We start from the raw sequence: 55,295 nt of genomic DNA on the forward strand, positions 1-55,295 counted from the left end.
TGATCGGCGCCCGCCTCCTCGACTGGCCCGACCAGCCGTTCTGAGCGTGCCGCACGGCCGGGGCGGACCGTCCGGTGGTCGGAATTCCCCCTGCGGAGGGCGGGCCGTTCCTGCGAGGATCCGGGGATGCCGATCGCTCAGCTCTCCTCCGGGATGTCGCTCGCCTACGACACGTTCGGGGACCCCGCCGACCCGCCCGTGCTGCTCGTGATGGGCTTCGGTTCCCAGATGATCGCCTGGCACGAGGACTTCTGCCGGGCGCTGGCCGACCGGGGCCGGCATGTCATCCGCTACGACAACCGCGACTGCGGGCTGTCCACCGGGTTCGAGGAACACCCCGTCGACCTGGGGCGGTTCATCGCCGCGGTGAGCTCGGGCGACCTCGCCGCGGCCCGCGCCATGGTGCCGTACACGCTGACGGACATGGCGGCCGACGGCCTCGACCTGCTGACCGCGCTCGGCGTCGGACGTGCGCACGTCGTCGGGTCGTCGATGGGCGGCATGATCGCCCAGCGGATGGCCCTCACCCGGCCTTCCCGGGTGCTGAGCCTCACGTCGATGATGTCCTCGACCGGCGAATCGGCCTACGGCGCGGCCACCCCGGAGGCCCAGGCCGTGCTGTTCGCGCCGCGGCCCACGGACCGCGAGGGATACGTGGCCGCGGCGGACCGCGAACTGGTGTGGGCCTCCAAGCGCTACGGCGACGGCGCGGCCCTGCGCGATCTGGCGGCCAGGAGCTACGACCGCGCGTACCGCCCCGCCGGTGTCGGACGGCAGCTCGGCGCGATGGTACTCGACGGCTCACGGGCCGCGGAGCTGCGGGAGCTGCGGGTGCCGACCCTGGTGATCCACGGCCTGGACGACACACTGATCACTCCGAGCGGCGGCGAGCGCACCGCCGAGCTCGTCCCGGGGGCGAGACTGCTGCTCGTCCCCGACATGGGGCACGACCGGCCGCGCGAACTGTGGCCGGAGCTCGTCGGCGCGGTGGCGGCGCACACCGAGTCGCGCACGGCGCCGCCCACGGAACCGCGCACGGCGCCGCCCCCCGAATCGCAGGTCCCACCGGCCGCGGGAGCGTCGTCCACGCCGTCCTCGGGGACGCCCGTCGCGGAGCGCTAGCCCAGCTGCGGGATCTCGATGGCCGGGCAGCGGTTCATCACCATCTCCAGGCCCGCCGCACGCGTCCTGTCGTAGGCCGGTTCGTCGACCACGCCGAGCTGGAACCAGACCGCCTGCGCGCCGGCGGCGACCGCCTCGTCGGCGACCCGGCCCGCCAGCGCGCTGTTCACGAACACGTCCACCACGTCGATCTGGAACGGCACGGCGGACAGGGACGGATAGCCCTGTTCGCCGTGGACCGTCTCCGCCTTGGGGTGGACCGGCACGACCCGCTTGCCGAAGCGCTGCAGCACGGCGGCCACGCCGTACGCGGCACGGTCGCGGTTGTTGGACAGGCCCACGACGGCCCAGGTGTCGCCGAGCTCCGTCAGGATCCTGCGCACCGATTCCTGGTCGCCGTACATGACCTGCCTCCTTCGAAAAGTCGCGGCCGGATGCCGTCAGAGCCGCGCGCGGATCAGACGTTCACACCGAAGTCCGACGCGATGCCGCGCAGCCCACTGGCATAACCCTGGCCGACGGCGCGGAATTTCCACTCCGTGCCGTGGCGGTAGAGCTCGCCGAAGACCATGGCGGTCTCCGTCGAGGCGTCCTCGGACAGGTCGTAGCGCGCGATCTCCACGCCGTCCGCCTGGTTCACGACGCGGATGAACGCGTTGCGGACCTGACCGAAGCTCTGACCGCGGTTCTCGGCGTCGTGGATCGAGACCGGAAAGACGATCTTCGAGATCTCGGCGGGCACCTGCGCGAGGTTCACCTTGACCGCCTCGTCGTCGCCCTCGCCCTCGCCGGTGAGGTTGTCGCCGGTGTGCTCCACGGAGCCGTCGGGGCTCGTGAGGTTGTTGTAGAAGACGAAGTGCTGGTCGGAGACGACCTTGCCCGACTCGTCGCAGAGCAGCGCGCTCGCGTCGAGGTCGTAGTCCGTGCCGGTGGTGGTGCGCACATCCCAGCCGAGGCCGACCAGCACGGCGGTGAGGCCCGGGGCCTCCTTGCTGAGAGAGACGTTGCCGCCCTTGGCCAGGGAAACTCCCACGATGTCCTCCTGAGGTTCAGAGTCTGAGGTTCAGCGTTCTGGTTGCTGGATTCTGGCTGCCCGAAATCTACAGGACTGTAGAAGTGGGGCCGTGCGGTGGTGTCCCGTTACGATAGGGCGCTCCCCGTCCGCCGTGGAGCACACAGAGGCTGGAGGGATTCCGGGCATGACGCACGAGGACGAGCGCGACGAGCCGCAGCCGCGGCTGCGCCGCCGCGCACAGGGCGAACTGGAGTCCCAGGTGCTCGCCGCGCTGCACGCCGCCCGTGGGCCGGTCAGTGCGGCCTGGGTGCAGCAGCGGATCGGTGGCGACCTCGCGTACACCACCGTGATGACGATCCTCACCCGCCTCCTCGCCAAGGACGTGGTCAGCCGCGAGCGCGCGGGCCGGTCGTTCGCGTGGATGCCCGCGTCGGACGAGGCCGGGCTCGCCGCCTTCCGCATGCGCAAGGTGCTCGACGGCGAGAGCGACCGCGAGGCCGTCCTCGCCAGCTTCGTCACGACGCTCACGCCCGACGACGAACAGCTCCTGCGCGACCTGCTCGGCCAGGCGGGCGCCGAGGCCGACGACTGACGCCTGATGGGGGTTCTTCGCTGATGGGCGTCTTCGTCTTCCTGCCTCTCGTGCTGCCGCTGACCGCGTGGCCGATCGCGCGCCTCGCCGAGCAGCACCTCCACCCGCGCACCGCGACCCGCCTGCTCACCGTCGTCGCCGGCGTCATGGCCCTGTGCAGCACGCTCTGCCTGGCCCTCCTCATGGTCGTCGGCACCGCCCAACTGCCGGGCAACCCCCTGCCGGACGGCTGGTCCGACCCCGAGGTGCGGGCGGCCGTGCCCTACGACGAGGTGGCGGGCAAGGTCGCGATCCCCGCGCTGCTCGCCGTGTGCGCGGCCTGTGCGCGCACGCTGTGGCGGCACGCACGGGTGCGCCGGCGAGGGCACCGTGCCCTCGTCGGGCTGCCCGGCGGCTCCGTCGCCGTCCTCGACGACACGGCCTCCTACGCCTACGCCCTGCCCTCGCGCGACGGCGGCCGGGTCGTCGTCACCACCGGCATGCTGTCCCGGCTCGCCGCACCGGAGCGCCGCGCGCTGTTCGCCCACGAGCGGGCCCATCTGTCCGCACGGCACCACCGGCACCTGATCGTCACGCAGTTGGCGGCCCGCGCCAACCCCTTCCTGCGGCCGCTGCGCACGTCCGTCGCCTATGCCGCGGAGCGGTGGGCGGACGAGGCGGCGGCCGGTGCCGTGCGCGACCGGCGGGTGGTCGCCCGTGCGATCGGCAAGGCGGCCCTGGTCTCGCGGGGCGTGCCCGCCGCGACCTTCGCCGGACTGGCGGCCCCGGGCCCCGTGCCGCGCCGCGTCGCCGCGCTGCTCGCGCCGGCGCCCGCGGTCCGGACGCGGCCCTCCGTGTTCACCGGCGTGGGGCTCGCCCTGTGGTCCGCGGCGTTCGGCACCGCCGTGTCCGCGATGTCCTCGGCGAACTCCGCGGTCACGATGGTGCTCATCCTGCGGGCGGCCACGCCGCTCTGAGAGCCGCGCGGCCGGTCCGGCGGGGCGGCGACTACAGGTCGAACTCGTGCGGCGGCAGGTCGAGCGCGAAGCACGCCTCGCGGACCACGGCCTGCTCGTCCTTGTCGAAGTCGCCGTCGGCGCCGCCGATGACGATGCCGATCTGGATCACCGCGCGGGCCTCCGCGGGCTTCTTCTTCGCCTTGGCGACCTCCTGCAGCACGCTCACCTTGCCGAACGCGAAGTCCGCGGTCAGCTTGTCCACGTACTCGTCGAAGCGGCGGCGCAGGTCGTCCGCCGGGAAGTTCTGCAACACCTCGTTCGTGCCGATGAGCTGGGCCACGCGCTGGCGCTCGGACGGGTCGACGGTGCCGTCGGCGGCCGCCACCAGTGCGCACATCGCCATGCTGGCGTCGCGGAACGCGCCGCTCTTCAGGTCGTTCTTCTTCGCCATCAGCTGCGTCTGCATCGTCGACGCGGATTCCTTGACGCGGTCCCACAGAGCCATGGGGAACTCCATAAACGTATCGATGTATCAGGGGTGTCGGCCGGGGTCCCGGTACGCTGCGCGCAGGTCCGGGCCCCCGCCAGTTTCTACAGCAGAGTAGAAACTAGCAGTCGGACCGAGAAGTTCCCGCCCAGCGGACGCCCAGCGGAAGGTGTGCGTGATGACTCCGACGGCTCAAGAACTCCTGCGGACCACGGCGACCCGCCTCGCCCCGGCCCCGGACGCGAACCCGCTCGTGCCGCGCATCGCCGAGGGGCGGGCGCGGGTGCGGACGCTCGCGCTCCTGGGCCTGGAGCAGCGGCACGTCATTCCCGCCGACCGCCGCTCCTTCCAGCATCTGGCCCGCAGGGCGGCCGAGTCCAAGGACCTGGAGTCCGCCGCCTTCTTCGACGCCCTGGCCGACGGCGAGAGCCTCGCCAGGGAGCGGCTCGCCCCGCTGCTGGACGCCTGCGGGGTCGGCAGGGACGAGGCGGCGACGTACGAACCGCAGCCGGGCTGCCAGGCCTACCCGGCGTACGTGGCCTGGCTCGCCCTGAACGGCGAGCCGACCGACGTCGTGCTCGCGCTGACCGCCAACTTCGCCGCCTGGGGCCGCAGTTGCGCGACGGTCGCCCGCGCCCTGCGCGAGCACTACGGCTTCGACGACGCGGCCTGCGGATTCTTCGACCTCTTCGCCGAGCCGGCCCCCGACCTCGACCGCCAGGCGCTCACCGCGGTCCAGACGGGCCTGGACCGCGGCCGGGTCACGGCGGCGCACCTGCGGTACGGGCGACTGGTGGCGCGCTACGAGGAGATGTTCTGGGAGACGCTGGCGAGCGGCGACGGCGCACACGGCGGCGAGGGCGGCGGGACGTCGAAGCCCTGAGCCCTCCGCGCCCTCTGCGTCCTCGACGGTCGAAAACCGCGCGCGGCAAGTTCTCCGTTCTGCCGCGGAGTTGACCCATTTGGGATCGTCCTCGCAGGGCCGTCCGGTGGCCGGGCCGGCCACCGGACAGGTGCGGTGGGTGCGGATCAGGTGCCCGGCTTGCGGCCGTAGACGAAGACGTCGTCGCCCTTGCGCAGCATGTTCCAGTACTTCACGGCGTCCTTCTTCGTCATGTTGACGCAGCCGTGGGAGCCCGGCGGGGACCAGACGCTGATGCCGACGGAGTGGAAGGCCTGGCCGCCGTCGAAGAACTGGCTGTACGGCATCGGCACGTGGTAGATGCTCGACACGTGGTCGATGTGCCGCCAGTAGACCTTCTTGAGGCCCGTACGGGTCTCGTGGCCGTTGCGGCCCGTACGGACCGGCACCGGGCCGTACTTGAGGTCCTTGCCGTCCTGGATCCAGCTGAGCTGGAGCGTCAGGTCGACGCAGGCGATGCGCCCCTTGTCGGTCGGGCACTTGCCCGCCTTGTTGGGGTTGTCGCCCACGGCCTTCTGCTTGTTCATGAGGTTCATGACGCCCCAGGTGATGCTTCCCGCATACCCGGCGTTCGGCGTGATGCCGTGCTTGGTCTGGAAGGCCTTGATGGCCTTGCAGTCGGCGGCCGACTGCTTGCCGTCCACCGTGCGGCCGAGGAACTTCTCGACCTGCTTCTGATACGGCCCGGTCTGCGTCGAGCACGACGCGGCCTGGGCGGTACCGGCCCCGAGCGCCACCGTGAGCGGTGCCACCAGCGCCGCGATCCCCAGCGCCACGGCCCCTCGTCTGCGTATGTCCCCCACTGTCGCCTGCTCCTCATTCGTCGTGCGACCGCCGTCCGCCGTCTCCGCGGAACGGATTCCACCTGCTAGACCGCACGACCGCGGGGTTCGTTGTAGGGGGAGGTGACACAGCTTTGTAACAGGCCCGCTAGGCCTGCGGGCGCGGGTCCCGCGGCAGCCGCCGTCGCTCCTCCAGTTGTCCCCGCAGCCCCCGGAGCAGCGCGTCGAGCCCCTCCTCGAACGCCTCGTCCGCACGGGCCGCCTTGCCGCCGACGTGCGTCGCGCGCAGGGCATCGGCGAGCACCGGCACGTCAGGGGCGTGGTCCGAGGGGTCGATCATCAGGGGCGGCGCGACGAGGTCGAGCGCGGAGCCGAGCAGGAACGACTCCACGGTCGTCAGCACCGTCACCAGGTGCTCCCGCGGCCAGCCGCCGCGGGCCAGCGCCGTCACCACCGCCTCGTACATCGCCAGCGTCGCCGGGGAGCTGATCGTCGTCGTGGCGAGCAGCTCGATGGCGTGGGGATGACGCGCGAACGCGTTCCGATACGAACGGGCCCACGCCGCAAGGGCATCGGGCCACGGAAGCACCGCGAAGGCCGAGACGTCCATCTCCTCGACGACCAGTCGCCGCACGGCCTCGATCACGGCGGAGCGCCCGTCCAGGTGGTTGTAGAGGGATGCGGTCCGCACGCCGAGGCGGGCGGCGAGGCGCGGCAGGCTGAACACGGCGGCACCGTCGGCGTCGATCATCGCGAGAGCCTCGCGCGCGATCAACTCCACGCCCAGCACGGGCCTTCGGGGACGCCCCCTGTCCGCCATCGCGCCGCCCCCTTTCGACCACGTGGCCTCTTCCCAGACGCTTCCCCCGCACAGTACGGTCCTGGCAGCCCGGACTAAAGGGTTTAGTTTTCCGTCGTCGCAACGGCGCGACGACGGAGGGGTGCGCCGTGGCGCCCGACGATCACTTCGCTGTTCCGGCTGTTCCGCCCTCGCCTGTGCCTGCGACCCCAGGAGTACACGCGTGACCGCATCCATCCCCAGCCCCTCGGCTCCCGCTGAGGCCCCGCAAGGCCTCAGCGGCGGGGCCATCGGCACCGGCGACCTGGTCTTCTTCGTGGTGGCGGCCGCCGCGCCGCTGACCGTCATGGCGGGCGTGGCCCCGCTGGCCATCGGCATGGCGGGCAAGGCGGCACCGCTCGGCTACCTGCTCTCCGGGGTGCTGCTCGTCGTCTTCGCCGCCGGATTCACGGCGATGAGCCGCTTCGTGCGCAACGCGGGAGCGTTCTACGCGTACATCGGACGGGGCCTCGGACGTCCGACCGGAGCGGGCTCCGCTTACGTCGCCCTCTACGCGTACAACGCGATCGAGGTCGGCCTGCTCGCCGCCTTCGGCTGGTTCACCGAATCCGGCTTCGAGGACCTCACCGGGGTCCGGGTCGCGTGGTGGATCTGGGCGATCGCCGGGCTCGTCGCCATCGGCGTGCTCGGCTACCTCCGGGTGACGCTCAGCGCCAAGGTGCTCGGCGTGGCACTCGTCCTGGAGATCCTCGTCCTGCTCGTTCTCGAAGCGGGCATCCTCGCGGACGGGGGCGGGCCGCGGGGCCTCGACTTCGGCACCCTCTCGCCCGCCGGACTCGGCGAGTCCGGTGTCGGCGGCATGTTCGTCCTCGCGGTCGGCGCCTTCATCGGCTTCGAGGCGACCGCGATCTACGCGGAGGAGGTCCGGGACCCCGAACGCAGCGTGCCGCGCGCCACCTACCTGGCCGTCGCCTTCCTCGCGCTCTTCTACACCTTCACCGTCTGGATGATCATCAACGCGTACGGCTCCGACCGGGCCCAGGCGGTCGCGAACGGCGACGGCGGGGCCGACATGGTCTTCGCCGCCACCGAACGGTTCGCCGGGGCGTGGGCCGCCGACTCCATGCACGTGCTGATCATCACCAGCGCCTTCGCCGCCACCCTCGCCTTCCACAACGGCTCCGCCCGCTACTTCTACGCCCTGGGCAGGGAGAGCCTGCTGCCCGCCCGCCTGGGGACGGTCGCGGCGAGGACGCGGGCACCGGCCGCCGCGGTCGTCGCGCAGTCCGCGGTCGCGCTCGCGGTGGTCGTCGTCACCGTGCTCAGCGGGGCCGACCCCTACACCGTGACCTTCCTGTGGAGCAGCGGGTCCGGGATCCTCGGCGTGATGCTCATGCAGGCACTCGCCGCGCTCGCCGTGTACGGGTTCTTCCGCGGCGACCGGCGCGGGCTGCCCGCCTGGCGGGTGGCCGCGGCCCCGCTGCTGGCCTGCGCGGGGCTCGCCGTCATGATCGTCCTCGTCTGCGCCAACCTCGACCTGCTCACCGGAGCGTCGAACACGGTGAACGCGGCCCTGATCGCGCCGCTGCCCGTCCTCTTCGCGGCCGGTGTGGTGCTCGCGCTACGGATCAGACGGCGCACTCCGGCGGCATACGAGCGACTCACCACGGTGGACGCCGAGCGGATCCCCGTACAGGACATCGGTACCGGCACCACGAGCGCAGGCACGCGCGCAAGGAGGCAGTGACAGCATGACGGCGACCACCCTGGTCTTCCTCGGCACCGTACGGACCGGCACGGCCGTCGGCGACAGCTCGGCGCTGGCCGTGCGCGACGGCCGGATCATCGCCCTCGGCGACGAGGCACGCGCCCTCGCCGGGACCGCGGACGAGGTCGTCGACATCGGCGACGGGCTGCTGATGGCCGCCTTCGGGGACGGGCACGCACACCCGCTCTTCGGCGGCCTGGAGAGCTTCGGGCCGCAGATCAAGGAGCTGGAGTCCGTCGACGCGATCGTCCTCGAAGTCGGGCGGTGGGCGAAGGAACATCCCGAGGCGGAGTGGATCGTCGGTGCTTCGTACGACCCCGCGCTCGCGCCCGACGGGGAATTCGACGCCCGCTGGCTGGACGCCGCGGTCGGCGACCGGCCCGTCGTGCTGCGGGCCCACGACTACCACACGGTGTGGTGCAACACCGAGGCGCTGCGCAGGGCCGGGGTCACCGGGACGACCCCGGAGCCGCGCCTCGGCTGGATCGTGCGCCGTGCGGACGGCACGCCCCTAGGGACGCTCCGCGAGTGGCACGCCTGCGACCTCGTGCTCGACCAGGTGCCCGCGCGCCCGGTGGACGACCTGGTGGAGGCGGTGCGCCGGGCGGGACGCGCGTACGCGCGCGCGGGCATCACCTGGGTGCAGGACGCCTGGGTCGAACCGGAGATGGCCGACGCCTACCTCGCCGCCGCCCGGCGCGGGGCCCTGACCGTCCGCGTCGACCTGGCCCAGCGTGCCGACCCGGACCGCTGGCGCGCGCAGCGCGAGCCGTTCGCGGCGACCCGCGCGCGCGTGGCCGCCGAGGGCGGGGACCTGCTCTCCGCGCGGACGGTGAAGTTCTTCAGCGACGGCGTCGTCGAGGGCGGCACGGCCGCCATGCTCGCCCCCTACCTGGACGCGCCGCACAGCTGCGGCATGCCGGTGTGGGAGCCGGACGCGCTCGCCGAGGCGGTGCGGGCCTTCGACGCCGACGGCTTCCAGATCCACATCCACGCCATCGGGGACGCGGGCGTGCGCGCCGCGCTCGACGCCGTCGAGGCCGCGGGCGAGGCCAACCCGCCCTGGGACCGGCGCCCGGTCATCACCCACGTCCAGGTCGTCGACCCCGCCGACCTGCCCCGCTTCGCCGCGCTCGGCGTCATCGCCAACTTCGAGCCGCTGTGGGCGCAGCCCGACCCGCTCCAGACCGAGCTGTCCGTCCCGCGCATCGGCGAGGAGCGGGCCCGGCTCCAGTACCCGATGGGGGAGCTGGCGCACGACGGCGTACGGCTGTCCTTCGGGAGCGACTGGCCCGTGAGCTCGCACGTCCCGCTGGAGGGCATCCAAGTCGCCGTCACCCGGCGCACGTTCGCGGGCGAGCCCGCCGGGGGCTGGCTCCCGCACCAGCGGCTCACCGTCGAGCAGGCGCTGACGGCCGCCACGGCCGGGGTGGCCCACCAGGCGGGGGCCGACGACCGTCTCGCGCCGGTGCCCGGGGCGCCCGCCGATCTCGTCCTGCTCTCCGCGGACCCGCGCGCGGGCGACCCGATGGACATCCGCCACGCGCGCGTGCTCGGCACGTGGCTGGGCGGCAGGCCCACCTACCGGGCCGGGGAGGAGTAACCACGGCCGTCAGGCCCCCGGCTGTCAGCGCAGCACGATGGCGGTGGCCGCGATCCCGTTCCGCACGATCCAGCGACCGGAGAACTCCTTGAGCTCGGCGCCCGCCACCACCGGGCCCTCGACCAGCAGCCGCGCGGTGAACGTGCCGGCCGGGTCCAGCTCCACCCGGGCGTCCTCGAAGCCGAGCCAGCGCCCCGTCAGCGGGAACCACGTCTTGTAGACGGACTCCTTCGCGCTGAACAGCAGCCGGTCCCAGGGCGTGGCCCGGTGCCGGGCCCCCAGCGCGGCGAGCGCGGCACGTTCCGTCTCGTCGGCCACCAGGTTCAGCACGTCCGGGTCCCGCAGCGGCTCGCCCGGCTCCGCGTCGATGCCGACCGAGGTCACCTCGCCCGCGCGCGCGACAACCGCCGCCCGGTAGCCGGCGCAGTGCGTCATGCTGCCGACGACCCCGTCCGGCCAGCCCGGCGCGCCCCGCTGCCCGGGCAGGATCGGCGCGGGCGGGACGCCGATGCGGGCCAGGGCGGTGCGGGCGCAGTGCCGCACCGTGGTGAACTCGTCGCGCCGCTTGGCCACCGCGTTCGCCACCACCGCCGCCTCCTCGGGAAAGAGGACGGCGTCGGCCGGGTCGTGGTGGGTCTCGACGACGGTGACGGGCACGTCGGCGAGCAGGGCCGCCAAGGGACCCGCCGACTCCGGGGATTGGCGCACGGGTATCGAAGGTGACGTCACGAGGGATCACGGTACCGGGCGGGCCGCACGGGCGTGCGGGCTGTGGCCCACGCCACCCGGCCGCCCTCCCGGGTGCGACCGGCCGCCGACGAGCGCCTACGCTGGCGTGATGCAGGACGAGTACCGCACAGTGGCCCGTGAGGGCGTGCACGAGACCGAGATCAACCGCTCGCGCTTCCTGTGCGCCCTGGCACCCGCGGCCACCGAGCGGGAGGCCCAGGACTTCGTCGCGCGCGTCCGCAAGGAACACCCGACCGCGAGCCACAACTGCTTCGCCTACGTCATCGGCGCGGACGCCTCCGTGCAGAAGGCCAGCGACGACGGCGAGCCCGGCGGCACCGCGGGCGTCCCGATGCTGCAGATGCTGATGCGGCGCGACATGCGGTACGTGGTCGCGGTCGTGACCCGCTACTACGGGGGCGTCAAGCTCGGCGCGGGCGGACTGATCCGCGCCTACGGAGGAGCGGTCGGCGAGGCACTCGACACGCTCGGCACGGTCACCCGCCGCCGCTTCCGCCTCGCCACCGTCACCGTCGACCACCAGCGGGCGGGCAAGATCCAGAACGACCTGCGGGCATCGGGCCGCGCGGTGCGCGACGTCCGCTACGGGGACGCCGTCACGATCGAGATCGGGCTGCCCGACGCCGACGTGGACGCCTTCCGCGGGTGGCTGGCCGACGCCACCGCCGGCAGCGCCACGTTCGAGCTCGGGGGAGAGGCGTACGGCGACGCCTGACACGAGCGGACCCGCACGCGTTACGGGAGTGCCCGCCCGTGATGTCCGACCCGCCCGTTAGTCTCGTGAATCATGAGGCTGCTGCACACGTCCGACTGGCACCTGGGGCGATCGTTCCACCGCGTGAACATGCTCGACGCCCAGGCCGCGTTCATCGCCCACCTGGTGGCGACCGTGCGCGAGCACGCCGTGGACGCCGTGGTGGTGTCCGGTGACGTGTACGACAGGGCGGTGCCGCCGCTCGCGGCCGTCGAGCTCTTCGACGACGCGCTGCACCGCCTCGCCGATCTCGGCGTGCCGACGGTCATGATCTCCGGGAACCACGACTCGGCACGCCGCCTCGGCGTCGGCGCCGGTCTCATCGACCGCGCCGGCATCCACCTGCGCACCGACCCGGCGGCCTGCGCGGACCCCGTCGTCCTCGCCGACGCCCACGGCGACGTGGCGTTCTACGGCCTGCCCTACCTCGAACCCGCCCTGGTCAAGGACGAGTTCCGGGTCGAAAGGGCCGGGCACGAGGCGGTCCTCGGCGCCGCCATGGACCGCGTCAGGGCCGACCTCGCCGGCCGCGCCCCCGGCACCCGCTCCGTCGTCCTCGCCCACGCCTTCGTCACCGGCGGCCAGGCCAGCGACAGCGAGCGCGACATCACCGTCGGCGGGGTCGCCGCCGTGCCCGCCGCGGTCTTCGACGGCGTCGACTACGCGGCGCTCGGCCACCTGCACGGCAGCCAGACCCTCGCCCCGCGCGTGCGCTACTCCGGTTCCCCGCTGCCGTACTCCTTCTCCGAGGCCGACCACCGCAAGAGCATGTGGCTCGTCGACCTCGGCCCCGACGGGGACGTCACGGCGGAGCGCGTCGACTGTCCGGTGCCGCGCCCGCTCGCCCGCATCAGGGGCACCCTCGACGAGCTGCTCGCCGACCCGGCGCTCACCCCGCACGAGGACGCGTGGGTGGAGGCCACCCTGACCGACGCGGTGCGCCCCGACGACCCGATGGCCCGGCTGTGCGAGCGCTTCCCGCACACCCTCAGTCTCGTCTTCGACCCCGACCGGGCCCCCGACGACCCGGACGTCTCGTACGCCCAGCGGCTGCGGGGCCGCACCGACCAGCAGATCGCCGAGGACTTCGTGACCCATGTGCGCGGCGCCGGACCCGACGCGGCGGAGCAGGACGTGCTGCGCGCGGCGTTCGACGCGGTCCGCACCGACGACACGCTGCGCGAGGTGGCCCGATGAGGCTCCACCGGCTCCGCGTCACGGCCTTCGGGCCCTTCGGCGGCACCCAGGACATCGACTTCGACGACCTGAGCGCCGCCGGCCTCTTCCTGCTGCACGGCCCGACAGGAGCGGGCAAGACCTCCGTCCTGGACGCCGTGTGCTACGCGCTCTACGGCTCGGTGCCCGGCGCCCGGCAGGGCTCCGGGCAGGGCATGACGCTGCGCAGCGACCACGCCCAGCAGGGCACCCGCACGGAAGTCCGGCTCGAACTGACCGTCGCAGGACGCCGCTTGGAGGTCACCCGGCAGCCCCCGTGGGAGCGCCCCAAGAAGCGCGGCACGGGCACCACCACGGAGAAGGCGCAGAGCTGGCTGCGCGAGTACGACGCCGCGGCACCGCCGAAGGGCGACGCGGCCGACGCGGGAGCCGGGGCATGGCAGGACCTGAGCCGCTCCCACCAGGAGATCGGCGAGGAGATCACGCAGCTGCTCGGCATGAGCAAGGAGCAGTTCTGCCAGGTCGTCCTCCTGCCCCAGGGCGACTTCGCCCGCTTCCTGCGCGCGGACGCCGAGGCGCGCGGCAAGCTCCTCGGACGGCTCTTCGACACGCGCAGGTTCGCCGCCGTCGAGCAGCGGCTCGCCGACCAGCGGCGCAGCGGCGAGGCCGAGGTCAAGGACGGTGACGCCGCGCTTCTCGCCGACGCCCACCGCATGCAGCAGGCCGCGGGCGACGGCCGCGGGGGCGCCGAGTGGCCGCTGCCCGACGTGGCCCCCGGCGACCCCGGCCTCGCGGACGCCGTCCTCACCTGGGCCGCCGTGGCCCGGGCGGGGGCGCGGGAGCGCCTCACCGTCGCGGACTGCGCCCTCACGGCCGCCGAATCCGCCCGGGCCGGCGCGGAGCGCCGCCTGGGGGACGTCCGCGAACTGGACCGGCTGCAGGGCCGGTTCGCCGAGGCGCAGGCGCGCGCCGCGCAGCTCCACGCGCGCGAAGGCGAACAGCGCGACCTCGTGGAACGGCTGGAGCGGGCCCGCAAGGCCGACTCCGTCGCCCCCGCCCTCGGCCTGCGCGACACCGCCGACGCCGAGCACCGCCGCGCCGCGGAGGCGGAGGCACACGCGCGTGGCCGTCTGCCCGAGACGTTCGCCGGATCAGGCGCCGCCGGCCTGGCCGCCGCCGCGCGCACGGCGGCCGAGGAGCTGGGCGGCCTCGCGTCGGCCCGGCGCGCCGAGGTACGCGTCACCGAGATCACCGCCGAGCGCACCGCGCTGGACCGTCAGGAGCGCGCCGACGACGAGCTGCTCCAGGACGCCGGAGGCTGGCTCGAGGGCTGGGAGGAGCGGCGCGGCACGCTCCAGGAGCGCATCGAGTCCGCCCAGGAGGCCGCGACCCGGGCCGAGCGCGTCGCGGGCCGCCTCGAACCGGCCCAGGCCCGCCTGGACGCGGCCCGCCGCCGCGACCGGCTCGCCCGGGACGCGGCGGCCGCGCAGGAACGCGCCCTGGCCGCCCGCGAGTCCGCCACCACCGCCCACGAGCACTGGCTCGCCCTCAAGGAGCAGCGCCTCACCGGCATCGCCGCCGAACTGGCCGCACACCTCACCGACGGCGAGCCGTGCGCGGTGTGCGGCGCGACCGACCACCCCGCGCCCGCCCGCAAGGTCGCCGGGCACGTGGACCGCCGGGCCGAGGAGGCGGCCCTCGCCGCGCACCGCCGCGCGGACGAGTCCCGCGCCGACGCCGAGCGCGCCCTGGGGGACGTACGGGAATCCCTGGCGGCGGCGACGGAATCCGCGCGCGGCGGCGCCGGGCAGGACTCCGAAGAAGGACCTGCCGCCGCGGACCACCGGGCGTCCGGAGGCCGGACCGTGGCGTCCGCCGACACCGACCCCACCGTCGACGAACTCGCTGCGGCCGTCGACGCGTTGCGCCGGGCCTACACCGAGGCGCGTGACCGTGCCTCCGGGCTGCACGCCGCCCGCGAGGCGCTGGCCCAGGCCGAGCGCGAGTACGACCGCAGGCTCGCCGGACAGCAGGAGGCCGAACGGCGCGCAGCGTCCCGCGCGACCCTGCGCGACGCCTTGCAGCGGGAACAGGACGCTCTGGACGCCGAGTTGACCCGCGCGCGCGGGACCGCGGGCAGCGTCGCCGTCCGCGCCGACCAGTTGGAGCGGCAGGCCGCGCTGCTCACCGAGGCCGCGGACGCCGCACGTGCCGCCGACGACACCGCCGAGCGCCTCAAGGACGCGGACGCCCGGCTCGCCGACGCGGCCTTCCGCGCCGGGTTCGACACACCGGCCGCGGCTGCCGACGCCCTCCTCGACGACGTCCGTTACCGCGAGCTGCAGCACCGCATCGACGCCTGGCGCAACGACGAGGCCGCGGTGCGTTCCGTGCTCGCCGAGCCGGACACGGCGGCTGCCGCACAGCGGCCGCCCGCCGACCTGGCCGCCGCGCGCGCCGAGGCCGAGGGCGCGGGCCGGCGCCTGCGTGACGCCGCCTCCGCGCGGGACGGCGCCGCCCAGCGGTGCGCGGAGCTCGACCGGCTCTCCGCGCGGGCCGCCACCGGCCTGCGCAGGCTGGCGCCGCTGCGGGCCGCGCACGACCGGGTGGCGCGGCTGGCCGGCCTCGCCGCGGGCACGTCCTCGGACAACGAACGCAGGATGCGCCTGGAGTCGTACGTGCTGGCCGCCCGCCTGGAGCAGGTGGCGGCGGCCGCGACCGTCCGGCTGCGCCGCATGTCGTCCGGGCGCTACACCCTGGTGCACTCCGACGACCGCACGGGGCGCGGCCGTTCGGGCCTCGGGCTGCACGTGGTCGACGCGTGGACGGGCCGCGAGCGCGACACGGCGACGCTCTCCGGGGGCGAGACCTTCTTCGCCTCGCTCGCCCTCGCGCTGGGACTGGCCGACGTGGTCACCGACGAGGCGGGCGGCGTGCGCCTGGACACGCTCTTCATCGACGAGGGCTTCGGCAGCCTCGACGACCAGACGCTCGACGAGGTCCTTGACGTCCTCGACGCGCTGCGCGAGCGGGACCGCAGTGTCGGCATCGTCAGCCACGTCGCGGACCTGCGCCGCCGCGTGCACGCGCAGTTGGAGGTCGTGAAGGGCCGGGACGGATCGACCGTGCGGCAGCGCGCCACGACCTGAAGGGCCCCCGGGCGCGGGACGGTCAGCGGCCCAGCGGGCGGCGGGGCAGGGGAGAGGAGTAGACGACGCTCGTCGTCACCGACCCCAGGGCCCCGATCCGTCCCGACACCTCTTCGAGGTGCTGCATCGAGCGGGCCGCGACCTTGATGACGAAGCAGTCGTCGCCGGTCACGTGGTGCGCCTCGAGTATCTCGGGGGTGACGCCGACGAGGTCGTGGAACGGCTTGTAGTTGCCGTTCGGGTAGCGCAGCCGGACGAAGGCGAGGATCGGCATGCCCAGGCGCTCGGGGTCGACGACGGCCGCGTACCCCTGGATGACACCGGCCTCCTCCAGGCGTCGCACGCGCTCCGTGACGGCGCTCGCGGACATCGACACCGCACGCGCCAGCTCCGCGTAGCTGGCGCGGCCCTCGCGCTGGAGGACATCGAGGATGCGCCAGTCCGTGGCGTCCGTGGAATAACCGGTCATGTCCGAGAGGTAACAGGCAAATCCCCGGCCGATCAAGAGGGGGGCCGGGGAAGTGTCCTGGGTCATCCGTTTTCGTCCGGGGCGGAGCCGCCCCGCACGCGCGTGTGCTCGCCGATGGCCGCCGCCATCGGCGAGCACACGCGGGCGTGATCAGACGCCGGCGATGCTCTGGATCCAGGAGCGGTACGCCGTCACGTTCGTGTACGCGGTCGTGGTCTGGCGGTCGCTGGTGGAGGCGACGCCGACCTGGGAGCCGCCCGCCATCATCGGGCCGCCCGAGTCGCCGCCCGCGGTGATGCCGTCGCCGCGCCGGGCGCAGATGGCCTGGCCCTGGTAGGCGTCACGGCAGCCGCCGGTCACGACCACGTTGGCGACCTTCAGGAGGCGGGACTGGCAGTTGATCTCGGAGCCGCACTGGGACGTGGCGCCCCAGCCGTACACCTGCACGGTCTGGCCCACCGACACCGAACCCGGGCTGCCGAGGCGTGCGTACGTGCCCGACACGGAGCGGTCGAGGCGGACCAGGGACAGGTCGGCGGAGGGGTGGCTCTGGACGCTGGTGCCGTTGGCCGTGGTGCCGCCGGAGGTCTGGTCGAGGCTGCCGATGCGGAAGGAGAGGCCGCCGCCGCTGACGCAGTGCTTGGCGGTGAGGATCCAGGTCGGGGCGATGATCGTGGCGCTACAGGTCTGCTGGCCGTTGGAGAACAGCCGGGCCGCCCAGGGGGCGTTGCCTGCGTAGCCGCCGCCGATGATCGGCCGGGGCGCGTCGACGGACGCCACCGTGGGCGCGGGCGCGCCCGCCGTGCTCTGGGCCGCTGCCGTGGGGGCGAGCCCCAGAACGGCGAGAGCGGTGGCCGCGAGCGCGGGGACGAGTCTGGATATTCGCACGTTCGTCTCCATTGTGTGGGGATGGACCGTCCTGGATGAGGACGATGCTGCATAGCTATGCAGCGGACGCGCACGGACAGGAGGCGGGTATCCCCTGTCGAGTGCATGCCATCTACGGCAGGGGTGAATCTGGCAGAGGTCTCGTCGGCGGCGCAAGAGGTTGAGCGCCGGAATTCCTTGCCATTGCGGCCCGGCGGCCCATGTTCGGTGCTAATCGCAGACCAGCCACGGGAGTTGACCTTGCAACGGCCGCTCGGTCGGCTGTCAGCCGGGGGCGCTTCCCTTGTGCGGACGGTTTCGTTCCGGCCGGGCGGTGGCCGCGCGTCCGCCGCGGCGCACTTCAGGGGGAGGTCGCCTCATGCCTCTCCCGGGCGGGTGCGGGCCGTCCGTGTGGGATTGCGAATGACTGCATGATGAAACGGAGTCTGGGCGTGGCTGGGCCTGCCGGAAAGTGCGTCGCCGTCGCAACCGCCTTTCGCGACAAACTTGTTGGCGCCGACGCTCACGCCACCGTCGTGGGCGGCCTCAGTGGGCGGGCTCGCAAGGGTGTGCCGGAGCCGTCCAGAGGCCTGGCCGTGGATTGCGCGACAGGTGCCCGGACATCACCGGGAAATCGACGGCGACAGCGCCGCGTTGCCGCCGATCAACCCTTCAGGGCTGCCCCCGAGACCCGTAGATTTTTTGCCATGAAGAACACGAACACGCAGGTCAACGCCCCGTCGTCCGCCGTCGCCGCCGCGGGTGGCACGTCCACCGCCGTCACCGAGAACCCCGTGCTGCGGGTACCGCCCGCGTCCCCGGCCGCTGCCGCCGCGTACTTCGGCGCCAGCCTCGCCTTCCACGCGGACGTCTCCGACGTGGCGTCCGCGCTCGCCGCCGACGGCGACCCGGGTTTCGTGGTCGTCGACACCCGGTCCACCGCCTCGTGGGACCAGGGCCACATCCCGGGCGCCCTGCACCTGCCCACCGCCCTGATCCCCGAGCAGGCCGAGGCATTGCTCGACAAGACGGTGCCCGTGGTCGTCTACTGCTGGGGCCCCGGCTGCAACGGCGCGACCCGCGCGGCCCTCGCCCTCGCCCGACTCGGCTTCCAGGTCAAGGAGATGCTGGGCGGCTTCGAGTACTGGGCCCGCGAGGGCTTCGGCTTCGAGACGTGGGAGGGCAGCGAGCGGCGCGACCCCGACGCGCTGACGGCGCCGGTCGACGCGGAGGACTGCGGCTGCTGAGGAGCCGGTCCGCGTGCCGCCCGGGCGTGCGGCCACTCCGGCGCCGCACGCGCGCGGGCGACCCCGATCTCCGGAGCGGACTCCGGGCCGGGGCCGCGCAGCGGATCGCAGGGCGGGGCGGCGTCGCGGCGCCTACAACGCCGACAGTTCGTCCACCAGGTCGTCCAGGCCCAGCGAGCCCTGCGAGAGGGCCGCCATGTGCCAGGCCTTGGAGTCGAACGCGTCGCCGTGCCGGCGCCGCGCGTTCTCCCGGCCGAGCAGCCAGGCGCGCTCGCCCAGCTTGTAGCCGATGGCCTGCCCGGGGATCGTCAGATAGCGCGTCATCTCGCTGGCCACGTAGTCCGTGGGCCTGCTGCAGTGCGCGTCGTAGAACTCCTGGGCCAGGTCGGGCGTCCAGCGCTCGCCCGGGTGGAAGGGCGAGTCCGCCGGGATCTCCAGCTCCAGGTGCATGCCGATGTCGACGATGACCCGCAGGGCGCGCATCATCTGGGCGTCGAGATAGCCGAGCCTGCGCTCCGGATCGGTGAGGAAGCCCAGCTCGTCCATCAGCCGCTCCGCGTACAGCGCCCAGCCCTCGGCGTTGGCGCTGACGATGCCGACGGTCGCCTGGTAGCGGGAGAGGTCCTGCGCGACGTGCGCCCACTGCGCGAGCTGGAGGTGATGGCCCGGCACGCCCTCGTGGTACCAGGTGGAGACCAGGTCGTAGACCGGGAAGCGGGTCTCGCCCATCGTCGGCAGCCAGGTGCGCCCCGGGCGGGAGAAGTCCTCGGAGGGGCCGGTGTAGTAGGGCGCGGCGGCGCCGCCGGGCGGGGCGATGTGGGACTCCACCTTCCGCACCCGCTCGGCGAGCTCGAAGTGGGTGCCGTCCAAGGCGTCGATCGCCTCGTCCATCAGCTTCTGGAGCCAGCCCCGGACCTCGTCGACGCCCTCGATGTGCGCCCCGTGCTCGTCCAGGTGGGCGAGGGCCACCCACGGCGTCGCCGCGCCCGGCAGGATCTTCTCGGCCTCCGTGCGCATCTCGGCGAGCAGCCGGTGGAACTCCGACCAGCCGTACGCGTACGCCTCGTCGAGATCCAGGTCGGCGCCGTTGCACTCGCGGGAGAGGCGGGCATAGCGCTCGCGGCCCACGATGTCGGGGGCGCCCTCGACGGCGGGTGCGTAGACGTCCCGCATCCAGTCGCGCAGGGCGACCACGGAGGCGGTGGCGCCGCGCGCCGCGGTGTCGAGCTCGGCGCGCAGCGCGTCCGGGCCCGCCGCCGCGAAGTCCTCGAACCAGCCGGGCCCGCTCGCCCCGCCGCCCGCCTCGCCCGCCCATTCGGTGAGCTGTCCGATGAAGGTCTCGGTGGGACGCGGCGGGCCGAACAGCTTCCGCTCAAGACCCCGTTCGAGCGACGCGCGGTAGCCCTCCAGCGCGGCGGGCACCGCGCGCAGCCGCTCGGCGATCGCCGCCCAGTCCTCCTCCGTGTCCATCGGCGTCACGGTGAAGATCTCCCGCACCTGGTGCGGCATCGTGTGCAGATTGCCGACGGCGCGCAGCCCCTCGTCGCTCTCGTGCACGGCGAGCTGCGCGGTGAGCCGCTCACGGAGCAGCCGGCCGCAGCGGCGCTCGATCTCGCTGTCCGCACCGGGCGCGCGCTCCGCCTCGGCCAGGCTCGCCAGGGTCGTGCGCGCCAGCTCCGCCACCGCTTCCTGCCCCTCGGGCGAGGTGTCGGGGAGCCTGCTGTTGCTCTCCTCGACACCGAGGAACGTGCCCGTGATGGGGTCGAGGGCGATGAGCGCGTCCACATAGGCGTCGGCGACGTCGCGGGGGAGCTGGCCGGTGTTCGGATGCGGGTTCTTGGTGGCTGACATGCGGACATCCTCGTACGGGCGAGGGGTGCGCGTCACCATGATTCACTAGCCGAATCCTGCGGGCGGTCGCCCGCGGCGTCGGGCGGCAGGAGCGGGCCGCACGCCCACTGCTGGAAGATCAACCGGGTCTCCACGCGCGCCACTTCCCGCCGTGCGGTGAACTCGTCGAGGACCAGGCGCTGCAGATCCGCGGGCCCGGCCACCGCCACGTGCACCAGGAAGTCCTCCGGCCCCGTGAGGTGGAACAGGGACAGGGATTCGGGCAGCGCCCTGACCCGCTCCACGAACGGCACGACGAGGTCCCTGCGGTGCGGCCGGACCTGCACCGAGAGCAGCGCTTCGAGGCCGCGGCCGAGCTTCGCCGGGTCGAGCCGCAGCTGATGTCCGAGAATCACCCCGGAACGCCGCAGCCGCGTCACCCGGTCGAGGCACGTGGACGGTGCGACACCGACCTGCGTCGCGAGATCGCGGTAGGTGGTCCGGGCGTCGTTCTGCAGCAGACGCAATATGTGGAGATCCACCGGGTCCAGTGCGACGGTTTCGGCCATCGGCCGAACGTAGCACGGCGGTTGCCCCCACGGCCCCGGCCGATGTTCAGCCTGTGACCCATGGAAGCGAACACCGGGACCGCACCGCACACGCCCCTCGCCGGCCGCGCGACACCGCCGCGCGCCCTGGCCACCGAAGCCGTGCACGCCGGTCGGGACGACCTGGCCGAACTCGGCCTGCACGCCCCGCCGATCGACCTTTCCACCACCTACCCCTCCCGCGACAGCCGGGCCGAGGCCGCCCGCATCGACGCCTTCGCCGCGGACGGCGTCGTCGACGACGGGCCGCCGGTCTACGGCCGGCTCGGCAACCCCACCGTCGCCCGCTTCGAGACGGCCCTCGCCCGGCTCGAAGGCACCGAGAGCGCGGTCGCGTTCGCCAGCGGCATGGCGGCCCTGACCGCGGTCCTGCTCGTCCGCGGGTCGGCCCGTCTGCGCCATGTCGTGGCGGTGCGGCCGCTGTACGGCTGCAGCGACCATCTGCTCACCGCCGGTCTGGTCGGCACGGAGGTCACCTGGGTGGACCCGGAGGGCATCGCCGACGCCATCCGGCCCGACACCGGCCTGGTGATGGTCGAGTCGCCCGCCAACCCCACCCTCGCCGAGCTCGACCTGGCCGGGATCGCCCGGGTGTGCGGCACGGTGCCGCTGCTCGCCGACAACACCTTCGCGACACCCGTGCTCCAGCGACCCGTCGAGAGCGGCGCCCGCCTGGTGCTGCACAGCGCCACGAAGTACCTGGGCGGACACGGCGACGTGCTCGGCGGAGTGATCGCCTGCGACGAGGAGTTCGCGCGCGGGCTGCGCCAGGTGCGGTTCGCCACCGGCGGGGTGCTCCACCCGCTCGCCGGATACCTGCTGCTGCGCGGCCTGTCCACCCTGCCCGTCCGGGTGCGCGCGGCCTCCGCGACCGCGGCGGAGCTGGCGCGCCGTCTCGCCGCCGACCCGCGCGTGGACCGGGTCCACTACCCGCGCCTGGGCGGCGCCATGGTCGCCTTCGAGGTCCGCGGCGACCCGCACGAGGTGATCGCCGGGGTCCGGCTCGTCACCCCGGCGGTCAGCCTCGGCAGCGTCGATTCGCTCATCCAGCACCCGGCGTCGATCAGCCACCGCGTCGTCGACGCCGCCGACCGTCGCGCGTCCGGCGTCAGCGACCGGCTGCTGCGCATGTCGTGCGGCCTGGAGGACGTCGAGGACCTGTGGCACGACCTGGACCGCGCGCTGGGCCCGGTGCCGGTGCCGGGCGCGGTCAGTGCCCCGCCTGCTGGTGCCGCGCGGCGCCGGGCCGCGGCACCTGGTCGTACGGCAGCCGCGAACCGACCGGCGTCGCGTCCAGGCGGGCGGTGATCACCAGCGTGCCCTCCTCGATCTGGTAGTCGAGCGGCAGGCCGAGCCCGCGCATCGCCGCGACCATGCCGGTGTTGGACGCCTGCGTCACCGCGTACACGCTCTCGCAGCCCGCCTCCACCGCCATGGTCACCAGGCGGCCGAGGAGCAGGCTGCCGATGCCGCGGCGCTGCCAGTCGTCCTCGACGAGCAGCGCGACCTCGGTCTCGTCGCCGTCCCACAGGAGGTGACCGAGGCCGACGACGCGCCCGGACGCGGTGTACACGGCGAGCGTGCGGCCGAACCGGGGGCTGAGCAGGTGGTTGAGGTAGCGGTCGGCGTCGCGCACCGGGCCGTGGTAGCGCTTGGTGAGCGTCGGCTCGGAGCAGCGCTCGTGCATGGCCCTCGCCGCGTCGACGTCGGCCGTGTCGGCCCGCCGCACGGTGATGGAGTTGCCCGCCGGGAGCGTCAGGACGTCCTGGCTGCGCGGGATGCGCGGGCCCAGCCGCGTGTCCAGCTCCACCAGGGCGCGCGCCCTGGCGAACTCGGTGGGCGTGAACGGCAGGTAGGGCCGCTCCACGGTGATGACCTCGCCGTCGGGACCCTTCAGGCGCAGCACGGTGTCTTCGAGTACGCCGTCGACCGGGGCGTCGTTCGGCGGCGTTCCCTGGTCCTCGCGGGCCCCGGCGCGTGCGGGGGCGGGCAGCGAACGGATCGTGCAGCGGCCGAGGAGGTGGCGCAGCGCCAGCGGGAGTTCGGCGGCGTCGAGGGCGGTGCGGGTGGCCAGGCCCAGGATGCGGGTGGGGGCGTCCACCAGGTCGTGGGCGTCGGCCCGCTCGATCCAGGTGCCGGAGCCGCCCGCACCGGCCACGCACCGGGTGATCTCGGCGGCGCCCAGCGCCTCGGGCACGCGCAGCAGGAACTCGTCGACGGTGCCCTCGGCCAGCGGGTGCGCCTGGAGGCTGAGGATGTCCACACGGCGCTCGGCGAGCGTCACGCACAGCGCCGCGAGCGAGCCCGGCTCGTCCCGCACCGTCGTGCGCATCCGCCACAGCGCCGTCGCGCCGGGCGCCGCGCCCGTCGTGGAGCCTTCGGTGGTGGGCCCGGCCTGCTCCGCGTCCGCGGGCGGCCGGGCGCCGGTATCGGGCGCTGTCGGCGGGGCGTGGTTGTGGCGCCGTGCCCACCAGGTGTGGAAGCCGACGGTGGCCAGCAGCACCACCGCCGACACCACGAGGAGCTCGGGCCCCTCGGGGCCGTGCCCCACCATGTTCGCCACGGCGTCGGCCACCGCGACGGCGGTGAACAGGGCCGCCAGCTCGACCACGTCGCGCCGCCAGTGGTGCACGGGGCGACCGTGCTTGGTCCGTGTCACGTCAGACATCTCTGCTCTCATACGGCCACTGTGCTGGACCGGTGTTGCCTGATCACGAACGTCTTGTGACTGATGGGTTAAGAGGCATCTGCCCCTTTGCGGGCAGTTTGCCCGAGCTACTGGCCGATCCGGCCCGGCTGCAGGACCTGGGTGAACAGGACGCCGCCGCCCTCCTGCCGCAGCCGCACCGTCAGCTCGCCGCTGCCGCCGTCGATGTCGACCTCGCCGAAGTACTGCGGGGTCTCGGCCGGTGAGGTGTTCGCGCGGCCCGGCGCCTTGATGAACGTCTGCTCGGGCCCGAACGTCCCGTCGAGCTTCGCCGCCGGGAAGCCGCCGGCCGCCAGTGGCCCGGAGACGAACTCCCAGAACGGCGCGAAGTCCTTGAACGCCGCGCGCGAGGGGTCGTAGTGCTGCGCCGAGGTGTAGTGCACGTCGGCGGTCAGCCACAGCGTGCCGGTGATCCGGTCGTGCTTGATGTGCCGCAGGAGCTCGGCGATCTGCAGCTCGCGGCCCAGCGGGGCCCCGGGGTCGCCCTGCGCCACCGCCTCGAAGTTGGTGGCGCCGTCGGCCACGACGAGACCCAGCGGCATGTCGGACGCGATGACCTTCCACACCGCCCGGGAGCGGGACAGCTCGCGCTTGAGCCAGGCCAGCTGCCGGGCGCCGAGGATGCCGGTGGCGTCGTCGGGCTGGCGGCCCGGCGAGTTGGCGTTGCGGTACGAGCGCATGTCGAGGACGAACACGTCCAGGAGCGGCCCGTGCCGCAGGACCCGGTACACCCGGCCGTCCTCGTCGCCCGGCGGCAGCGTGGACACCGGGAAGTACTCGCTGAACGCCCGCAGCGAGCGGCCCGCGAGGACGTCGACGTTCTTCTCCGTGTAGCGCGCGTCGGTCAGGATCTGCCCCGGGTACCAGTTGTTGCGCACCTCGTGGTCGTCCCACTGGACGATGGACGGCACCTGGGCGTTGAACCGTCTGAGGTTGTCGTCGAGCAGGTTGTAGCGGAACGCGCCGCGGAACTCCGCGAGGGACTCGGCGACCTTCGACTTCTCCTCGGTGGTGACATTGCGCCACACCGAGCCGTCGGGCAGCGTCACGCTGGGCAGGATGGGCCCGTCGGCGTAGATGTTGTCGCCGCTGCACAGGAAGAAGTCGGGGTTCCTGCGCCGCATCTCCTCGAAGATCCGGTAGCCCCCGCGGTCGGGGTTGATGCCCCAGCCCTGCCCCGCGATGTCGCCCGACCACAGGAACCGCACGTCCTCCTTGCGGCCCTTCGGCGTCGTCCGGAAGGTGCCGGAGACCGGCTTGCCGGTGCGGCGCGGATCGTCCGGGTCGGCGAGCAGCACCCGGTAGTGGATCTGCTCGCCCGCGGGCAGGCCGTGCAGCCGCGTCGTGCCGGTGAAGTCCGTGCCGGGGCCGAGCAGCGGGCCGCGCCACCGCCGGGCGTTCCGGAACGACTCGGTCGCGGACGTCTCGACGATCATCCGGGCCGGTCGGTCGGAGCGGACCCAGACCAGCCCCGCGTGGGCGCTCACGTCGCCTGCCTGCACGCCCCACGAGGCCTGGGGGCGTCCCGGGAGCGCGAGCGCGGGAGCCGTGCCGGCCAGTGCGGGCACGGCGAGCGCCGCGGGCACGGCGAGCGACCCGCGCAGGACGCTGCGGCGACGGGGGGACGGGCTCGGCTGACGTTGCGACATGAATGCGCCTCCAGGTGACGGGTGCGACCAGTGTGCGCGGGCCCGGCGGGTACCGCGCCACAGCGTCCACACGAAGCACAAGTGAACAACTCCCCACGGTCCGGGGGGAACCGCCGCGCGGGCATCTGCCCGTAACCGGTGCGGCACGGGACGGTCCTGGGTCCGAGGTCGTACGTCCGCCGCCCGGACACCCGGGGCCTTCGACCGATGACCGCGAGATCTCCGGCTGCCTAGGCTCGGGGCCCGGGCACGCGCAGGGCGTGCCCCTTCGAAGGGGGAGTCCCGTGCCGGTCAGCGGCCAGAGCCACATCCGCATCGCCCGTCCGTCCCGCGACCTGGCGGCCGCCGAGCGGTTCTGGGTCGACGGACTCGGGCTGAGCGTGGTGTACCGGGCGCGGAGCGGGGGAGTCCCCGGCGAGCACGACCTGCTCATGATGGGCTGGCCCGACGCGTCCTGGCACCTCGAACTCGTCCACGAACCGGACGCCCCCGTACGGCCGACCCCCACGGAGGAGGACCTGCTCGTCGTCTACGTGGACGGCGAGGTGCCCGAGGAACTGGTGGCGCGGCTCCAGGCCCGGGGCGGCAGGCGGGTGCTCTCGCCCAACCCGTACTGGAACGAGTGGGGCGTGACCGTCGAGGACCCGGACGGCTACCGGCTCGTGCTGTCCACGCGCGCGTGGTCCAACTCCTGAACGGCGTCGGCCAGGATGCGCACCCCTTCGGCGATCCGGGCCGGTGACAGGTGCGCGTAGCCGAGGACCAGGTGCACCTCGTCCTCGGCCGAGCCCGTCGCAGGGGCTCCGCAGCGCCCGGTGTCGTCCGGTGCTCCGGGCGCGGGCACCCGGTGGTCGGTCAGGGGTCGGACCGCGACACCGGCCGCCGCGGCCCGCGCAAGGAAGGTCGCCTGCGGACCCCAGCGGGCGGGCAGGCCCGCGATGACGTGCAGGCCCGCCGCGATCCCGGAGACCCGGACGCCCGGGAAGCGCTCGTGCAGGGCGGCCACCAGGGTGTCCCGTCGCTCGCGGTAGGCGCGCTGGCAGCGCCGCAACTGCCGGTCGTAGTCGCCCCGTTCCACGAAGTGGGCGAGGAGCTCCTGGTCCAGGGCGGGATTGCCCAGGTCCATCACCCGCTTGCGCTCGACGACCTCCTCGGTGAGCCCGTCCGGCACCAGCAGCCAGCCGAGCCGGAGCCCCGGAGCCAGCGACTTGCTCACCGAACCGGTGTACGCCACCCGCTCGGGGTCGAGTCCCTGCAGGGCACCGACCGGGGCGCGGTCGTAGCGGAAGTCGCCGTCGTAGTCGTCCTCGACGACCAGGCCGTCCACGGCCCGCGCCCAGTCGAGGAGTTCGGCGCGCCGCCGTGCCGAGTAGGCGATGCCCGTGGGGAACTGGTGGGCGGGCGTGGTGACGACGGCCCGCACCCGGCGCTCCCGGAGGGCGCCGACGTCCACGCCCTGGTCGTCCACCGGGATGCCCGTCGGCGTGATCCCGGCGGCGGCCAGCAGCGCGCCGTGCTCGGGACTTCCCGGGTCCTCGACCCCCACCGCCGTGTGCCCCCGCGCCCGGAGCACCAGCGCCAGCAGGGTCGTGGCCTGGGCCACCCCGGAACAGACGATCACCCGCTCCGGCTCTGCGACCACGCCCCGGCGCCGCGAAAGGAGTTCGGCGAGGACGGTACGCAGGCGCGGCAGGCCGCGCGGGTCCGGGTAGCCCAGCATGGGGTGCGGCAGCTCGGCGAGGACCTGGCGGTGGGCGGCGGCCCACGCGGAGCGGGGGAACAGCGACAGATCGGGGACGCCGGGAAGGAAGTCCACGCGCGCGTGGCCGCCGCGCGGGGCGCGGTCGCGCACGGCGGGCGCCGCGGCCCGCGCCGCGTCCCCCACCCACGTCCCCGAGCCGCGCCCGCTGCGCAGATAGCCCTCGGCCGTCAACTGCTCGTACACCTCGGTGACCAGGCCGCGGGAGACGCCCAGGTCGGCGGCGAGCTCACGGCTGGAGGGCAGCCGGGTGCCCGCCGTGAGCCGTCCCGACCTGACGGCCTCGCGCAGGGCGGCCGCCAGGCTGCGGCCCCGGCTGCGCGCGGGGGCGGACGCGGCGGGCAGCAGCAGTTCCCAGGCGGCACTCCACGGGGGTCTGGCGCCGTCGGGGCCGTGTGCGGTCAGCGCGATGCACCTCGTCGAAAGAGCGGCCGATAGACGTCGATAGAGCAACTGATGTGGGACGAAGGGTATGTCCGGTGGAGGCAGGGGGGCGGTGTGGCGGAAGGCGACCGCCAGGGGGATCGTAGGCGCTCCTCGAAAGTGGTCCCCGAAACAGCGGGAGAAGTGGACCTCCAGCGGGACCGGTCCGCTTCCTAACGTCGGGGCATGAACGCGAACTCCTCACGCGGCGCCCTCTTCGCGGGCCTCGCCTGCCTCCTCGTCGGGGGCTCCTTCACCGCCAACAGCCTGTTGGGCGACTACCCGTACGCGGGCGGCCAGTTCCTCCGCTACGGCCTGGCCTGTCTGCTCCTCCTGCTGTGGCTCGGCAAGGGCTCCACCGCTGCGCTGCGCGGTCTCCAGGGCCGTCAGTGGGCGCGGCTCGCCCTCCTCGCGGCCGTGGGGATGGTCGGCTTCAACCTGGCGATCCTCGCCGCGGAACAGTCGGCGGAACCTGCCGTACCGGGTGTCTTCGTAGGGTGCGCCCCGGTCGTCGTCGCTCTTCTGGTGCCGCTGCTGGAACGCCGTGGGCCGCGGCGGGCGGTGCTGCCCGGCGCGCTGCTCGTGGCCGTGGGCGCGTTCGTCGTGCAGGGCTGGGGCCGCACGGACGGGCCCGGCCTGCTGTTCTCGGTGGGCGCGCTCGCCGGTGAGGTGGGCTTCGCGGTGCTCGCCGTGCCCGTGCTGCGTCTCCTCGGCCCACGGCTGCTCGCGGCGACCGTGTGCGGCATCGCCGCCGTCGAGTCGGCCGCGCTGGGGTTGCTGGTCGACGGCGGCGGCTTCGTGCGCCGGCCCGATCACACCGAAGCGGCCGCCCTGCTGTGGCAGGCGGCGGTCGTCACCGTCGTCGGGTTCGTGCTCTGGTACACGGGTCTGCAACGCATCGGCGCCGAGCGGGCCACCCTCTTCTCCGGGCTCATCCCCGTCGCGGCGGCCTGCACGGCCCCGCTGGTGGGAACGGGCACCTACGGTGTGCCCCAGGCGGTCGGGAGCGCGCTGGTCGGCGCCGGGGTGGCCCTGGGGTCGGGTGTGCTCGCCCGGCGGCGCTCCTCAGCGGCGGCAGGTGTCGAGGATGACGCGGGAGACCAGGGCCGGATCGTCGTTCATCGGGACGTGCCCGCAGCCGGGGAGCCGGATGAGCCGCGCGCCGGGCAGGGTGTGCTTGGCGCGTATCCCCTGACGGCGCAGGAGCAGCCGGTCGTGCGTGCCCCAGGCGACGGTCACGGGGAGGTCCGGCACGTCGTCCTTGAAGAGGACGTCGCGTCCGGCGGCCAGCGTCTCGCCGAACCCGGTGGCATCGCGCAGCGCCAGCGTCTCGGCGACGACGGCCTCCGGTGAACGGCGCCAGGGGCGGTGGTAGATGGTGCTGGTGAGCGCGGTCCTGCCGACCGCGCTGCCGGACAGCCGCTCGATCGCCGACAGGGGCAGTACCCGCGCGCCCTGCCGCATCGCGAGCAGTGTGGAGAACGCGTACCGGCGCTCGGCCGGGGTCCAGAAACCCGCGGGGGAGAGCGCGGTGACGGAGCGCACCAGCTTCTCCCGGCCCAGTTCGAGGGCGAGCAGCCCGCCCAGGGAGTTGCCCGCCACGTGCGGGCGGTCGATCCCCAGGGCCTCGCACAGGGCGCCGAGCGCGGGCACGACGGTGCCGAGGCCGTACGCCAGCCCCTCCGGCAGCGCGGGGGACCGTCCGAAGCCGGGCAGGTCCACCGCGATCACATCGTGCTCCGCGGCCAGGATCTCGAACACCGGGTCCCAGGCCTGCCGGTGGTGCCCGATGCCGTGGAGCAGCAGCAACGGCTCGCCCGCGCCCGCCCGTTCGTAGGAGATCGTCACCTCGCGCGGGCCGCCGTTCGACGCGACACCGAAGGTCACCTGTGCGGCCATGACTGCTCCTGTCCCCGCCGCCGGACGACGGCTGCTCAATGCGTTAGACACGTTGTCAGCAACAATTACCGCTCAGTAGGCTCCAGTTGCAAGGGCTCCGTCGCAAGAGGACGGTCCCTCGGGGCGTGGTGTGAGCCCGCGCCGCGCCTTCGCGCGGGTCGCTCCTCGCGCCGAACGTCCGGCAGGGACTTCCGGGCCTTGCGGGTCTTCCGGGCCTGGCGGGCCTGGCGGGCCTTCCGGCTGGACGTCGCCGACGGGCGCGTGCGGAGCGTCCGTGTCGTCCGTGTCGTCCGCAATCCGGACAAGCTCACGGCAGTCGCCCGCTGAAACGTCCGTCCCGGACTACCTCCGACAGGGCATCCGCCCAGGACAGAGCCCCCGACCCGCGGGTCGGGGGCTCTGTCGTGCGATCTTTGTCGGCCGTTCACTCCGGCATGGCCGGTTACGCCCGCTTGGCCCCGCGCGAACTCCGCATGAATGCTCTGTGGCATCGCCCCTGTGCAGGCTGTAACGGATCGAGGATTGGTCTTGACCAAGGTGGGGTGCGGCTCTATGGTCGCAGGGATAGTGCAGGAACCTTTAATAAACAAGGGCGCTAAAACGCCGCCGGTAAACGGCGATTGCGGAGGACAGGGTGGGGACCACGCAGCTCGAAACGGTGCCGGAGCCGAAGTACTGGCACCTGAAAACGGTGCTCAGTGAGGCGCTCGACTCCGAGTTCGCCGTAGGGGAGATCCTGCCGAACGAGCGCGATCTCGCCGCCCGGTTCGGTGTGGCCCGCGCCACGCTCCGGCAGGCACTGGAGCAGCTCGAACTGGAAGGCAGGCTGCAGCGCCGCCGCGGAGTGGGCACCACGGTCGCCCCGCCGCGCATGGGCGTGGCCGTCGGCGCTGCGCAGGGCACCTGGCCCGGCGCCGTCGACGACGCCTGGCAGCCCGCGGACTGCGCCCCGGCGCTCCCGCCGGCCCAGGTGGCGCGCATGCTGAGCACCAGCGCGGACGAGCAGGTGCACGTCGTGCGCCGCACCCGCGTCTCGCACGGACAGCCGGTGGCCGCCGAGCTGATGTACGTCCCCATGTCGTCGGTCGGCGAACTGACCGGCATGGACGCCCCGTCCGGAGCGGCACGCGCGCGTGTGGTCCTCGACGAGCTGGCCCGGCTCGGGCAGGAGGGCCAGGACCGGGCGGTGGAGCTCGGCTCCGCCCGCGCCGACGACGCCCGGGCACTCGACCGCCTTCCCGGCGCGCCCGTCCTCGTCGTGACGACCCGCTTCTTCGCCGAAGGGCGCACGGCCGCGGTGTCGGTCGCCACCTACCGCGCGGACACCTGCCGGCTCACCTTCGGCGACACCGGCGGCGTGGAGATCCACCACGACTCCGAGGAGCGGCGCGCCTCCTAGGGCTCCTAGGGGTGTGTCTCCGCGATCTCCGTGGACCCGCAGAGACGCCTCCCAGGGCCTGTCGCGGAGGTCCGCGCCACCACGCTCCCAGCCGCCCGGCACCCCAGGTGCCGGGCGTCGGCGCGTCCGGGTCCCGCGGCCCAGGGCGTATCCCCGGGGCGGCGGGCGCGTCACCGCCGGGCGGTGACCGTCCCCTCGACGGCGAACAGTTGCTCCTCGACGTGGTCGAGCGCCAGACGCAGCGCTCCCGTCGACACCGCCGCCTCGCCGAGCAGGGACAGCGCCACCCGCGGCGGCCGCAGACAGTACCGCGCCAGCTCCCTGTGCAGCGGTTCCAGGACGCCGTCCAGGCCCGCCGCCCAGCCGCCCACGACGACCAGCTCCGGGTCGAGGGCGAGGACCAGCGCGGCCACGTCGTGCACCAGCCGCTGGATGAAGCGCTCCACGGCCGCCTGCGCCCGCTCGTCGCCCTCGCGCGCGTGGGCGAACACCTCGGCCACGGCCTGCTCGTCCAGGGGGTGCAGCGGCTCGTCCGTGGTGGACAGCAGCGTCTCCGGAGTGACCTCGCGGCCCAGCAGGTGCAGCGCGCCGATCTCGCCCGCCGCGCCGCCGTACCCGCGGTGCAGCCGCCCGCCGATGAGCGACCCGGCCCCCGGGCTCAGCCCCGCGAGGACGAACACCACGTCGTCGATGCCGCTGGCCGCGCCCTTCCAGTGCTCGGCGACGGCCGCCGCGTTGGCGTCGTTCTCCACCAGGACCGGGCACTTGAACGACCGGCGCAGCCGCTCGCCCAGCTGCAGTCCCGTCCACTCGGGCAGCGCCGTGCTCAGCCGCACCGTGCCGTCCGCCTCCAGGATGCCGGGGCTGCCCACGCCGACGGCGCGCAGCGAACTCCGGGCGATTCCGGCGCGGCGCAGCAGATCGGCGACGACCGTGCGCAGGCGCTCCAGCCGGTCGTCCGCGGACGCCTCCTCCGAGACGCCCTTCGACGCCGTGCCGAGCACCTTGCCGTCCAGGTCCGAGAGCGCGGCCGCCACCCGGTGCGGGCCGATCTCCAGGCCGAGCAGATGCCCCGCCTCGGCCCGGAAGCGGAACTTCCGCGCGGGCCGTCCCTGGCGCCGGGCGCCGCTGTCCTCGGCCGCGGACTCCACCACGAGCCCGGCCTCGATGAGCCCCTCGACGACCCCCTCGACAGTGGGCCGGGAGAGTCCGGTCACGCGGGTGATCTCCGTGAGCGTCGCCAAGTCCGCGGCGCGCAGCGCGTGCAGCACCACCGCGGAGTTGATCCGCCGCAACAAAGAGGGGTCCCCGCCGGTCAGCCGCCCCAACGTCCGTCCTTCCAGCTCGTGCGCATGATGGCCGGATCGTACTCGCAGGGCGGGGCCGCGGCGAGTGCCGGGCCCGTCATCACCCCGGGTTCGCCGCTCATCCGGGAGAGACGAAGCCGGACTCGTACGCCGCGATGACCGCCTGCGTCCTGTCCCGCGCGCCCAGCTTGGCGAGGACGGCGCTGACGTGCGACTTCACCGTCTCCGTGCCGACCACGAGACGGGCGGCGATCTCCGCGTTCGACAGGCCCGCCGCCATCAGCCGCAGCACCTCCGCCTCACGCTCGGTCAGCGCCGCCCTGTCGAGCGCGGCGCGCGCCCGCGGATTGCCGCGCTCGGCACCGTACTCACCGGCCAGCTGCCGCACCGCGGCGGGAAAGAGCAGCGACTCGCCCTCGGCGACCAGCCGCACGGCGTTCACGATCTCCGCGGGCCTGGCCCGCTTCAGCAGGAACCCGTCCGCCCCGGCGCGCAGCGCCTCGTACACGTACTCGTCGTTCTCGAAGGTCGTCACCACGAGGATCTTCGGCGGATCCTGCACGGAACGCAGCAGGGCGCGGGTCGCCTCGATGCCGTCGAGCAGCGGCATGCGGACATCCATGGCGACCACGTCGGGCCGCAGTTCCCGCACGAGCGGGATGACGGCCGCGCCGTCGGCCGCCTCGCCCACCACCCGAAGGTCGGGCTGGGCCTCCAGGACGGCGCGCAGCCCCGCCCGGACCAGGGGTTCGTCGTCGACCAGGAGCACTGTGACCGGCATCCGGCCAGCGTAGATCACGCGAGCGGCAGCTCGACGTGCACCTGCCATTCGCCGTCGTGCGGGCCCGTGGTGGCGCGTCCGCCGAGCAGGGTGGCCCGTTCCCTGATGCCGCGCAGCCCGCTGCCGCCCCGCCCGGTGGCGCCCGCCGGCGCCTGCGGCAGCGCGTTGCGCACGCTCATCAGGAGGCGGGCGTCGTCGACGGCTATGCGCAGCCGCACCGGCACCGGGCCCGAGTGGCGCAGCACGTTCGTCAGGGCCTCCTGGAGCATGCGGTAGCCCTCGCGGGAGACCGCGCCGGGGACCCGTTCGACCGGGCCCGTCACCTCCACGTCGACCTTCGCGCCCGAGGCGCGCGCGGAGTCGAGGAGACGCTCGGTGTCCGCGAGCGTGGGCCGGCCGCTCGCCGGCTGCCCGTCCTCGCGCAGCACGCGCAGCACCCGCTCCAGATCCTCCAGCGCCTCCCGGCCCGTCTCCTCGATCGCCTCCAGGGCGCGGTCGGTGAAACCGGGGTCGGCGGCGGCGCGGGCGGCACCGGCCTGGACGACCGCGACGGTCAGCGCGTGACCGATCGAGTCGTGCAGCTCCCGGGCGATGCGGTTGCGTTCGAGGAGCTGCTCGGTGCGCTCCTCGAGGACGGCGAGCCGCTCGGCGGGGGAGGGGCCGAGGAAGCGGCGGGCCGCGGCGGTCATCAGGTGCCCGGCGCCGACGACCACCGCGAACTCCGCCAGGACCAGGACGACGCTCAGCGGCACGGCGAACACATCGGCCGACGGCACGGGCAGGACGAGCCCGTCGCTCCCCGGAGGTTCGTCGGTCGCCCCCAGCAACAGGAACACCATGCCGATGAGTTGCCCGGTCGCCAGCACCAAGGCGCAGCCGATCTCCAACCGGAGCACGAGCCACAGCGCCGTCCTGCCCCGGTCACGCCACGAGGCCGACGGCGCCACGGAGATCACCGCGTGCTCCTCGGCACCCTCCCCGCGCGCGTGGGCGCCGGGAAACAGCATCATCCGGGCCTGCAGCCCCTCGGCCCTGCGCAGCGCGGGCACCACCAGGGCGGCCGTCGTCAACAGCGGGACCGGGATGACCAGCACGAGGAGCCAGTCGGTGCGCGTCGGATCGGAGAGACCCGGATAGACGGCGGCGCAGACCCAGGCGACTCCGGAGCCCAGGAGCGCGTGCAGGCACCGCGTGTAGGTGACCGCACGCGTGAGGGGGCTCAGGAAGTCGGGCATGCCGCTCATCCTGTCAGGCCCGACGGCGCGCACGGCTCCCCCGTGAGGGGGAGAGGATCTCCCCGGGCGGGGGAAGACCGGGACTGCCCCCGGCGGTGAGGCTGATGCCCATGACCAGCATCGACGTCCAAGACCTCACCAAGGAGTACGGCACGACACGGGCCGTGGACGCCCTCACGTTCAGCGTGCGTCCCGGCCGGGTCACCGGCTTCCTCGGCCCCAACGGCGCGGGCAAGTCCACCACCATGCGCCTCGTGCTCGGCCTGGACCGCCCCACGTCCGGCACGGCCACGGTGGGCGGCCGCCCCTACGTCTCCCTCGGCGAACCCCTGCGCCACGTCGGCGCGCTCCTCGACGCCCAGGCGGCGCACGGCTCACGCACCGCCCGCGACCACCTGCGCGCCCTCGCCGTCAGCAACCGGCTCCCCGTCCGCCGTGTGGACGAGGTGCTCGACGAGGCGGGGCTCACCTCCGTGGCTCGGCGCAGGATCAAGACGTACTCCCTGGGCATGCGGCAGCGGCTCGGCATCGCCGCGGCGCTCCTCGGCGACCCCGGCGTCGTGATGCTGGACGAGCCGTCGAACGGCCTCGACCCCGAAGGCATCATCTGGATCCGCGAACTGATGCGGCGTCTGGCGCGCGAGGGCCGCACCGTCCTCGTCTCCAGCCACCTCATGAACGAGACCGCCACCTTCGCCGACCACCTGGTGGTGCTCGGCCGCGGCAGGCTCCTGACGGACACGCCCCTGGACGACTTCATCGCGGCGCACAGCCGCGGCCGGGTGCGGGTCCGCTCCACGGAGCCCGACCGCCTCCGGGCCGCCCTGCGCGGCAAGGGGTACGTCCTGGGGGACGCCGTCGACGGCCGCTGGACCGTCGAGGGCGCGCGGGCCGCGGAGATCGGTGCGGTCGCGGCGGGCATCGGCGTCCCGGTCCTCGAACTCGCCGACGAACAGGCCTCTCTGGAGGAGGCCTACCTCGCCCTGACCGCCGACGCGACGGAGTTCGCGGCCACCGCGCCGCCCCCGCCCGCCACGGCCACCGCCCGCACGTCCCGCCAGGAGGTCTGATCATGTCCCGCACCGCCGTGCTGCCCGTGGCCCACGCCGAGTGGATCAAGCTGAGGTCCCTGCGCTCCAGTTGGGGTTCGCTGATCGCCGTGCTCGCGGTCACCGTCGCCATCACCGCCCTGGTCTTCGCCGCGGTCGGCAAGGCCGAGGCGGACAACGCCGGAGCCGAGCCGCTGTTCGACGCCTTCTACGCCTTCAACTTCGGCCAGATCGCCGCCATCAGCTTCGGCACCACCGCGGTCTCCCACGAGTACAAGAGCGGTGCCCTGCGCGTCTCGCTCGCCGCCGTGCCGCGCCGGGGTCTGTTCTACGGCGCCAAGACGGCGGTCGTCGGCGGCCTGGCCCTCGCCGTCGGGCTGGCCAGCAGCTTCGGCACGTTCCTCGTCGGCCAGGCCTTCCTGGGGGAGTACGCGATCGGGCTCGGCCACCCCGGCGCCGTGCGGGCCTGCGTCGGCGGCGGCATCTACCTGGCGCTGATGGCGCTCCTGGCGGCGGGCCTGACGGCCCTGCTGCGCAGCGGGGCCGCCGTCCTCGGCATCCTGATCCCCTTCACCCTGATCGTGTCCTTCGTGGTGGGCGACGTGGCGAGCGGGGCCGCGGAGTTCCTGCCGGACCGGGCCGGCCAGCAGGTGCTGCACCAGGCCCCGTCGGGCACCCTCGGCCCGTGGACGGGACTCGCCGTCACCGCGGCCTGGGCGGCCGCCGCGCTGCTCGCCGGCTGGTGGGCGGTACGACGGCGCGACGCGTGACGCGTTGTCAGTGGCGCCCGCTTTACTGGACGTCATGAGCAGCGCAGAGCACCTCGCCGCGATCGACCTGCTGCGCTCCCGGGAGTTCCCCGCGGAGCACGGCAGGTCCGAGCGCGGCTCGCAGGGTCCCGGCTATCACGTCGCCGAGTTACTGACGAGCGACACCTTCTGGGAGGACGACGGCACCCGCTGGGAGGCCACCGAGGAGCAGTACGAGGCGGAGCGCGACGCCTTGGCCGTCCTCCTCGCCGACCGCTGGGGACCGCCGCAGCGGTTCAGCCTGGCCAGCCTCTTCGAGCGCGTCGTGGCGGCGGACTTCGGCGGCACGGACGGGGAGGGGGCCGCCGAGGAGATACCGGAGCCGTGGGCCCACCTGAGCTCCTGCGCGCCCGACCTGCACCTGTGGCGGGTGGACGGCCGGTGGATCGCCCTCGGCGTCGCACAGGCGGACAAGGAACTGCCCTTCCAGCTCCTTGCCGTGGTCACCGAGACCGACCCGCCGTGACGGCCCGGACCGCGCGCCTGCCGCCTCCGGCACGGCACACCCGCGATCAGACGAGGCCGAGCGTGCCCCTGCCCGCCGCGGGTTCGAAGCACCGGGCGACATCCGCCGCCGACACCTGGGAGAGCTCCGCGGGCGACCACCGCGGCCTGCGGTCCTTGTCGACGACCTGGGCCCGGATGCCCTCGGGCAGATCGGGCGCGGACAGCGTGGCGCAGGACACCCGGTACTCCTGCTCCAGGACGGCCTCCAGGGAGGGCAGTTCACGTGCCCGGCGCAGCGCCGCCAGCGTGACCTTCAGCGACGTCGGCGACTTCGCCAGGATCGTCTCGGCCGCCTCCTTCGCCTGCGGATCCCCGACCGCCCGCAGCCGGTCGACGATCTCCTCGACCGAGTCCGCGGCGTAGCAGGAGTCGATCCACGCGCGCTGCCCGGCCAGCTCGCCCGCCGGAGCCTCCGTCGCGAACTCCCGTACGGCATCGGCGGGGGACCGGTCGGCCAGCGCCGCGGTGAACTCCGCGAGGCGCTCCGAGGGGACGAAGTGGTCGGCGAGGCCGCAGAGCAGCGCGTCGCCCGCCCCCACCGCCGTGCCGGTCAGCGCGAGATGCGTGCCGAGCTCGCCGGGCGTGCGGGTGAGCAGGAAGGTGCCGCCGACGTCGGGCACGAAACCGATCCCGGTCTCCGGCATCGCCACCCGCGACCGCTCGGTGACCACCCGCACCCCGCCGTGCGCCGAGATCCCCACGCCGCCGCCCATCACGATGCCGTCCATGACCGCGACGTACGGCTTCGGGTAGCGGGCGATCCGCGCGTTCAGGACGTACTCGTCGTGCCAGAAGGCGGCGGACGCGTCCGCGCCGCCCGCACGGACGTCGTCGTGGATGGAGCGGATGTCCCCGCCCGCGCACAGCCCGCGCTCCCCGGCGCCGGTGACCACCACCGTCGCCACCGACGCGTCGTGCTCCCAGGAGTCCAGCGCCTCGGCCATGATGCGGACCATGGCGTGGTTCAGGGCGTTGATGGCCCGGGGCCGGTTCAGGACGAGGTGTCCGGCGCGGCCCGCCCGCCGGAGCAGCACGGGAGCGTCGTCGGACGTGGCGGTGGTGGCGTCGTGCGTGGCGTTCATGGTGCGGGGATCGCTCCGTTCACGTGGGACGCGGTCCGGGGATCTCGCCCTGGAACGCGTCGAGGATCTGCTCGGCTGCCGACGTGGCCGTCAACGTGCCCTCCCGGACCCGGGTCTCCAGATCCGGGGCGACCCGTCGTACGTCCGCGTGCCCCCGCAGTCTGTCAAGCAGCTCGTCCCGGACCATCGCCCAGGTCCAGTCGACCTGCTGGTCGCGGCGCTTGTCGGCGAGACGCCCCGCGGAGTCGAGCAGCGTGCGGTGCTGCTCGACGCGCTCCCAGAGCGTGTCGAGACCGGAGGACTCGCGGGCGCTGCAGGTCAGCACCGGAGGCGTCCACGCCGCGTCGGCGGGATGCATCAGGCGCAGCGCGCCCGCGAGTTCCCGCGCCGCCGACCGGGCGTCCCGCTCGTGCGGCCCGTCCGCCTTGTTCACCGCGATGACGTCCGCGAGCTCCAGCACGCCCTTCTTGATGCCCTGCAGCTGGTCACCGGTGCGCGCGAGGGTCAGCAGCAGGAACGTGTCGACCATGTTCGCGACGGCCGTCTCCGACTGCCCGACCCCCACGGTCTCCACCAGCACCACGTCGTACCCCGCGGCCTCCATCACCACGATCGACTCCCGCGTCGCCTTGGCGACCCCGCCGAGCGTCCCGGCGGAGGGGGAGGGGCGCACGAAGGCGGCGGGGTCCAGCGAGAGCCGCTCCATCCTGGTCTTGTCGCCCAGGATCGAGCCGCCCGTCCGGGTGGACGACGGGTCGACGGCGAGCACCGCGACCCGGTGGCCGAGCGAGGTCAGCATCGTGCCGAGCGCGTCGATGAACGTGGACTTGCCCACGCCCGGCACCCCGCTGATGCCGACCCGCCGGGCCCGCCCGCTGTGCGGGAGCAGCTCGGTCAGCAACCGCTGGGCGAGCGCGCGGTGCTGCGGCCGGGTCGACTCGACGAGGGTGATGGCGCGCGCGATGTACGCGCGCTTCCCGTCGAGGACGCCCTTCACATACGTGTCGATGTCGATCGTCACAGCCATGGGTTCGGCACTCACCGGCTCACAGCTCGTGGCCGAGATCGGCCGCCAGACGCCGCACCAGGTCGTACGCCGCGTCCGGGATGACCGTGCCCGGCGGGAAGACCGCCGTGGCGCCCGCCTCGTGCAGCGCCTCGATGTCCTGCGGCGGGATGACCCCGCCCACCACGATCATGATGTCCTCGCGGCCCTCGGCGGCCAGCTCCTCGCGCAGCGCCGGTACGAGGGTGAGGTGCCCCGCGGCCAGCGACGAGACGCCCACGATGTGCACGTCCGCCTCCACGGCCTGCCGGGCGACCTCCGCCGGCGTCTGGAACAGCGGGCCGACGTCCACGTCGAAGCCCAGGTCGGCGAAGGCCGACGCGATCACCTTCTGGCCGCGGTCGTGCCCGTCCTGGCCCATCTTGGCGACCAGGATGCGGGGCCTGCGGCCCTCGGCCTCGTCGAAGGCGTCCACCAGCGTGCGGGTGCGCTCGACGGACGGGGACTGGCCTGCTTCGGTGCGGTACACACCGGAGATCGTACGGATCTGGCCCGCGTGCCGCCCGTACTCGCTCTCCAGTGCGTCGGAGATCTCACCGACGGTGGCCTTGGCGCGGGCCGCGTCGACGGCGAGGGCGAGCAGGTTGCCCTCCAGGCCCTGGCCGGGGCCGCGCCGGGCCGCCGCGGTGAGCGCGCGCAGCGCGTCCTGGCAGACCGACTCGTCACGCTCCTCCCGCAGCCGCCGCAGCTTGGCGATCTGCTGGCTGCGCACCGAGGAGTTGTCGACCTTCAGGACCTCGATCTGCTCGTCGCTGTCCACCCGGTACTTGTTGACGCCGATCACCGGCTGGCGCCCCGAGTCGATGCGGGCCTGGGTACGCGCGGCGGCCTCCTCCACGCGCAGCTTCGGGATGCCGGCGTCGATGGCCTGGGCCATGCCGCCCGCCGCCTCGACCTCCTCGATGTGCTGCCAGGCACGGCGCGCCAGGTCGTACGTCAGCTTCTCGACGTAGGCGCTGCCGCCCCACGGGTCGATCGTGCGGGTCGTGCCCGACTCCTGCTGGATCAGGAGCTGGGTGTTGCGGGCGATGCGCGCGGAGAAGTCGGTGGGCAGCGCGAGCGCCTCGTCCAGCGCGTTCGTGTGCAGGGACTGGGTGTGCCCCTGGGTGGCCGCCATCGCCTCGACGCAGGTGCGCGTGACGTTGTTGAACACGTCCTGCGCGGTCAGCGACCAGCCCGACGTCTGCGAATGGGTGCGCAACGAGAGCGACTTGGCGTTCTTCGGGTCGAACTGCTTGACGAGCTTCGCCCACAGCAGGCGCGCCGCGCGGAGCTTGGCGACCTCCATGAAGAAGTTCATGCCGATCGCCCAGAAGAAGGAGAGCCGCGGCGCGAACGCGTCGACGTCCAGACCGGCCTCCTGACCCGCCCTCAGGTACTCCACCCCGTCGGCGAGGGTGTACGCCAGCTCCAGGTCGGCCGTCGCGCCCGCCTCCTGGATGTGGTAGCCGGAGATGGAGATGGAGTTGTAGCGCGGCATCTTCTGCGAGGTGTACGCGAAGATGTCGGAGATGATCCGCATCGAGGGCTTCGGCGGATAGATGTAGGTGTTGCGGACCATGAACTCTTTGAGGATGTCGTTCTGAATGGTCCCCGCGAGCTTCTCCGGCGGTACGCCCTGCTCCTCGGCCGCCACGATGTACAGCGCGAGGACCGGCAGCACCGCGCCGTTCATCGTCATCGACACCGTCATCTTGTCCAGCGGAATGCCGTCGAAGAGCTGGCGCATGTCGTAGATCGAGTCGATCGCCACGCCCGCCATGCCGACGTCGCCCGTCACGCGCGGGTGGTCGCTGTCGTAACCGCGGTGCGTGGGCAGGTCGAAGGCGACCGACAGGCCCTTCTGCCCGGCCGCGAGGTTGCGGCGGTAGAAGGCGTTGGACTCCTCGGCCGTGGAGAAGCCCGCGTACTGACGGATCGTCCACGGCTGGTTCACGTACATCGTCGGATAGGGCCCGCGCAGGTACGGCGCCACGCCCGGGTACGTCCCGAGGAAGTCGAGGCCCTCCAGGTCGGCACCGGTGTACAGCGGTTTGACCGCGATGCCTTCGGGCGTCTCCCACAGGAGGTCGCTCTCGGACCGGCCGGTGGACTCCTTCACGGCGGTCCGCCACTGCTCGGGCGAGCCCGCGGCGCCCGTGCCGGAGCCCAGGTCGACGGAGGAGAAGTCGGGGATGCGCATTACGCCACTCCCATACGGTCGAGGGTGGAGGAGAGCACGTCGACGGCGTCGCAGCCCGCGAAGACGTACGCGTCGACACCGGCGTACTCCCCGCGCCCCGCGAGATACACGCGTGCGGCGCCCGCCGCGGTGAGGGCCTGCGCGACCGCCTCGGCCTGCTCGGCGTAGAAGGTGTCGTTGGAACACAGGCACGCCACGGTCGCGCCGCTGGCCCGGAAGGCCTCGGCGGCCGTCGCGGGGTCGACCGTCGCCGGCTCGTGCACGGCCTCGATGCCGCCCGCCTGGAACAGGTTGGCCGCGAAGGTGGCCCGCGCGGTGTGCGCGGCGGCGGGGCCGAGCGCGGCGAGGAACACCCGCGGGCGTGCCCCGGTCGCCGCGAGGTGCGCGTCGGAGCGGGCGCGCAGCGCCTCGTACGCCTCGTCGCGACGCACCCGGGGCAGACCGCCCGCCGGTGCGGCCGGTCCCGCGTCGCGCTCCACGGCGCGCTCGGCGAGCTGCGGGAACTCGCTGACCCCGGTGATCGGCTCGCGGCGCTTGGCGAGCTTCCTGCTGCGCTCGGCCCAGGTGGCCGCGAGGCGTTCGCGGACGAGCCCGGACCGCAGGGCCGCCGCCTGGCCGCCCGCCCGCTCGATCTCCTGGAAGAACGCCCAGCCCGCATGCGCGAGTTCGTCGGTGAGCCGCTCCACGTACCAGGAGCCGCCCGCCGGGTCGATGACCCGGGCCAGGTGGGACTCCTCGATGAGGATCGTGGAGGTGTTGCGGGCGATCCGGCGGGCGAACGCGTCGGGCAGGCCGAGCGAGTGGTCGAACGGCAGGACGGTGACGGAGTCCGCGCCGCCGACACCGGCGGCCATGCAGGCCACCGTCGTGCGCAGCATGTTCACCCACGGGTCGCGGCGCGTCATCATGACCGGCGAGGTCACCGCGTGCTGGCGCTGCGCGCCGGCCTCGGGCGCGCCGCTCACCTCGGCGACCCGCGCCCAAAGCCGCCGCGCCGCACGCATCTTGGCGATGGTCAGGAACTGGTCGGCGGTCGCCGCGTAGCGGAACTCCAGCTGCGCGCAGGCCTCTTCGACCGACAGACCGGCCGCGGTCAGCTCCCGCAGGTAGGCCACGCCGGTGGCGAGCGAGGCGCCGAGCTCCTGCGCCGCCGAGCCGCCCGCCTCGTGATAGGGCAGCGCGTCCACGGTCAGCGCGCGGAGTCCCGGGTACTCCCGTGCGCACAGCCGCGCGAGCTCCGTGGCGCCCGCGGGGTCCAAGGCCTCGCCGGTGCGCGCCTCGTGGCCGAGGACATCGGCGCCGAGGGTGCCGCGCGCCGCGGCCTTCGCCACGCCCGCCGCCTCGTAGAGGGCGAGCAGGGCGTGCGCGGCGGGGACGAACTCCGCGCCCGCGTCGAGCGCGACGGGCGCGAGGTCGAGGTAGACGCCCTTGAGCGCCTCCGGCAGCCCGGACACGGGGATGCCGTGCGCGCCCACGCCGAGCCACACCGACGTGACGCCGTTCTCCAGGTCCCCGAGGACGGCCTCGTTCGTGCGGGCGGGGTCGGAGCTCGCGTGGCGCTGCCGCACGTCCCAGCCCGCGGCCGCGCTGCCGCCGGCCGTGCCACCCCGTACGAAGGGGGCGAAACCGGGATGTCCGACATCGGGGTCGGAGGCGCGGGAGGTGTACAGCGGGCGGGTGGTGAGCCCGTCCTCGAGAGCGGTGGACAGTGCTTCCTCGGCGGCCGTGCCCGATACGTCCTTACCCGATTTGCGCAGCACGCCTTCCACAAGGCGCTGCCACTGCTCATGGGTCGCATCAGGGAACTCGGCGGCCAGCGAAAGCCCGTCGTCAGGCTGGACCGTCATGCCCCGATGCTAGGGCGCAACCCATGGCACGCGGTGCCACCAAGGGCTGTGACCTTGCCCTCTTCTGATCGCTCTTGAACTCGAACGAGCGGGCGGCTAGTGCTTGCCGGAGGCACCGGATCCGCCGTCCGGGCAGGTGACGGGCCGGACGGCCGCCTGCGCGCGTACCGGCGGGCGGCCGCGCGGGAGGCGGTGTGCGCGGATGCGTCAGGCGGAGGCGGCGTGCGGGGCGGTGCCGGGGCGGGCGACGGGCCGCCCGGTGACGTACTGGACGTACTCGCGGTGCAGCCGGAAGCCGGCCGTCCATGCCAGCAGCCGGCTGGGGCGGTTGTCGCGCCCGCAGGACCAGCTCGCGGTCCGCCCGCGCGCGGTGATGTCCCGGCACAGCTGGGTGACGCAGGCGAGCGCGAGACGCTCGCGGCGGCGCTCGGGGGCGGTGAGGACGGCCACGTCCTCGTACGTCTGTCCGGTGAAGTAGCCGCAGGCCACCGCGGCGATCTGGCCGCCCCGGTCGACGGCGGCCCAGCCGTGCCCGGAACCGGCGAGCCCCTCGGGGCCGCCCCAACTGTCGTGGATCCACGATGATTCGGGGGAGAGCGCGGCGAGCGCGGGGGCGTCGTCGGGCGTCAGGCGGCGCACGGTCACACCCCGCGGCGGCCGGGGCGCGTCCACCGGCTCCCGGTGCACGTAGACCATGCGCTCGGCCGGTACGAGCCGGTCGAAGGCGGCACCGAGCACGGGCAGGAACCGGACGGGGGCCTCGACATGGCTGCGGGCGAAGGGGGCGAGGAGGTCCGGCGCGACGCTGCCCGGGTCCCCGCGCAGCAGCACGTGCCCCGCGCAGGAGACCGCGACGGCCCGCGGGTCCAGGGCGCGGTCGGCCCACCAGTGGCCGACACCGGTCGACGTCACGTGCTCGGGCAGGGCGGCGGGGCCGGGCGTTCCGGGCGCGAACCAGCGGGGCACCGCGGGGAGGTGGTGCGGGGGAAGCTGAATCATCGGGCGCTCCTCCGGAGTGAGACCTTCGAGTGAAACGGGTGCGCCGGTCGGCCGGGCCGCGGCCCGGGGGCCGGCCGCTTCGGTGCCGGGTTCCCGCTCTGCGGACATCCAACTGTGCGGAGCCCGCGGGCTCAAGAGCGCCTCACCCGCATTGACGCCGCACTGATGAGCGGACGCGCCGTGCGCCAGCATCGCGTCAGAGGTGGGCGTACGCGCGTCAACGTCGCGTCATGGAGGGTCGGTTGGCACGGGGTGCCGGGCATAACGTCGCCGTGTGCCGCGGGCCGAACGGGCCCCGGCCCCGAAGGAGGAACCCATGGCAGAGCTTCCGTGCGGCGAGGACCCCGAGCCCTGTGAACCCGGCCCGGCCGGACCGCTGTTCGTCCCCGTCCGGCCGGGACCCGCGGGCTGTGTGGCCCGCCTGTTCCGCACGCCCGTCGGCGGACGCACCGCCGTCGCCTTCACCACCCCCCAGCGGCTGACCGCCGCCCTCGGCGCCCGGCAGGAGTGGATCAGGCTCTCCGAACCGGCCCTGCGCGCGCTCACCGTGCCGCTCGGCGTCGGCGAGGTCACCGTCGACCCGCGGTTCGCCGCGCAGCCGGTCGGCGCGCCGCCGCTGCGCCCCGCCGCACGGTACGCGGCCGGTCTGCGGGACCGGGGACCGCGGACCGTGGACGCCCTCGCCCTGCGGGCGACCGGCGCGGCGGCCCTGGTCGGCGCACTGACCCCGTGGATCGGCTGAGGCCGAGGCGTAGAGAGAAGCTGTCATGACCACACTGCACGTTCCCCCTTTCCCGCCGCCGGCGCCCGTCACGTCCGCTGGTCCCGTCACCTCTGCTGGTCCCGCGGTCCCCGCTGGTCCCGCCACCCCCACGGGCCCCGTCACTCCCGCGGGGCACGCCACCAGGAGCGACCGCGGCCGGCCCGGCGGCGCCACGGCCGACCATGAGCTGTCCGTCTGGCCCGCCTCCACCACGCGTGTCGCCCGCGGCGATCTCGCGGTCGGCGGGGTCGCGCTCACCGAGATCGCCGAACGCTTCGGCACCCCCGCCTACCTGGTCGACGAAGGCGACGTGCGGGCCCGCTGCCGCACGTACCTGCGCGCCTTTCCGGACGCCGAAGTCCTCTACGCCGCCAAGGCGTTCCTCTGCCGCGCCATGGCGCACTGGATGGACGAGGAGGGCCTCGGCCTCGACGTGTGCTCGGCCGGTGAGCTGGAGCTCGCCGTCACCACCGGCTTCCCCGCGCACCGCATCGTGCTGCACGGCAACGCCAAGAGCCCGCAGGACCTGCGGGCCGCCCTGCGCCTCGGGGTGGGCCGGATCGTCATCGACAGCGCGTCCGAGATCGCCCGCCTGGCCGCCGCCGTGCCGCCGGGCAGCCGCCAGAAGGTGCTGGTGCGGGTGGTGCCGGGCATCGCGGCCGGCGGGCACGCCAAGATCAGGACGGGCACCGACGACCAGAAGTTCGGCCTGTCCCTGACGGACGGATCCGCGCAGCACGCCGTCGCCCGCATCCTGGGCCAGCCGACCCTCGAACTGGCGGGCCTGCACTGCCACCTGGGCTCGCAGATCACCACGGAGAAGCCGTACCTCGCGGCGGTGCGCCGCATGGTCGGACTGATGGCCCGCATCAAGGAGCAGCACGGCGTCACCCTCCCCGAACTCGACCTCGGCGGCGGGCACGGCATCGCGTACCGGCCCGGCGAGGAGGCGCTCGACATCGCCGAGCTCGCCCGCAAGGTGCGGGCCGAACTGGCCGAGAGCTGCGCGGCGGCCCACCTGGCCGTGCCGCGCCTGATCGTGGAGCCGGGGCGGGCCATCGCGGGCCCCGCCGGAGTCGCGCTCTACCGGGTGCTCGCGGTCAAGCGGACGGGTGGACGGACGTTCGTCGCCGTCGACGGCGGGATGAGCGACAACCCGCGGCCGGCGCTGTACGGCGTGCGGTACGAGCCCCGCCTGGTCGGGCGCCCCGCCACGGCGGAGCCGGCGCCGGTGACGGTCGTCGGACGGCACTGCGAGGCGGGCGACATCCTCGCCTCGGACGTCCTGCTGCCCGGCGACGTGCGGCCCGGCGATCTGCTGGCCGTCCCGGTCGCAGGGGCGTACCACCTGTCGATGGCCTCCGGGTACAACCTGGTGGGGCGTCCGCCCGTGGTCGCGGTGGCCGACGGGCACGCGCGCCTGCTGGTCCGCCGCGAGTCGCTGGAGGACTTCCGCAGCCGGGACGTGGGGCTGTGACTTCCTAGCGGATTCCGGCCGCCGAACAGGACGGACGGCCCCGGGGCGTCATGCCCCGGGGCCGTCCGGCGTGCGTGCGGCGTGCGTGCGGCGACCGCTAGAGGATCAGAGGATCGCGCCCGGCGTGTAGGCCGCGGCCTCGGGGTGCTCCTTGAGCAGCGCCTCGACCTGCGCGACGACCTGGGCGACCTGGTCCCCGGCGGCACCGGTGAAGGACAGCTTGTCGGCCATCAGCTCGTCGAGCTGCGCGCGGTCCAGCGGGATGCGGGAGTCGGCGGCGAGCTTGTCGAGCAGTTCGTTGCGCTCGGCGCCCTGCTCGCGCATGGCGAGCGCGGAGGCGACCGCGTTCTCCTTGATGGCCTCGTGGGCCTCCTCACGGCCGACGCCCGCACGCACCGAGGCCATCAGGACCTTGGTGGTGGCGAGGAAGGGGAGGTAGCGGTCGAGCTCGCGCGCCACGACCGCCGGGAAGGCGCCGAACTCGTCGAGCACGGTCAGGAACGTCTCCAGGAGGCCGTCCAGCGCGAAGAACGCGTCGGGCAGCGCGACCCGGCGCACGACGGAGCAGGAGACGTCGCCCTCGTTCCACTGGTCGCCCGCGAGCTCGCCGGTCATCGACGCGTAGCCGCGCAGGATGACGGTCAGGCCGTTGACGCGCTCGCAGGAGCGGGTGTTCATCTTGTGCGGCATCGCGGACGAGCCGACCTGGCCCGGCTTGAAGCCCTCGGTGACCAGCTCGTGGCCCGCCATCAGACGGATCGTCTTGGCCAGCGAGGAGGGCGCGGCCGCGACCTGCACGAGCGCCGTGACGACGTCGTAGTCGAGGGAGCGCGGGTAGACCTGGCCGACCGAGGTGAAGGCCGACTCGAAGCCGAGGTGCGAGGCGATGCGCTGCTCCAGGTCGGCCAGCTTCGCGGCGTCGCCGCCGAGCAGGTCGAGCATGTCCTGGGCGGTGCCGACCGGGCCCTTGATGCCGCGCAGCGGGTAGCGGCCGATCAGCTCGTCGAGGCGGCGGTGGGCGACGAGGAGCTCGTCGGCGCCGGTCGCGAAGCGCTTGCCCAGCGTGGTGGTCTGCGCGGCGACGTTGTGCGAGCGGCCCGCCATGACCAGCTCGGCGTACTCGCCGGCGAGCTTGCCGAGGCGGCCGAGGACCGCCACCGTGCGGGAGCGGATCAGCTCGAGGGAGAGCCGGATCTGCAGCTGCTCCACGTTCTCGGTGAGGTCGCGGGAGGTCATGCCCTTGTGGACGTGCTCGTGTCCGGCGAGGGCGTTGAACTCCTCGATGCGGGCCTTCACGTCGTGGCGGGTGACCTTCTCGCGCTCGGCGATCGAGGCGAGGTCGACCTGGTCGAGCACGCGCTCGTAGTCGGCGATGGCGGCGTCCGGGACCTCGATCCCCAGGTCCTTCTGCGCGCGCAGCACGGCGAGCCAGAGCTGACGCTCCAGCTTCACCTTCTGCTCGGGCGACCAGAGGGTGGCGAGCTCGGCGGAGGCATAACGTCCGGCGAGGACGTTCGGGATACGGGGCTTTGCAGGCGCGGCAGTCACGTGCACGGAGTTTACCTGGCCTCCGACCTGCACTTTGACCGTCCGTACAGCCCGAAGGCCCCGGCTCGTTGGAGCATCGTCCAGGTCGGTCGACGCAGCGTGTGCCCGCGGTGACTGTGACGTTCCGGGCCGCCTGCCGCCCGGCCGCCAAGCCCGCCCGGAACAGCGGGCGAGGAGGCGCGCCGCGGTGACGAGCGGGAATAAAGAACCGCTACTGGGCCGGTCCGTCGTACGGCAGCAGGTCGGGGCGCTTGGGCGGGCGGCCGTCGCCGGAGGAGCGGCCCGTGAGGCGGCGGCCGATCCACGGCATGAGGTGCTGCTTGGCGAACCGGGCGTCCGCGACGCGGCGTGCGGCCCAGCCCGGCGGCACCGCGGCGGGCAGCGGGGTGCGCCAGTCGTCCTCGGGTGCGTAGCCGAGCGCCTGCCAGACGGCCTCGGCGACCCTGCGGTGGCCTTCGGGCGTGGGGTGCAGGCGGTCCACGTCCCACATGCGCTGGTCGCCGAGCACGGCCACGCCGTAGAGGTCCACGACGACCGCGCCGTGCCGGGTCGCCAGGCCGTCGATGTGTGCGAAGAGCTCCTCCATGCGCGGACGGAAGCGCTCCATCACCGGGCCGTTGCGGCCGGGGCTGCGCATCAGGACCAGCTGCTTGCAGGCGGGCGCGAGGCGCTCGACGGCCTCGTCGAGCAGCCCGCGCACGCGGTTCATGTCGCACTTGGGGCGCAGCGTGTCGTTGAGCCCGCCCACCAGGGTGATGACGTCGGGCTGCATGGCGGCCGCGACGTCCACCTGCTCGTCGACGATCTGGCCGATGAGCTTGCCCCGCACCGCGAGGTTCGCGTAGCGGAAGCCGGGGGTCTGCGCCGCCATGCGGGCGGCGAGGAGGTCGGCCCACCCGCGGTAGCTCCCGTCGGGCAGCAGGTCCGACATGCCCTCGGTGAAGGAGTCGCCCAGCGCGACAAGACTGGTGTAGTTGGCATTCATCTGCATGGCGAAGCAGATCGTATCCCGAAGGCGTGTGCGGCGGGCGGGCGCCGCCGAGGTCACGCGGTGCCGGGGTCCGTGAGGCGCGCCACCACGGTCTCGCCGACTCCGGCGAAGGCGTCGATCTGGTCGGGGGTGAGCAGGTCGATGAAGTGCCTGCGCACCGACTCCACGTGCAGCGGTGCCGCCGCGTCGATCGTGCGCAGCCCTTCCTCCGTCAGGGCGACCACCGCGCCCCGCCCGTCCGTCTCGCACTCCTCGCGCACCACCAGCCCGCGCTGCTGCATGCGCGCCAGATGGTGGGAGAGGCGGCTGCGGGACCACAGCATGCGGTCGGCCAGCTCGCTGATCCGGCGGCGGTGGTCGGGGCTCGCGCCCAGGTTCGACAGCACGTCGTAGTCGGGCTCGGAGAGGCCGCTCTCGCGGTTCAGGTCGCGCGACAACTGGGCGTTGAGCAGCAGGAACATGCGGCGGTACGCCTGCCATGCGCGCTGCTCGCGCTCGTTCAGCCACGGGGTCGTCCGGGTCGCGGGGCGGGATTCCTCGGTCACGCCCTCACCGTAGCGAAGGTTGGTTGACATGTCACTCATCGGATTCCTATCGTGATGAGTGACATGTCAACCATCGGGTGGTGCCCCACGGGCGTCTCCCCTCAGTCCTCATCGGGAGGCGCCGATGCCGGCACGGTCGCTGCGTCTGCTGTCCGGGCTCGTCCTGTTCGGCGTGAGCGTCGCGCTCCTGGTCGCCGCCGACCTCGGCCTTCCCTCGTGGGACGCCCTGCACCAGGGCGTGGCGCGTGCCACGGGGCTGCCGTTCGGCTGGGTGGTGAACCTCGTGGGCGCGCTGGTGCTCCTGGCCTGGATCCCGCTGCGGGTCCGCCCCGGCGTCGGCACGCTCTGCAACATCCTCGTCGTCGGTCTCGCCGCCGACGCGACACTCGCCCTGCTGCCCGACCCGCGGGCCCTCGCCGTGCGGATTCCCCTGCTGCTCGCGGGAATCGGGCTGAACGCCGTGGCCACCGGCCTCTACCTCGGCGCCGGCCTGGGGCCCGGGCCGCGCGACGGCCTGATGACCGGCCTCGCCCGGCGCGGCATCTCGATCCGCGTCGCCCGCACCGTGATCGAGGTCGGTGTCCTGGCCGTCGGCTGGCTGCTCGGGGGCACGGTCGGCGTCGGCACCCTGCTGTTCGCCGCGGCCATCGGCCCGCTCACCCAGCCCGCCATCCGCCGCTTCGCCGCCCCGGCCGCCGGGCTCACGGCGTCTCCGGACGGCGCCAGAACCCCGTACACCCCGTAAAGGACCATGTCCCGAAGGAAGCCCGCCATGCCCCGTCTGCACGTCGTCTCCGCCAGCACCCGCCCGACCTCCTCCGGGCGTCCGCTGGCCGCCTGGGTCGCGGAACTCGCCGCCGGGCGAGCGGAGTTCGCGACCACCCTGATCGATCTCGCCGAGGTCGCCCTGCCCTTCCTCGACGAGCCCGCGCACCCCGCGGAAGGGCGCTACATCCACGGACACACCAAGGCATGGAGCGCGACCGTCGCGGCCGCGGACTGCTTCGTCTTCGTGATGCCGATGTACAACGGCGGCTTCAGCGCGCCGCTGAAGAACGCGATCGACTTCCTGCATCAGGAGTGGCAGGGCAAGCCGGTCGGCCTCATCAGCTACAGCGCGGGCACCTCGGGCGGCGCCCCCGCCGTGGAGATGATCCAGCCGGTCCTGCGCCGGGTGGGGCTGCGCCCGGCGCGGCACACGCTGTCGATCCCCGGCATCGAGGAGCGGACGGGTCCGTACGGCTCCTTCCCCGGCACGGCCGACCTGGCCGCGGGAGTGGCCGCCGTGCTCGACGAGGTGGCGGGGCTGGTCGCCGACGAACCGGCCGTGGTCTGACGGAACAGCTCGGCCCACGGAACAGTCCGGCGCAGGGGATCTGGGCAGCACGCGACGACGGCGGTATGTCATAGACACGTCGTTGTCGCGAGGACCCGTCGTCGTCACGAGAGAGCGAGCCCGCCATGTGGACCGCAGCGTTCTGGAAAGCCACCGCGGAGCGCGCGATCCGCACGTTCGCCCAGGCGCTGGCCGCCGTCCTGGTCGCCGGGGCGACCAGCCTGCTGGACGTCGCGTGGGGCGCCGCCTTCGCCACGGCGGGGCTGGCCGCCGTCCTCGCGGTCCTGACGGCCGTCGGCGCCTCGGAGGCCGGGGCGGACGGCCCCGGCATCACCGAGCGGCCCACCGGCACGAAGAGCGCGGACACCGGCCCGAAGGGCGCGGGCCAACCGGCCCACTGAACCCGCGCCCGCGGCGCGTCACGCCACAGCGCGGCGCGTCACGCCACAGCGCGGCGCGTCACGCCACAGCGCGGCGCGGGCCCCCGACACCCGCGCGGGCGCACCGGCACCGACACCGGATCCGGCGCCCGCACCGAGACGGGCCCATCCCCGAACCCGCCGTCCGGGGATGGGCCCTCGGCCCCGCCGGGACGCCCGGCGGGGCCGTTGGTTCACACCGGCTGGTTCACACCGGCTGGCCGAAGAGCTCCCGCAGGACGTCCTCCATCGTGACCATGCCGGCCAGCCGGCCGTCCGATCCGAGCACCGCCGCCACGTGCGTACGGCTGCCGCGCATGGCGGTCAGCACGTCGTCCAGCGGCGTCGTCTCCCGCACCTGGGCGATCTTGCGCATGTCCGGTACCCGGAACGGCAGATCCCGGGGCGCCCGGTCGAGCGCGTCCTTGACGTGCAGGTAGCCGACGATCCGGCGGCCGTCGTCGACCACGGGGAAGCGGGAGAAGCCGGACTCGGCCGAGAGCTGCTCCAGTCCTTCCGGGGTGACGCCCACGCGCGCGTAGACCACGTCCTCCAGCGGCAGGACCACGTCCCTGACCGGGCGGCGGCCCAGCTCCAGGGCGTCGTGCAGCCGCTCCTGCGCCCGGTCGTCGATCAGACCCGCGTCCCCGGAGTCCTTGACCATCCGGGCGAGGTCGTCGTCCGAGAAGCTCGCCGACACCTCGTCCTTCGCCTCCACGTGCAACAGCTTCAGGAGGCCGTTGGCGAACGCGTTGATCGCGAAGATCACCGGGCGCAGCGCCCGCGCCAGCGTCACCAGCGGCGGGCCGAGGAGCAGCGCCGACCGCACGGGCTCCGCCAGCGCGATGTTCTTCGGGATCATCTCGCCGAGCAGCATGTGCAGATAGGTCGCCACGGTCAGGGCGATGACGAACGAGATCGGGTGGATCAGCCCGTGCGGCACGCCCACCGCGTCGAACACCGGCTCCAGCAGGTGCGCGATGGCCGGTTCGGCGACGATGCCGAGGACCAGGGTGCACAGCGTGATGCCGAGCTGCGCCGCGGCGAGCAGCGCCGACACGTGCTGCAGGCCCCACATCACGCTCTTGGCGCGCCGGTCGCCCTCCTCCGCGTGCGGCTCGATCTGGCTGCGGCGTACGGAGATGAGCGCGAACTCGGCGCCCACGAAGAAGGCGTTGACGACGAGGGTCGCCAGGCCGATCAGCAGCTGGACGGCGATCATCGGGCGTCCTCCTCGAAGTCGTTGCCGCCCTCGGCATCCGCGGCGTGCAGCGGCGCGTGCAGCAGCACCCGGGCGGCGCGCCGCCCCGAGGCATCAACGACGTCGAGCCGCCAGCCGCCCACCTCGACGCCGTCGCCCGCGGCCGGGATGCGGCCGAGTTCGGTGGCGACGAGCCCTGCCAGCGTCTCGTAGGGCCCGTCGGGCGCCCGCAGGCCGACCCGGGCGAGCTGGTCGGTGCGGGCCGAGCCGTCGGCGGAGTAGAGCGTCCTGCCGTCGTCGTCGGTACCCGCCGCGGCGATGTCGGGCGTCTCGTGCGGGTCGTGCTCGTCCCGCACCTCGCCGACGACCTCCTCGACGATGTCCTCCAGCGTGGCGACGCCCGCGGTGCCGCCGTACTCGTCGATGACCACGGCCATCGTGCGCTTGCCGGAGAGCCGGTCCATGAGCCGGTCCACGGTCAGCGTCTCCGGGACGAGCAGGGGCTCGCGCATCAGCTCGGCGACGGACACCCGCTGCCTGCGCTCGGCGGGCACGGCGAGCACGTCCTTGATGTGGGCGACGCCGACGACCGTGTCGAGGTTGCCGCGGTAGACCGGGAAGCGGGACAGGCCCGTGGCGCGCGTGGCGTTCGCGACGTCCTCGCACGTGGCGTGCACGTCGAGGGCCATCACCTGCACGCGCGGTGTCATCACGTTCTCCGCGGTGAGGTCGGCGAGGTTCAGCGTGCGCACGAACAGCTCGGCGGTGTCGGCCTCCAGCGCGCCCTCCTTGGCGGAGTGGCGGGCCAGGGCGACCAGCTCCTTGGGGCCGCGCGCGGAGGCGAGCTCCTCGGCGGGCTCGATCCCGAAACGGCGTACGGACCGGTTCGCGGTGTTGTTGAGGTGCGCGATGAACGGCCGGAAGACGGCGCTGAACAGACGCTGGGGCGTCGCCACCCGTTTGGCGACGGCCAGCGGCGACGAGATCGCCCAGTTCTTGGGGACCAGCTCGCCGATGACCATCAGGAAGACGGTCGACAGGGCCGTGCCGATCACCAGGGCGATCGACGAGGCCGCCGAATCGGGGACCCCCAGGTCCCGCAGCGGGCCCGCGATCAGCTTGGAGATGGACGGCTCGGCGAGCATGCCGACCACCAGATTGGTGACGGTGATGCCGAGCTGGGCCCCGGAGAGCTGGAAAGTCAGGTTCTTGACGGCTTTGAGGGCACCGGCGGCGCCGCGCTCGCCGCGCTCGACGGCCCGCTCGAGCTCACTGCGCTCGACCGTGGTGAGGGAGAACTCCGCGGCGACGAAGACGCCGCACGCGAGGCAGAGCAGCACCGCCACGAGGAGCAGGAGCACTTCGGTCATCGGGTCACCTCCGTCCCATGATCGGACAGGGGCGGGAGGAATGCGCGATGTCGGGTACTGGGAGGCTCGCCCATGGGCGGACGCTCACACCTTTCAGTGGGATACGAGTGGTGGGTCCATGGTAAAGGATCAGCAAAGGCACTCGAACCCGTGTCGGATTCGAGGCCGCGCGGAGCCGGGCATGCCCGGCACGCGGCCGCCCCGGTGACAGGTGCCCCGGTGTCGGCGACTCAGTCGGTGCCGGGCGCCCCGGCGCGGGGGCTCAGTCGGTGAGGGGCTTCACCCAGCGGGTCCACTGCGGCTCGGGAGCGTAGCCCGCCGCGCGCCACGCGTGCCGGCCGAGTTCGTTGCGGTCGAGGACCATCGCGTCGCCGCGACGCCCGCCGAGCCGTACGAACCGCTCCTCCGCGGCGGCGAGCAGCGCCGACCCGACGCCCCTGCGGCGGTGCTCCGGGTGCACGGCCAGGCGGTAGAGGTGGCAGCGCCAGCCGTCGAAGCCCGCGATGACGGTGCCCGCGAGCTCACCGTCCCGCTCGGCCAGGAGCAGCGCGTCGGGGTCGCGCGCGACCAGGCGTTCCACGCCGGACCGGTCGTCACTGATGCTCGTCCCCTCGGCGGCCTCCTTCCAGAAGGCCAGCACGCCGTCCAGGTCAGCGGGCTCCGCGGCCCGTATCCGAAGATCATCCATACGGGTATCCCACCACCGGCCGAGGCCCGCGTGCGCATGATTTCCAGGATGCGGACGGGCCCCGGCCGAGGGCTGCGGGCGGGATCGTCACTCGTGCGCGATGGCCGCCAGCACGTTCATGCGCGAGGCGCGCAGGGCGGGCAGCAGCGCCGCCGCGAGTCCGACGGCGACCGAGCCCACCACCACCGCGACGATCGTCGACCAGGGGAACGCCAGCTCCTTCATGCCCTGCAGCGCGAGCACCTGCTGCACGGCGACGCCCCAGACGAGGCCGAGGGCCAGGCCGAGCAGCGCCCCGAAGACCGCGATCACCACCGACTCCAGGCGGATCATCCGGCGCAGCTGGCGCCTGCCGAGGCCGATGGCGCGCAGCAGCCCGATCTCCCGGGTGCGCTCCACGACCGACAGGGCGAGGGTGTTGACCACGCCGAGGACCGCGATGACGATCGCGAGGCCGAGCAGGGCGTAGACGAGGTAGAGCACGACCGAGATCTGCTGGCGGATCAGTTCCTTGTAGTCGGCCTGGTCGCGCACCTGGACCTGCGGATACGGATCGAGCGTCCGCTCCAGGCCCTTGCGCAGGGTGTCCACGTCGGTGCCGGAGGCGGCATTGACGTACAGCGCGGAGTCCTGGCCGCCCGGCACGTACTTCTCGACCGTGCCGAAGCCCATGAAGAGGCCGCCCTCGACGCCGAAGCCCTCCGGCGAGTCTTGGTCGGTGAGGGCGCCGACCGTCAGCTTCGCCCCGCGTCCGCCCGGGAACGTCGCGGACAGCGTGTCGCCCAGGCGCGCCCCGTGCTTCTTCGCGAAGTCCTTGTCCATGCCGATGCGGCCCGGGGCCAGCGCCTCGCGCGAACTGCCCTGTGCGTACGTGACCTTGGCGACGTCGTCGAGCCGCGGGCCGTAGCCCGCCGCCGTCGACGTGACCTTCTTCCCGTCGGGCAGCGTCAGAGCGATCGGCGTGAAGCGCTGCCGCACGACCAGGCCCGCGCCCTCGGTGTCCCGGACCTTCCCGGTGATCTCCGAGGAGAAGGGCATGAAGTTGCTGTTCTGGACGACGAAGTCCGCGCCGAGCGTCTTGTCGATCTGCCGGTCGAAGGACTTCGTCATCGACGCGCTGGCCACCGAGAGGCCGCCGACCAGGGCGAGGCCGACCATCAGCGCGGCGGCGGTGGCGCCCGTGCGCCGCGGGTTGCGCAGCGCGTTGCGCTGGCTCATGCGGCCGACCGTGCCGAAGACCGCGGGGAACGCGCCGCCGAGCACCCGGATCACCGGACGCACCAGGAGGGGGCCCGCGATGACGGTGGCGATCAGGGTGAGGACGATGCCGATGCCGAGCAGGGATGCCGCCGACGAGGTCTTCTCCGCGCTGGCGCAGC

General features: G+C 73.7%; 52 protein-coding genes and 1 pseudogene (2 of these 53 cut by a window edge). 24 read left to right on the plus strand and 29 right to left on the minus strand.

The features are described 5' to 3' along the window. Positions 1-44: the end of a PucR family transcriptional regulator gene (locus ACFYXE_RS28625; protein WP_389317123.1), read on the plus strand. The gene continues 1,018 nt to the left of window position 1, outside the view; 44 of the gene's 1,062 nt are visible here — the last part of the coding sequence; the start codon falls outside the window, past its left edge; its stop codon occupies positions 42-44. A gap of 82 nt (positions 45-126) precedes the next feature. Continuing rightward, positions 127-1,122 carry an alpha/beta fold hydrolase gene (locus ACFYXE_RS28630; RefSeq protein ID WP_389317126.1) on the plus strand — a complete coding sequence of 332 codons (996 nt, stop codon included), beginning with the start codon at positions 127-129 and terminating at the stop codon, positions 1,120-1,122. Here the strand turns inward: ACFYXE_RS28630 and ACFYXE_RS28635 are convergent. Further along, a complete protein-coding gene (locus tag ACFYXE_RS28635) occupies positions 1,119-1,526 on the minus strand; it encodes a CoA-binding protein (protein WP_361180992.1) in 408 nt (135 codons plus the stop codon). The genes ACFYXE_RS28630 and ACFYXE_RS28635 overlap by 4 nt on opposite strands. Before the next feature lie 53 nt (positions 1,527-1,579). Continuing rightward, a complete protein-coding gene (locus tag ACFYXE_RS28640; RefSeq protein ID WP_361180991.1) occupies positions 1,580-2,155 on the minus strand; it encodes a TerD family protein in 576 nt (191 codons plus the stop codon). A gap of 166 nt (positions 2,156-2,321) precedes the next feature. On the opposite strand from ACFYXE_RS28640, the gene ACFYXE_RS28645 reads away from it, so the two are divergent. Both ACFYXE_RS28645 and ACFYXE_RS28650 read left to right on the plus strand, forming a co-directional pair. Continuing rightward, positions 2,322-2,729 (plus strand): BlaI/MecI/CopY family transcriptional regulator, encoded by a 408-nt coding sequence (locus ACFYXE_RS28645; RefSeq protein ID WP_389317131.1) that lies wholly within the window; start codon positions 2,322-2,324, stop codon positions 2,727-2,729. Positions 2,730-2,752: 23 nt separating this feature from the next. Further along, complete coding sequence (locus ACFYXE_RS28650; RefSeq protein ID WP_389317134.1) at positions 2,753-3,685, plus strand: M56 family metallopeptidase; 933 nt, start codon at positions 2,753-2,755, stop codon at positions 3,683-3,685. A 31-nt stretch (positions 3,686-3,716) separates the two neighbouring features. On the opposite strand, the gene ACFYXE_RS28655 is transcribed toward ACFYXE_RS28650, so the two are convergent. Beyond that, complete coding sequence (locus ACFYXE_RS28655) at positions 3,717-4,172, minus strand: tellurite resistance TerB family protein (protein WP_150164242.1); 456 nt, start codon at positions 4,170-4,172, stop codon at positions 3,717-3,719. A 160-nt stretch (positions 4,173-4,332) separates the two neighbouring features. Here ACFYXE_RS28655 and ACFYXE_RS28660 point away from each other — a divergent pair, with 160 nt between their 5' ends. Beyond that, positions 4,333-5,037, plus strand: a complete 705-nt coding sequence (locus tag ACFYXE_RS28660) for a transcriptional regulator (RefSeq protein WP_389317138.1) — start codon at positions 4,333-4,335, stop codon at positions 5,035-5,037. A 146-nt stretch (positions 5,038-5,183) separates the two neighbouring features. Here the strand turns inward: ACFYXE_RS28660 and ACFYXE_RS28665 are convergent, their stop codons facing one another. Further along, entirely contained in the window at positions 5,184-5,879 is a 696-nt protein-coding gene (locus ACFYXE_RS28665) for a L,D-transpeptidase (RefSeq protein ID WP_361177483.1), read from the minus strand. 127 nt (positions 5,880-6,006) lie between these two features. Then, positions 6,007-6,678: a TetR/AcrR family transcriptional regulator gene (locus tag ACFYXE_RS28670; RefSeq protein WP_389317143.1), complete on the minus strand. Its 672-nt coding sequence runs from the start codon at positions 6,676-6,678 to the stop codon at positions 6,007-6,009. Positions 6,679-6,880: 202 nt separating this feature from the next. Here ACFYXE_RS28670 and ACFYXE_RS28675 point away from each other — a divergent pair, with 202 nt between their 5' ends. Beyond that, positions 6,881-8,404, plus strand: a complete 1,524-nt coding sequence (locus tag ACFYXE_RS28675) for an APC family permease (protein ID WP_389317146.1) — start codon at positions 6,881-6,883, stop codon at positions 8,402-8,404. A gap of 4 nt (positions 8,405-8,408) precedes the next feature. Continuing rightward, entirely contained in the window at positions 8,409-10,028 is a 1,620-nt protein-coding gene (locus ACFYXE_RS28680) for an amidohydrolase (RefSeq protein ID WP_389317149.1), read from the plus strand. A 24-nt stretch (positions 10,029-10,052) separates the two neighbouring features. Here ACFYXE_RS28680 and ACFYXE_RS28685 read toward each other — a convergent pair whose 3' ends face one another. Beyond that, the gene (locus ACFYXE_RS28685; RefSeq protein ID WP_389317152.1) at positions 10,053-10,736 is read right to left on the minus strand and encodes a 4'-phosphopantetheinyl transferase; all 684 of its coding nucleotides are present in this window, start codon (positions 10,734-10,736) and stop codon (positions 10,053-10,055) included. Positions 10,737-10,866: 130 nt separating this feature from the next. Between ACFYXE_RS28685 and ACFYXE_RS28690 the strand changes: the two genes are divergently transcribed. From ACFYXE_RS28690 to ACFYXE_RS28700, 3 genes are all read left to right on the plus strand, one after another. Then, positions 10,867-11,493 (plus strand): YigZ family protein, encoded by a 627-nt coding sequence (locus ACFYXE_RS28690; protein ID WP_389317155.1) that lies wholly within the window; start codon positions 10,867-10,869, stop codon positions 11,491-11,493. A gap of 72 nt (positions 11,494-11,565) precedes the next feature. Further along, positions 11,566-12,729 carry an exonuclease SbcCD subunit D gene (locus ACFYXE_RS28695; protein ID WP_389317158.1) on the plus strand — a complete coding sequence of 388 codons (1,164 nt, stop codon included), beginning with the start codon at positions 11,566-11,568 and terminating at the stop codon, positions 12,727-12,729. Beyond that, on the plus strand, positions 12,726-15,857 hold the full coding sequence (locus ACFYXE_RS28700) for an AAA family ATPase (RefSeq protein WP_389317161.1): 3,132 nt from the start codon (positions 12,726-12,728) through the stop codon (positions 15,855-15,857). The genes ACFYXE_RS28695 and ACFYXE_RS28700 overlap by 4 nt, the downstream gene beginning before the upstream one ends. Before the next feature lie 22 nt (positions 15,858-15,879). On the opposite strand, the gene ACFYXE_RS28705 is transcribed toward ACFYXE_RS28700, so the two are convergent. Beyond that, positions 15,880-16,326 (minus strand): Lrp/AsnC family transcriptional regulator, encoded by a 447-nt coding sequence (locus ACFYXE_RS28705; RefSeq protein WP_361177497.1) that lies wholly within the window; start codon positions 16,324-16,326, stop codon positions 15,880-15,882. Between the two features lie 150 nt (positions 16,327-16,476). After that, positions 16,477-17,214 (minus strand): trypsin-like serine protease, encoded by a 738-nt coding sequence (locus ACFYXE_RS28710; protein ID WP_361177499.1) that lies wholly within the window; start codon positions 17,212-17,214, stop codon positions 16,477-16,479. Between the two features lie 686 nt (positions 17,215-17,900). Here ACFYXE_RS28710 and ACFYXE_RS28715 point away from each other — a divergent pair. After that, complete coding sequence (locus tag ACFYXE_RS28715) at positions 17,901-18,440, plus strand: rhodanese-like domain-containing protein (RefSeq protein WP_389317166.1); 540 nt, start codon at positions 17,901-17,903, stop codon at positions 18,438-18,440. Between the two features lie 132 nt (positions 18,441-18,572). Here ACFYXE_RS28715 and ACFYXE_RS28720 read toward each other — a convergent pair whose 3' ends face one another. Further along, a complete protein-coding gene (locus ACFYXE_RS28720) occupies positions 18,573-20,291 on the minus strand; it encodes a DUF885 domain-containing protein (RefSeq protein ID WP_389317169.1) in 1,719 nt (572 codons plus the stop codon). Positions 20,292-20,323: 32 nt separating this feature from the next. After that, complete coding sequence (locus ACFYXE_RS28725; RefSeq protein ID WP_389317172.1) at positions 20,324-20,839, minus strand: Lrp/AsnC family transcriptional regulator; 516 nt, start codon at positions 20,837-20,839, stop codon at positions 20,324-20,326. Positions 20,840-20,899: 60 nt separating this feature from the next. On the opposite strand from ACFYXE_RS28725, the gene ACFYXE_RS28730 reads away from it, so the two are divergent. Then, positions 20,900-22,186 (plus strand): trans-sulfuration enzyme family protein, encoded by a 1,287-nt coding sequence (locus tag ACFYXE_RS28730; protein ID WP_389317175.1) that lies wholly within the window; start codon positions 20,900-20,902, stop codon positions 22,184-22,186. Here ACFYXE_RS28730 and ACFYXE_RS28735 read toward each other — a convergent pair. Together ACFYXE_RS28735 and ACFYXE_RS28740 are read right to left on the minus strand one after the other, a co-directional pair. After that, a complete protein-coding gene (locus ACFYXE_RS28735; RefSeq protein WP_389317178.1) occupies positions 22,089-23,546 on the minus strand; it encodes a GNAT family N-acetyltransferase in 1,458 nt (485 codons plus the stop codon). The genes ACFYXE_RS28730 and ACFYXE_RS28735 overlap by 98 nt on opposite strands. A gap of 107 nt (positions 23,547-23,653) precedes the next feature. After that, positions 23,654-25,234: an alkaline phosphatase D family protein gene (locus ACFYXE_RS28740; protein ID WP_389317181.1), complete on the minus strand. Its 1,581-nt coding sequence runs from the start codon at positions 25,232-25,234 to the stop codon at positions 23,654-23,656. Positions 25,235-25,518: 284 nt separating this feature from the next. Here ACFYXE_RS28740 and ACFYXE_RS28745 point away from each other — a divergent pair, with 284 nt between their 5' ends. Then, the gene (locus ACFYXE_RS28745) at positions 25,519-25,929 is read left to right on the plus strand and encodes a VOC family protein (RefSeq protein ID WP_389317184.1); all 411 of its coding nucleotides are present in this window, start codon (positions 25,519-25,521) and stop codon (positions 25,927-25,929) included. On the opposite strand, the gene ACFYXE_RS28750 is transcribed toward ACFYXE_RS28745, so the two are convergent. Beyond that, complete coding sequence (locus tag ACFYXE_RS28750) at positions 25,887-27,404, minus strand: PLP-dependent aminotransferase family protein (RefSeq protein WP_389317610.1); 1,518 nt, start codon at positions 27,402-27,404, stop codon at positions 25,887-25,889. The genes ACFYXE_RS28745 and ACFYXE_RS28750 overlap by 43 nt on opposite strands. A gap of 198 nt (positions 27,405-27,602) precedes the next feature. Between ACFYXE_RS28750 and ACFYXE_RS28755 the strand changes: the two are divergent. Further along, positions 27,603-28,439: pseudogene (locus ACFYXE_RS28755) on the plus strand (EamA family transporter); the annotation flags it as partial. A gap of 42 nt (positions 28,440-28,481) precedes the next feature. Here ACFYXE_RS28755 and ACFYXE_RS28760 read toward each other — a convergent pair. Then, positions 28,482-29,315 carry an alpha/beta fold hydrolase gene (locus ACFYXE_RS28760; RefSeq protein ID WP_389317187.1) on the minus strand — a complete coding sequence of 278 codons (834 nt, stop codon included), beginning with the start codon at positions 29,313-29,315 and terminating at the stop codon, positions 28,482-28,484. A gap of 198 nt (positions 29,316-29,513) precedes the next feature. On the opposite strand from ACFYXE_RS28760, the gene ACFYXE_RS28765 reads away from it, so the two are divergent. After that, positions 29,514-29,642: a hypothetical protein gene (locus ACFYXE_RS28765; RefSeq protein WP_389317190.1), complete on the plus strand. Its 129-nt coding sequence runs from the start codon at positions 29,514-29,516 to the stop codon at positions 29,640-29,642. Positions 29,643-29,949: 307 nt separating this feature from the next. Next, a complete protein-coding gene (locus ACFYXE_RS28770; protein WP_389317193.1) occupies positions 29,950-30,714 on the plus strand; it encodes a GntR family transcriptional regulator in 765 nt (254 codons plus the stop codon). A 170-nt stretch (positions 30,715-30,884) separates the two neighbouring features. On the opposite strand, the gene ACFYXE_RS28775 is transcribed toward ACFYXE_RS28770, so the two are convergent. The 3 genes from ACFYXE_RS28775 to ACFYXE_RS28785 form a co-directional block, all read right to left on the minus strand. Further along, complete coding sequence (locus tag ACFYXE_RS28775; RefSeq protein ID WP_389317197.1) at positions 30,885-32,042, minus strand: ROK family transcriptional regulator; 1,158 nt, start codon at positions 32,040-32,042, stop codon at positions 30,885-30,887. A 97-nt stretch (positions 32,043-32,139) separates the two neighbouring features. Further along, on the minus strand, positions 32,140-32,802 hold the full coding sequence (locus tag ACFYXE_RS28780) for a response regulator (protein ID WP_389317200.1): 663 nt from the start codon (positions 32,800-32,802) through the stop codon (positions 32,140-32,142). Between the two features lie 14 nt (positions 32,803-32,816). Further along, positions 32,817-34,037, minus strand: coding sequence for a histidine kinase (locus ACFYXE_RS28785; RefSeq protein ID WP_389317203.1), 1,221 nt, complete (start codon positions 34,035-34,037; stop codon positions 32,817-32,819). A 110-nt stretch (positions 34,038-34,147) separates the two neighbouring features. On the opposite strand from ACFYXE_RS28785, the gene ACFYXE_RS28790 reads away from it, so the two are divergent. From ACFYXE_RS28790 to ACFYXE_RS28800, 3 genes are read left to right on the plus strand one after another with little or no spacing between them, the layout of a single operon-like run. Then, positions 34,148-35,107 (plus strand): ATP-binding cassette domain-containing protein, encoded by a 960-nt coding sequence (locus ACFYXE_RS28790; RefSeq protein WP_389317206.1) that lies wholly within the window; start codon positions 34,148-34,150, stop codon positions 35,105-35,107. 2 nt (positions 35,108-35,109) lie between these two features. After that, entirely contained in the window at positions 35,110-35,856 is a 747-nt protein-coding gene (locus ACFYXE_RS28795; protein WP_361180204.1) for an ABC transporter permease, read from the plus strand. Between the two features lie 34 nt (positions 35,857-35,890). Then, entirely contained in the window at positions 35,891-36,361 is a 471-nt protein-coding gene (locus ACFYXE_RS28800) for a hypothetical protein (RefSeq protein WP_389317210.1), read from the plus strand. 46 nt (positions 36,362-36,407) lie between these two features. On the opposite strand, the gene ACFYXE_RS28805 is transcribed toward ACFYXE_RS28800, so the two are convergent. From ACFYXE_RS28805 to ACFYXE_RS28825, 5 genes are all read right to left on the minus strand, one after another. Further along, the gene (locus tag ACFYXE_RS28805; RefSeq protein ID WP_389317213.1) at positions 36,408-37,484 is read right to left on the minus strand and encodes an enoyl-CoA hydratase/isomerase family protein; all 1,077 of its coding nucleotides are present in this window, start codon (positions 37,482-37,484) and stop codon (positions 36,408-36,410) included. Positions 37,485-37,503: 19 nt separating this feature from the next. Beyond that, positions 37,504-38,511: a methylmalonyl Co-A mutase-associated GTPase MeaB gene (gene meaB / locus ACFYXE_RS28810; RefSeq protein WP_361180211.1), complete on the minus strand. Its 1,008-nt coding sequence runs from the start codon at positions 38,509-38,511 to the stop codon at positions 37,504-37,506. Between the two features lie 19 nt (positions 38,512-38,530). Further along, positions 38,531-40,732, minus strand: coding sequence for a methylmalonyl-CoA mutase (scpA, locus tag ACFYXE_RS28815; protein WP_389317217.1), 2,202 nt, complete (start codon positions 40,730-40,732; stop codon positions 38,531-38,533). After that, positions 40,732-42,579, minus strand: a complete 1,848-nt coding sequence (gene mutA / locus ACFYXE_RS28820) for a methylmalonyl-CoA mutase small subunit (protein ID WP_389317220.1) — start codon at positions 42,577-42,579, stop codon at positions 40,732-40,734. The genes scpA and mutA overlap by 1 nt, the downstream gene beginning before the upstream one ends. A gap of 207 nt (positions 42,580-42,786) precedes the next feature. Beyond that, positions 42,787-43,578, minus strand: coding sequence for a GNAT family N-acetyltransferase (locus ACFYXE_RS28825; RefSeq protein ID WP_361181571.1), 792 nt, complete (start codon positions 43,576-43,578; stop codon positions 42,787-42,789). A 316-nt stretch (positions 43,579-43,894) separates the two neighbouring features. Between ACFYXE_RS28825 and ACFYXE_RS28830 the strand changes: the two genes are divergently transcribed. Together ACFYXE_RS28830 and lysA are read left to right on the plus strand one after the other, a co-directional pair. Continuing rightward, complete coding sequence (locus ACFYXE_RS28830; protein WP_389317224.1) at positions 43,895-44,320, plus strand: SAV_915 family protein; 426 nt, start codon at positions 43,895-43,897, stop codon at positions 44,318-44,320. A gap of 25 nt (positions 44,321-44,345) precedes the next feature. Continuing rightward, a complete protein-coding gene (lysA, locus tag ACFYXE_RS28835) occupies positions 44,346-45,818 on the plus strand; it encodes a diaminopimelate decarboxylase (protein ID WP_389317227.1) in 1,473 nt (490 codons plus the stop codon). Positions 45,819-45,923: 105 nt separating this feature from the next. Here lysA and purB read toward each other — a convergent pair whose 3' ends face one another. From purB to ACFYXE_RS28850, 3 genes are all read right to left on the minus strand, one after another. Further along, complete coding sequence (gene purB, locus ACFYXE_RS28840; RefSeq protein ID WP_389317231.1) at positions 45,924-47,366, minus strand: adenylosuccinate lyase; 1,443 nt, start codon at positions 47,364-47,366, stop codon at positions 45,924-45,926. Positions 47,367-47,577: 211 nt separating this feature from the next. Next, complete coding sequence (locus tag ACFYXE_RS28845; RefSeq protein ID WP_389317234.1) at positions 47,578-48,357, minus strand: SGNH/GDSL hydrolase family protein; 780 nt, start codon at positions 48,355-48,357, stop codon at positions 47,578-47,580. 53 nt (positions 48,358-48,410) lie between these two features. Then, the gene (locus tag ACFYXE_RS28850) at positions 48,411-48,902 is read right to left on the minus strand and encodes a MarR family winged helix-turn-helix transcriptional regulator (RefSeq protein WP_389317238.1); all 492 of its coding nucleotides are present in this window, start codon (positions 48,900-48,902) and stop codon (positions 48,411-48,413) included. Positions 48,903-49,026: 124 nt separating this feature from the next. On the opposite strand from ACFYXE_RS28850, the gene ACFYXE_RS28855 reads away from it, so the two are divergent. The 3 genes from ACFYXE_RS28855 to ACFYXE_RS28865 all read left to right on the plus strand — a co-directional run bounded on the left by ACFYXE_RS28855 (position 49,027) and on the right by ACFYXE_RS28865 (position 50,639). Beyond that, entirely contained in the window at positions 49,027-49,647 is a 621-nt protein-coding gene (locus tag ACFYXE_RS28855) for a YitT family protein (RefSeq protein WP_389317241.1), read from the plus strand. A gap of 27 nt (positions 49,648-49,674) precedes the next feature. Continuing rightward, on the plus strand, positions 49,675-50,238 hold the full coding sequence (locus ACFYXE_RS28860) for an NADPH-dependent FMN reductase (RefSeq protein WP_389317244.1): 564 nt from the start codon (positions 49,675-49,677) through the stop codon (positions 50,236-50,238). Between the two features lie 125 nt (positions 50,239-50,363). After that, positions 50,364-50,639, plus strand: coding sequence for a holin (locus tag ACFYXE_RS28865; RefSeq protein WP_389317247.1), 276 nt, complete (start codon positions 50,364-50,366; stop codon positions 50,637-50,639). 226 nt (positions 50,640-50,865) lie between these two features. On the opposite strand, the gene ACFYXE_RS28870 is transcribed toward ACFYXE_RS28865, so the two are convergent. The 4 genes from ACFYXE_RS28870 to ACFYXE_RS28885 all read right to left on the minus strand — a co-directional run. After that, a complete protein-coding gene (locus ACFYXE_RS28870; protein WP_361179371.1) occupies positions 50,866-51,879 on the minus strand; it encodes a hemolysin family protein in 1,014 nt (337 codons plus the stop codon). Beyond that, entirely contained in the window at positions 51,876-53,228 is a 1,353-nt protein-coding gene (locus ACFYXE_RS28875) for a hemolysin family protein (protein ID WP_389317250.1), read from the minus strand. The genes ACFYXE_RS28870 and ACFYXE_RS28875 overlap by 4 nt, the downstream gene beginning before the upstream one ends. Positions 53,229-53,490: 262 nt before the next feature. Beyond that, positions 53,491-53,916 carry a GNAT family N-acetyltransferase gene (locus tag ACFYXE_RS28880; protein ID WP_389317253.1) on the minus strand — a complete coding sequence of 142 codons (426 nt, stop codon included), beginning with the start codon at positions 53,914-53,916 and terminating at the stop codon, positions 53,491-53,493. A gap of 87 nt (positions 53,917-54,003) precedes the next feature. After that, a protein-coding gene (locus ACFYXE_RS28885; RefSeq protein ID WP_389317257.1) for an ABC transporter permease crosses the window boundary here: on the minus strand, positions 54,004-55,295 show its 3' portion. The gene runs 1,273 nt beyond the window's last position; the window shows 1,292 of its 2,565 coding nt (coding positions 1,274-2,565); its start codon lies off the right edge, out of view; its stop codon occupies positions 54,004-54,006.

Source organism: Streptomyces sp. NPDC002564 (assembly GCF_042889645.1).
Lineage (GTDB): Bacteria > Actinomycetota > Actinomycetes > Streptomycetales > Streptomycetaceae > Streptomyces.

Coding starts and splice junctions, on each gene's coding strand:
- ACFYXE_RS28630 (WP_389317126.1), top strand. CDS start 127: ATGCCGATCGCTCAGCTCTCCTCCGGGATGTCGCTCGCCTACGACACG.
- ACFYXE_RS28635 (WP_361180992.1), bottom strand. CDS start 1,526: ATGTACGGCGACCAGGAATCGGTGCGCAGGATCCTGACGGAGCTCGGC.
- ACFYXE_RS28645 (WP_389317131.1), top strand. CDS start 2,322: ATGACGCACGAGGACGAGCGCGACGAGCCGCAGCCGCGGCTGCGCCGC.
- ACFYXE_RS28650 (WP_389317134.1), top strand. CDS start 2,753: ATGGGCGTCTTCGTCTTCCTGCCTCTCGTGCTGCCGCTGACCGCGTGG.
- ACFYXE_RS28655 (WP_150164242.1), bottom strand. CDS start 4,172: ATGGCTCTGTGGGACCGCGTCAAGGAATCCGCGTCGACGATGCAGACG.
- ACFYXE_RS28660 (WP_389317138.1), top strand. CDS start 4,333: ATGACTCCGACGGCTCAAGAACTCCTGCGGACCACGGCGACCCGCCTC.
- ACFYXE_RS28670 (WP_389317143.1), bottom strand. CDS start 6,678: ATGGCGGACAGGGGGCGTCCCCGAAGGCCCGTGCTGGGCGTGGAGTTG.
- ACFYXE_RS28680 (WP_389317149.1), top strand. CDS start 8,409: ATGACGGCGACCACCCTGGTCTTCCTCGGCACCGTACGGACCGGCACG.
- ACFYXE_RS28690 (WP_389317155.1), top strand. CDS start 10,867: ATGCAGGACGAGTACCGCACAGTGGCCCGTGAGGGCGTGCACGAGACC.
- ACFYXE_RS28695 (WP_389317158.1), top strand. CDS start 11,566: ATGAGGCTGCTGCACACGTCCGACTGGCACCTGGGGCGATCGTTCCAC.
- ACFYXE_RS28700 (WP_389317161.1), top strand. CDS start 12,726: ATGAGGCTCCACCGGCTCCGCGTCACGGCCTTCGGGCCCTTCGGCGGC.
- ACFYXE_RS28705 (WP_361177497.1), bottom strand. CDS start 16,326: ATGACCGGTTATTCCACGGACGCCACGGACTGGCGCATCCTCGATGTC.
- ACFYXE_RS28715 (WP_389317166.1), top strand. CDS start 17,901: ATGAAGAACACGAACACGCAGGTCAACGCCCCGTCGTCCGCCGTCGCC.
- ACFYXE_RS28720 (WP_389317169.1), bottom strand. CDS start 20,291: ATGTCAGCCACCAAGAACCCGCATCCGAACACCGGCCAGCTCCCCCGC.
- ACFYXE_RS28725 (WP_389317172.1), bottom strand. CDS start 20,839: ATGGCCGAAACCGTCGCACTGGACCCGGTGGATCTCCACATATTGCGT.
- ACFYXE_RS28730 (WP_389317175.1), top strand. CDS start 20,900: ATGGAAGCGAACACCGGGACCGCACCGCACACGCCCCTCGCCGGCCGC.
- ACFYXE_RS28735 (WP_389317178.1), bottom strand. CDS start 23,546: ATGTCTGACGTGACACGGACCAAGCACGGTCGCCCCGTGCACCACTGG.
- ACFYXE_RS28740 (WP_389317181.1), bottom strand. CDS start 25,234: ATGTCGCAACGTCAGCCGAGCCCGTCCCCCCGTCGCCGCAGCGTCCTG.
- ACFYXE_RS28760 (WP_389317187.1), bottom strand. CDS start 29,315: ATGGCCGCACAGGTGACCTTCGGTGTCGCGTCGAACGGCGGCCCGCGC.
- ACFYXE_RS28780 (WP_389317200.1), bottom strand. CDS start 32,802: ATGCCGGTCACAGTGCTCCTGGTCGACGACGAACCCCTGGTCCGGGCG.
- ACFYXE_RS28785 (WP_389317203.1), bottom strand. CDS start 34,037: ATGCCCGACTTCCTGAGCCCCCTCACGCGTGCGGTCACCTACACGCGG.
- ACFYXE_RS28790 (WP_389317206.1), top strand. CDS start 34,148: ATGACCAGCATCGACGTCCAAGACCTCACCAAGGAGTACGGCACGACA.
- ACFYXE_RS28795 (WP_361180204.1), top strand. CDS start 35,110: ATGTCCCGCACCGCCGTGCTGCCCGTGGCCCACGCCGAGTGGATCAAG.
- ACFYXE_RS28800 (WP_389317210.1), top strand. CDS start 35,891: ATGAGCAGCGCAGAGCACCTCGCCGCGATCGACCTGCTGCGCTCCCGG.
- ACFYXE_RS28805 (WP_389317213.1), bottom strand. CDS start 37,484: ATGAACGCCACGCACGACGCCACCACCGCCACGTCCGACGACGCTCCC.
- meaB (WP_361180211.1), bottom strand. CDS start 38,511: ATGGCTGTGACGATCGACATCGACACGTATGTGAAGGGCGTCCTCGAC.
- scpA (WP_389317217.1), bottom strand. CDS start 40,732: ATGCGCATCCCCGACTTCTCCTCCGTCGACCTGGGCTCCGGCACGGGC.
- mutA (WP_389317220.1), bottom strand. CDS start 42,579: ATGACGGTCCAGCCTGACGACGGGCTTTCGCTGGCCGCCGAGTTCCCT.
- ACFYXE_RS28825 (WP_361181571.1), bottom strand. CDS start 43,578: ATGATTCAGCTTCCCCCGCACCACCTCCCCGCGGTGCCCCGCTGGTTC.
- ACFYXE_RS28830 (WP_389317224.1), top strand. CDS start 43,895: ATGGCAGAGCTTCCGTGCGGCGAGGACCCCGAGCCCTGTGAACCCGGC.
- lysA (WP_389317227.1), top strand. CDS start 44,346: ATGACCACACTGCACGTTCCCCCTTTCCCGCCGCCGGCGCCCGTCACG.
- ACFYXE_RS28845 (WP_389317234.1), bottom strand. CDS start 48,357: ATGCAGATGAATGCCAACTACACCAGTCTTGTCGCGCTGGGCGACTCC.
- ACFYXE_RS28855 (WP_389317241.1), top strand. CDS start 49,027: ATGCCGGCACGGTCGCTGCGTCTGCTGTCCGGGCTCGTCCTGTTCGGC.
- ACFYXE_RS28860 (WP_389317244.1), top strand. CDS start 49,675: ATGCCCCGTCTGCACGTCGTCTCCGCCAGCACCCGCCCGACCTCCTCC.
- ACFYXE_RS28865 (WP_389317247.1), top strand. CDS start 50,364: ATGTGGACCGCAGCGTTCTGGAAAGCCACCGCGGAGCGCGCGATCCGC.
- ACFYXE_RS28870 (WP_361179371.1), bottom strand. CDS start 51,879: ATGATCGCCGTCCAGCTGCTGATCGGCCTGGCGACCCTCGTCGTCAAC.
- ACFYXE_RS28875 (WP_389317250.1), bottom strand. CDS start 53,228: ATGACCGAAGTGCTCCTGCTCCTCGTGGCGGTGCTGCTCTGCCTCGCG.
- ACFYXE_RS28880 (WP_389317253.1), bottom strand. CDS start 53,916: ATGGATGATCTTCGGATACGGGCCGCGGAGCCCGCTGACCTGGACGGC.